This window comes from Halopseudomonas salina (assembly GCF_008641105.1).
In genome coordinates this window covers 281,502-339,172 of record NZ_VTTI01000004.1, presented here as the reverse complement: position 1 = coordinate 339,172, position 57,671 = coordinate 281,502, and the positions used below count along the sequence as shown (strand labels likewise).

The window sequence follows — 57,671 nt, the reverse complement described above, 5'->3', positions numbered from 1 at the left end:
GTACCTGTTGCGGTGAAAGACGTATTTCTCACGCCTATGTGGCCAACCATCAAAGGCTCATACACCGTTGATCCGCAGAGCACGCTGAACAAGTCGGCACCAGCCACTGCAGCGTTGGCCCGGCATGGATACGTCCCCATCGGCAAGACTACAACGCCGGAGTTTGGCTGGAAGGGCGTAACCGACAATCCGGTGGATGGGGTAACCAACAACCCCTGGAATCCGGAAAAGACCGCCGGTGGTTCCAGTGGCGGCAGCGGCGTTGCCGTGGCGCTGGGCATGGCCCCGCTGGCGCTGGGAACCGATGCTGGTGGCTCAATCCGTATACCGGCAGGCTTTTGCGGGATAGTTGGACTCAAGCCATCCTTTGGTGAGGTGCCCCATTGGCCAGCCAGCCCCTTTGGCACTCTGGCCCACGCAGGGCCGATGACCTGGACGGTCGAGGACGCCGCGCTGATGATGAATGTGCTGTGCGAACCTGACCATCGCGACACCAATGCCATTCCGCGACGCAATATTGATTATCTGGCGGATCTCAACAAAGGTGTCAAAGGCCTGAAAATTGCCTATAGCCCGAATCTAGGTTATGTCGACGTCAATCCCGAGGTCGAAGCTGCCGTAGCTCAGGCCGCCAAGGTCTTCGAGGAGTTGGGCGCGGAAGTGGTCAGGGTCGACCCCGGTTTCAGCGATCCGCTGGGGGCGTTCGGTCACCTGTTTTATGGTGGTGCAGCAAATGCGATGCGCGACCTGGGTTCGAAAAAGCGCGAGCGGATGGATCCTGAACTGGTCAAGGTGGCGGAAAAAGCGGCGCGGTTGAGCATGCTTGATTACATGGGTGCAGTGAATGAGTCCATGGCATTGCGCGAGCGTATGGCCAACTTCCATCGCAAGTATGATCTGCTGTTGACGCCCAGCTTGCCAATTACTGCATTTGAAACTGGCCGTGAGGTGCCGCGCGACTGGCCCAGCACGCGTTGGCCCACCTGGACGCCTTTCACTTACCCATTCAACATGACCGGCCAGCCGGGCCTGTCGGTGCCCTGCGGTTTCGACAAGGCCGGCCTGCCGATCAGCTTGCAGCTGGTGGGAGCCAGATTCAACGATGCACTGTTGCTGCAGGCGGGTCATGCTTACCAGCAGGCCGCACCACTGACAGATCGTCGCCCCGAGTTGTTCAATTCCTGAGAGAGAGTCCGCCATGTCCCTGAGCACGCTGGATATCGACCTGTACGAATCCGAAGACCCTATCTGGAACCCGGCGATGATGGCGATTCCGGTTCCGGGTATCCGCAAGATGGTCAACATGGCCGCTGCCATGGAGGATGTCATTCATCTGTCCATCGGCCAGCCAGATCTGCCCGCACCCGAAAATGTAGTCAACGCCGCGGTTGAGGCCCTGCGGGCCGGTCAGACTGGATATACGATGGATGCAGGACTCCCGGAGCTGCTTGAGTCCCTGGCCCTGTACTACGGCCAACGCTATCAGCGAGAGCTTTCGCCAGACAATATCATGATCACCACTGGGGCAACGGAGGCGCTTTACCTGGCGTTGACGGCGGTCTCTGCACCGGGCCGGCATTTTATCGTGCCCGATCCGGCGTTCATGCTTTACGCCCCGTTGCTGCGGATGAATGGAGGTGAAGTAACGGAAATAGCCACCCGCGCCGAGAAGAACCATCAGTTGGATCCGCAGGAAGTAATTGATGCTATCCAGCCCAATACCTACGCAATCATTCTCAATTCGCCGAGCAACCCCACGGGTACGGTTTACCCGAAGGAAACCCTCGAGGCGATTCTGCAAGAGGCAGCCTATCGGGGGATCGAGGTGATCAGTGACGAGGTATACGATCACCTCATTTATGATGGCAAGGAGTACCCTTCGGTGCTTGGCCATACAAGTGATCTTGATAACGTGATGGTGGTCAGCAGCTTTTCCAAGACCTACAGCATGGCCGGTATGCGGATCGGCTGGATTATCGCCAGTCAGGGCGCGATCAAGCGGCTGCGCCGTTATCACATGTTCACCACCACTGTGGCCAACACCCCTTGTCAGTGGGCCGGCGTGGCGGCTTTGAACGGCGGGAGTCATTTCATCGACAGCATGCTTGCCGAATACACTCGCCGCCGTGACCGGCTGGTAGAGCTCGTTGAGCAGACGCCGCACCTGACCGGTTACAAGCCGGAGGGCGCCTTTTATCTGTTCCCGTCGTTGCCCGAGGGAGTGAATGGCACCAATGTGGCGTTGCGTCTGTTGAAGGAAACGGGGGTCTGTACCATTCCCGGTGAGACGTTCGGCCACAGTTGCAGTAACGCGCTGCGGTTGAGTTATTCGACCTCATTGGACAATATCGAGCAGGCTTTCGAGCGAATCATCCCCTGGATGCACAAGCAGGATTTCAGTTGATTCGGTGTGTATTGGACCTGATAGGTAAACGTGGAATTGCTCTATTCACCTATTTTTACAACCTTTTGCGATTCTGACTGTCCAAGGATTAAGCCGCATTTCAAAAGAATGCGGTTTTCCCCCTTATTGGAGCATGTCTTATGAATAACATCGTCTATATCGTTGGTGCCGTCGTAATTGTTCTCGCTATCCTGTCGTTCCTCGGCTTCCGTTGAGTTAGCCTCGCGGCGGGCGTTGCCCGCCAGGCGAGAGCGTCAACGCGGTGCGCTGTGATGAACCTTTGTCATGGCGCATCTGCGGCTCTGACTTAGTCAGATCGCCGCCTCTTTGCGCAGCCGCGCAATGGTTTCGCTGCTGTACCCCATCCCTGCAAGCAACGCTTGCGTATGTGCGCCCAGCGCCGGTCCAACCCACTCGGTCGACCCCGGCGTCGCCGATAATTTGGGCACTATTCCGGGCATCTTGAATTCCCTGCCATCAGGTAATTGGCCAGAGACGAACATCTCACGTGCCAGAAACTGAGGGTCAGTGAACATGTCCGCCACCGAATAGATGCGGCTTGCTGGCACATCTGCCCTGTTCAGAATCTCCAGAACTTCTGCTTGCGATAAAGTGCCTGTCCAGCGATCAATGACAGCATATAGCTCATCGCGGCGGGTATCTCTGCCGGCGTTGTCCGCCAGTTCAGGGTCCCCTGCGAGATCTGGCCGACCGATGCCGTGCATCAGACGTTTGAAGATGGCATCGCCATTGGCGCCAATCTGCACCGCCTTGCCGTCTGCGCAGTTATGAATGGAGGAGGGCGTAATGCCCGGCATGATGTTGCCACTGCGCTCGCGGACAAAGCCCATGACGTCGAACTCGGGCACCATGCTTTCCATCATGGCGAATACGGCTTCATAGAGTGCCACATCCACTACCTGTCCTTCGCCATTGGCCATATCACGGTGTCTGAGCGCCATGAGGGCGCCAATCACGCCCCACAGGGCCGCTATCGAATCGCCGATGGATATGCCTGTGCGCACGGGCGGCCGATCTTCAAAGCCGGTGATATACCGCAAACCGCCGACCGATTCGCCGATGGCACCGAAACCCGGCTGATCCTTCATCGGTCCGGTCTGGCCAAACCCGGATAGCCGGACCATGATCAGTCCAGGGTTGAGCTCATGCAGCACATCCCACCCCAGACCCAGTTTCTCCAATGTACCCGGTCGAAAATTCTCGATCAGGATATCCGTATCCTTCAGCACTTCCTTGAGTATCTGTAATGCCTCGGGATGCTTGAGGTTAAGGGTCAAAGATTGCTTGTTACGTGACTGCACGAACCACCAGAGAGAGGTGCCCTCATACACCTTGCGCCACTTGCGCAACGGATCACCGCCGTCAGGCGACTCGACCTTGATGACATCGGCACCGAATTCGGCGCAGATGCGCGCGGCAAATGGTCCGGCGATCAGGGTGCCGAGTTCAACAACCTTGAGGCCTGTCAGGGGTTTGGCAGTGTTCATGGGGGCTCCGTAATCCATGCGAGGGAGGGAGCGTCAGTCTATTCGATGGGACTGCGATGAGGTAGGGGAGGTAATGGAGGTGGGGCGCCGCCCGGAGAGGACGGCGGCCTGGTATGTCAGCCGAGCGGACTCTTGACCGGTGTTGCCGGAACGGTCTGCTGGTTCGATGATTTTGTCTGATCTGTCAGCGCGCCTGCGGGCGTGGCCATGCTGCTGCCGGCATGATCAATAGCGTGGCTGGCGCGATAGGCCTTGATTCCGCGGTACAGGGTGTACGCCCCTATCGCCAGACTGACGGCGCCTATAATGCCAGGACGGGTAATGCCCTTGCGCAACAGCATGGCACCGCCGCCCATGGACATCAGTTGTTCGGTTTTGCTCTGAATCGGTTTTTTGAGATTTTTCAGATCTTTCAACATGGTGGCTCACTCATAGTCGGTGAAAAGGAAATGCTTCTGATAAGTGTAGACTGATGGCAGGCACCATTGTTCCTGCCGTCATTGCGAACCTATCAGTCTGATCGTTTTCCAATTCCGAAAGCGCCCGTGAATTCACGGCATAGCGCTTTCAATCAGGAGCTGAAAAAAAGGAGCTGGCGGATGTCCACTTGGGAAGTCGTTGTCACAACTGTCGCGGCGGAATTTTCCGATATCAACGATGTAGAGCAGACCACACGGGTATGCCTACGGCTGACGTTGGCCGCAATATTGGGTGGCATACTGGGTATCGAACGGGAAAGTCAGGGCAAGGCCGCCGGTTTGCGTACACATATGCTGGTGGCGTTGGGCGCAGCGCTTTTTGTACTAAGCGCAGACCCGACCGGCGAGGTAAATGACGCCATGAGCAGGGTCATTCAGGGCGTTGTTGCGGGTGTGGGGTTTCTTGGCGCAGGGACGATTCTGAAAAGCGAGTCACTGGCCAATGTACGCGGACTGACAACAGCAGCGGGCTTGTGGCTGACCGCAGCAATGGGGGTTGCAGTGGGGCTTGGGCAGGAAATAGTGGCCATTCTGGCAACGGTTTTGGCGCTGATTACTCTGCACGTGCTGCCTCTGCTGATAGAGCCCAAGACAGGTGAGGAAACCGAAGACGGTTGATATGATCCACTCGGGTCCTGGCGTTTTTCGTTCAGCTTTTTAAGGTACACTGCGCTCCTCTTCAAGCCGAACTGGACGCCCATGGCTCAGCAAGCAACGCCCTATAAAGTCCATCTGAACCTGACCGATACCGATCGTGGCATCTACGAGTCAATGCGCATGACGGTCGCCCGTCATCCCTCCGAGACAGCCCAGCGGATGATTGCCCGCGTGCTCGCCTATGCGATCTGGTACCAGGAGCGGCTGGCGTTTGGCAGAGGCCTTTCCGAGGTAGATGAACCGGCGCTCTGGCATAAAAGTCTGGATGATCGTATCGAGCACTGGATCGAGGTCGGCCAGCCCGACGCGGAGCGCCTGATCTGGTGTTCACGCCGTGCCGAGAAGGTGTCACTTCTGGTTTATGGCAACGCTCGCGCGTGGTCGGCCAAGGTCCTGCCAGGTGTTGCTGGCCTGAAAAATCTGCATATCGCTGCGTTGCCCCAGGAACCGCTGGATCTGTTGGCAGAGGGTCTGACGCGTACCATCGATTGGGGTGTGATGATTACCGATGGCGTGCTCTATGTCAGTGATGCCACCATTCAGGTCGAGCTGCCGCTTGAATGGTTGATGGCCGAGCAGTGAGTTGCTGATGCGAATCGAATCCCGTCCCGTCCCTGCCGAACTGCCCGCACTCGGGGATCTACCGCCGCTTCTGACCCGCCTGTATGCAGCCCGCGGAGTCAGTAGTATTGCCGATCTGGACAAGCGTCTTCAGGCGCTGCTGCCTTTCACCCTGTTCAAGGGGATGCCGGAGGCCGTTGCGGTGCTGGTTGAGGCGCTGCAGGGGCAACAACCGATTCTGGTGGTTGGGGATTTCGACGCCGATGGCGCCACCGCAAGCAGTGTCGCCGTGCTCGGCTTACGGGCCCTGGGTGCAGGTCCGGTGGACTACCTGGTGCCTAATCGCTTCGAGTTCGGTTATGGCCTGACCCCGGAAATAGTCGAGGTTGCGTTGACGCGCAAGCCTGCAGTTCTGGTGACTGTGGATAACGGGATATCCAGTATCGAGGGCGTGGCTGCAGCAAAGGCTGCCGGGTTGAAAGTCGTGGTCACCGATCACCATCTGCCCGCCGAACAATTGCCTGCCGCCGATGCGATAGTCAACCCGAGCCAACCCGGGTGTGAGTTTCCCAGCAAGGCCATTGCGGGCGTTGGTGTTATTTTCTATGTGATGCTGGCGCTTCGTGCGGCGCTTCGCGAGCAGGGCTGGTTCAATGCGACCCGCCCCGAGCCCAATCTGGGCGAACTGCTGGATCTGGTTGCCCTCGGCACCGTGGCCGATGTGGTACCCCTGGATGCGAATAATCGTATTCTGGTGCATCAGGGTCTGGCGCGCATCCGGGCTGGGCGTTGCAGACCCGGAATCCGGGCTTTGCTGGAGATCGCAGGCCGGCCGGCCGAGCGTCTGGTTTCCACTGATCTGGGCTTTATCGTCGGCCCCCGTTTGAATGCGGCTGGGCGTCTTGACGATATGAGTCTGGGCATCGAGTGCCTGCTCACCGACAGCGAGCAGTTGGCCCAGGATATTGCGCGCGAGCTGGATGGCCTGAATCGGGACCGCAAATCCATTGAGCGGGACATGCAGCAGCAGGCGCTGACGACACTGGCTGCGATGGATCTGCAGGACAGTGATCTGCCCTATGGTCTCTGCCTCTTTGATCCTGATTGGCATCAGGGCGTCATTGGTATCCTGGCTTCGCGTCTGAAGGATAAATACCATCGTCCGGTAATCGCCTTTGCCGATGCTGGCAATGGGGATCTCAAGGGCTCCGCCCGATCGGTGGCCGGCTTGCATATTCGCGATGCGCTGGATGCGGTTGCGGCGCATCATCCAGGCCTGATCAGCAAATTTGGTGGCCATGCGATGGCGGCGGGGTTGTCCTTGCCCGAGGCCAACCTCGAGGCCTTTCAGGCCGCCTTTGACAGTGAAGTCAGGCGGCAGCTTACAGCGGATGATCTGACTGGCAGGTTGCTGTCTGACGGCGAGCTGGATCAGGCTGAATTCAATATGGATCTGGCATCGCAGTTACGTGAGGCGGGTCCCTGGGGGCAACATTTCCCCGAGCCGGGATTTCACGGGGAGTTTCTACTCATCCAGCAGCGGCTGGTAGGCGAGCGGCATTTGAAGATGGTGCTGCAGCTTCCCGGAGCCACTGACGTGCTGGATGCCATCGCCTTCAATATTGACCCCAAGGTCTGGCCTAACCCGGGAGTTCAACGCGTGCTGTTGGCTTATACCCTGGACATCAACGAGTTTCGCGGACGTCAGAGTCTGCAGCTTATGGTCAGGCATTTGCAGCCGCTCTGAAGCCTTTGCGCGACATCACTGTTGTGCCACCATCGGTGCAAACAACAATATCGGTGATCCATGCGCGCTCCAGAATCCCACTACGATTACATCATTGTCGGCGCCGGCCCCGCCGGGTGCCTGTTGGCCAATCGTTTGTCGACAGATCCCGCTACCCGGGTACTGCTGCTCGAGGCCGGCGGCAAGGACAACCATCCCTGGATTCACATTCCGGTCGGTTATCTGTTCTGTATCGGTAATCCGCGTACCGACTGGTGCTATAAAACTCAGCCAGAGCAGGGTCTGGGCGGACGGAGCCTGGGCTATCCACGGGGTCGGGTACTGGGTGGCTGTTCATCGATTAATGGCATGATCTATATGCGCGGTCAGGCGGCCGACTATGATGGCTGGGCTGCCGCGGGCAATCCTGGCTGGAGCTGGAAGGAGGTTTTGCCGCTGTTTATCAAATCGGAAAACCACTACGCCGGTGCCAGCGAGCACCATGGCGATGCAGGCGAGTGGCGGGTCGAGACCCAGCGGCTGCACTGGACCCTGCTGGACGGCTTTCGTCAGGCTGCGGATGAAAATGGTATTGCCCCTATCGATGACTTCAATACGGGTGATAACGAGGGCAGCAGCTATTTTCAGGTAAATCAACGTCGTGGAGTGCGCTGGAATTCGGCCAGGGCCTATCTGAAGCCGGCGCGCGGACGCCCGAACCTGACCGTTCTCACCCATGCCGAGGCAAAGACGCTGATGCTCGATGGCAAGCGCGCCTGCGGTGTGCGTGTTGGCTGGCAGGGGCAAGAGCTCGAGATCCGTGTCGAGCGCGAAGTCATACTCTGTGCTGGTGCAATCGGCTCGCCAGCGCTGCTGCAGCGTTCGGGTATTGGTCCGCGTCCGCTGCTTGAGTCCCACGGTATCGAGGTGCGGCATGAGCTGCCAGGTGTGGGAGAGAATCTGCAGGACCACCTGCAGTTACGTCTGATCTTCAAGGTCCAGGGCGTGCCTACCCTGAACCGCATGGCGGCAAAATGGTGGGGTAAGGTGGGTATGGGGCTACGCTATGCGTGGAACCGTAGCGGCCCGCTGGCTATGGCGCCAAGTCAGCTGGGCGCCTTTGCCCGTTCGGATCCGGATCAGCCCCGCGCCAATCTGCAATACCATGTGCAGCCCCTTTCACTTGAGCGTTTTGGCGAGCCTCTGCACCCCTTTGCCGCTTTTACGGCTTCAGTCTGCAATCTGCGGCCCAAAAGCCGGGGCAGGGTACAGATTGCCAGTGCCGATCCGGCAGCGCCGCCACTTATTCAGCCCAACTACCTGTCTCACCCCGATGATCTCAAGGTCGCTGCAGACGCCATACGTCTTACCCGGCGGATCGCAGCGGCGCCCGCTCTCGCCCCTTATAAGCCCGAGGAGTATCTGCCAGGGCAATCATTGCAGACCGATGAAGAGCTGGCTGAGGCAGCGGCGGCCATAGGCACGACGATATTTCATCCGGCGGGCACCTGTGCCATGGGCCCGGGTCCCGAAGCGGTGGTGGATCACGAGCTGCGTGTGCATGGCATGCAAGGGCTGCGCGTGGCTGACACTTCCATCATGCCGACTATCACCTCAGGCAACACCTGCTCGCCCACCCTGATGATCGCCGAAAAGCTCGCCACGATGCTTGCCCCGCAAAGACGCTAGAAATTCGCTGTGCCACTTTTCCGGGTCTACATTTGATCTGAGTCAGCTCCCCGTCTGTCTGCACGGGGCACTCTGGCCAGGGGGAATCGATCCGGGATCAGGAGCAGGCCATGCAGGATACCAAGCGCACCCAGTGGCATACCATGAGCACAGAGGCGGTTCGAGAGACGCTTGAAGTGCCGGAAGCCGGATTAAACCGGGAAGAAGTGAAGCGTCGCCTTGAAGAGCACGGCGCCAATATTCTGCCCGAGACTGAGGGCCGGCCGATTTGGTTGCGGTTACTTGCCCAGTTCAACAACGTCCTGATCTATGTGCTGATGAGTGCTGTGCTGGTCACGGCGCTGCTGGGGCACTGGCTGGATACCGCAGTAATCTTTGCTGTTGTTCTGGTGCAGGGGGTGGTCGGCTTCATTCAGGAGGGTCGTGCCGAGAAGGCACTGGCTGCTATACGTCATATGCTCGCACCCAGGGCCACTGTCCTGCGTGACGGTCAGCGCTTGCACATCGATGCCAGTGATCTGGTGCCGGGGGATGTGCTTTTGCTTGAGCCCGGTGATCGAGTGCCGGCCGATATACGGCTGGACCAGGTACATGGTCTTAGCGTCGATGAATCGATGCTCACCGGTGAGTCGATACCCGTCGAGAAGGCCCTGGAGACTCAGCCTGCCGATGCAGCCCTGGGAGACCGTTTATGTCTGGCCTATTCGGGCACCCTGGTGAGAACCGGGACTGCCCGGGGCGTGGTGGTGGCCACCGGCTTGCATAGCGAGATCGGCCGCATATCCGGTCTGCTGTCGGAGGTGGCAGTACTGCAAACCCCGCTGACTCAGCAAATGAACCGGTTTTCACGCTATTTGTCGCTGGTCATTGTGCTAGCAGGTCTAGGCGTATTTTTACTGGGTTGGCAGTTTGGCGACAGGCCGCTCGCTGACCTGTTCATGGCTGTGGTTGCGCTGACCGTATCGGCGATACCGGAGGGGCTGCCGGCGATTCTTACCATCACCCTGGCGATTGGTGTTCAGCGCATGGCTAATCGCAAGGCGGTGGTTCGACGAATGCCTGCGATAGAAACACTGGGCGCGGTATCCATCATCTGTACGGACAAGACCGGTACTCTGACCCGCAATGAAATGATGGTGGCGGCGCTGGTGCTGGACGATCAGATATTTCCGGTCAGCGGGGACGGCTATGACCTTGGAGGGGACATTGGCGCGGCAGAGGGTGCCGGTGGATCGGTACCTGCTCCGCAGCAGCTGGTTGCGGATCTGGCCCAGGCAGCGCTGCTGTGCAATGACGCGAGACTTGATACCACCGCTGAGCAGATCAAGGTCGTCGGCGATCCGATGGAAGCCGCACTGCTGGTGCTGGCTGCCAAGGCTGGCCTGGACCTGAACGGGTACGGCGCCGAGTGGCCACGACAGGACGAGGTGCCCTTCGATTCCGACCTGAGGTATATGGCGACACTCAACCATGATCATCACGGTCAGGCGCGAATCTTCGTCAAGGGTGCGCCCGAGCGGGTGATGGCTCTCTGTGAAATGGTGCGCAACAGTGAAGGCAGCGCAGCGCCACTTGACCCTGAGCGCTGGCAACGACACATAGATAAGCTGGCGGGCCAAGGCCTGCGAATCCTGGCTCTGGCCGCCGCGCCTGCACCCTCGGGCTCCGGCGAGCTGAACGTGGAAACACTGGGCGCGGGTCTGGAATTGATCGGGCTGGTAGGTCTGCTGGACCCGCCACGTCAGGAGGCGATGGAGGCGATCGCCGAATGTCGCCAGGCGGGTATCGAGGTCAAGATGATTACCGGGGACCATGCAGTGACCGCGCGTGCCATTGCAGAGAAACTGGGGTTGCGCAATACCCGCGAAGTAGCCAGCGGCAAGGATATTGACGCCCTGGATGACGCTTCTCTGGTTGAGTTGGCCCAGCGGGTAGACGTCTTTGCTCGTACCAGTCCGGAGCACAAATTGCGCCTGGTGCAGGCGCTACAAAGCGCCCGGGGCGTGGTAGCAATGACCGGCGATGGCGTTAATGACTCACCCGCGCTCAAGCGCGCTGATGTGGGTATCGCGATGGGCCAGAAGGGCTCGGCCGCTGCTCGGGAGGCCTCTGACATCGTATTGTTGGACGACAATTTCGCGACCCTCGCCGCGGCCGTGCGTGAAGGCAGAACGGTCTATACCAATCTGAAAAAGGCCATCAGTTTTCTGTTGCCGATCAATGGTGGCGAGGCGGCGAGTCTGATCGTTGCTTTGCTGTTGGGATTGGCTTTGCCAATCACGGCATTGCAGATACTCTGGGTCAACCTGGTCAGCTCTGTGGTGCTGGCTATGGGTCTTGCCTTCGAGCCAGCAGAGAATGACGTGATGCACAAACCCCCCAGGCCTGCGGACGAAGGGCTGCTGGACGCTTTTCTGGTGTGGCGCATCGTACTGGTATCGTTGCTTTTTCTGGGCGGCATATTCGCCTCTTTCCAATGGGCAGTCCATGCCGGCTTGGGCGAAGCCGCCGCGCGAACCCTGGCAGTGAATACCCTGGTGGCGATGGAGGTGTTCTATCTGTTCTCCGTCCGGTATCTGGACAGTGCATCAATCACCTTGCAGGGGGTGTTGGGCACCCGCGCGGTCTGGATCGTGATTGTTCTGATAGTCCTGCTGCAATGGCTGTTTACCTATGCACCCTTTATGCAGTCGATGTTTCTTACTGCTCCACTGGATTGGAGCACGTTGGCAATTGCGCCAGCAGCGGGGGTGATTGTGCTGCTCGTTCTCGAGCTGGAAAAGCGGGTCAGACATCCACGCCCTGGGTTGGCTCGGACCTAGTCCAACTCTTGAAGAAAAGTTGCGGGCCCATCAATCAGGGCCCGCGCTTTTCAGCGTAATATTGCCGGGTTGCCGCAACCGCTTATAGCGGCCCACTCCTGCTCATCCAGCCAATATTGTGAGTCGGCCTCTGGCGCCGTGCGCGCGGCGGCCCCAATTACGTGGGCCCAGGTGCAACGGTTGGTGAACAGCATGCCGGTATGATCGAATGTTCCGCCCTGGTTGATATACCCCAGCACCTGACTGCGTGCCGGAACCGGGAACAGGCTGTGCAGATGGCCACGCATCACCTCGGGGCGCATATGAGTGAGCATCACGCGCCGGGTCATGCTGGCAGGAAACAGCGTTTCTATTTCCTGGGCACTGGCGCTGCATGCGGCCTCGTGAGTGTCCCGGGGGGTGGTAAATCGTCCCGGCTCCTGCAGATACACCAATCGCCAAGACTGGTCATGCTCGGTCAGTCGCTGTGCGGCGCGGAGCATTTCACCGAGCTGGTATGCGCCATTGGCGATCAACAGTAAAGGTTCGCCTTTGCCCCGATGTTCATTAAGCACAATGGCACCTTGGTCTGCCAGTTGGTGGGCTTGCTGCGGGCTCATCCATACAGGACACTCTCCCTTGGGGATGACCATGCAGCTGAGCTGTCCGCGGTTTTGCCAGATGCCCGGCAACAGGGCGAGGATGCTGTTGTAGTCCGCAGGAAACAGAACTCGCATTACATCGTGCATCTCGGCCAGCAGGCTTTCGCAAAAGGTGGTGTCCTGGTGCGACTGCTCGTTCTTGCCGTTTTCCCAGGTGTGTGAGGTGGCAATCAGCGGAAATCCCAACCATTGGGCGGGCCTGCCCACTTCTTTCTGATGGCGGGCGAAAATCAGCTCCTGACGCACGGCCCCAAGCATTTTTACGCAAAAGGCCTCGTAACTGGCAACCAGGTTCAGTCCTCCCTTGTTGGCCAGGCAGGCGGAGACCACGGCCTCTTCATTCAAAGCGGTAATCACTCTGCCATCAATCGCTTCGAGCTCGCTTTCCGGTTCCAGCACGCGGTGCTTGAGCGCCTTGAGGACGCCGCTCAGACGGTTGCTGGCCAGTTCGTCCGGGTTGCCTACGCGGGCGCGCAGTTCGGGGTTGGCTTCGACCAGTGAGGTGAAAAAACGATCTACTGCGCGCATGGGTGACACCGTATCCTGGCTCCATTCCAGTGGAGGAATGATCGGCTCTGCCGGGTTGCGCTTCGCGAGGGAATGGTCGCGCTCGCGCGGACGTTTATCGGCATCATGCCGGTTGAGTTGCTCGCGTGCCTGCTGCAGATCCAAGGGGCTTACCCAGAGCAACCCGGCGTGCTGGTTGAACAGGTCCCGTGCGGCTTGATCGTGCCGTGGATTGCCTGGCAGGGGCAGGTTGTGCGCGGCGTTCTTGCCGGCGCCATAAAAGCCGAATCCCTTGACCGTCTCGGCGATGGCATAGGGGATCGGCAGGGGATACTGCAACAGTCCGGCATGGTATTCCTCCACGCGGCGTTCCAGGCGCTGCTCCATCTCGTGCAGGGCGCAGACTATGGCTGCGGGATCACGGCCGTCGATGCGCATCGGATCAAAGCCGCAGGCGCGAAGATGTTTGGCAAAGGCATCCAGGCCCTTCTCGGTGCCCAACTCGGTGCGTTGCTCAATGCGCCGGCCATTGGCGATCATTACCGGCAGGGCTACGCCACAGTCTTCAGCCCGCCACCAACGTGGAATCCAGTCGCTGCCACGTTGCTCTTCTGCGGCGCCGTCGGATAGAAAGGCCACCAGCGTTTCGCCCGGTAGAGGCATGTGCGCATATTGCAATTCGGCAAAGCCCAAATAGCCACCCTCAATCACGCCGCCTGCGGTAAAGGCGTTGACATGACTACCCAAGGGAGCTGCAGGGCGCCCATTGGGCATCTGCGCATAGCCATAAAAATCCTTTAACAGCTGGTTAAGCCCTGCATTGCCGGCGTAGCGTGCGGCCTGCTCGGGGTGCACATTGCCGATCAGAACGTTGACGGCGTCAATCGCTGCCACGCAATGCCCTTGCCCCATCAGCCAGCTGCGCGTGCGTCCCGTCAGGCTATCCAGTGCCAGATAGGCCGCATAGGCGGGCACCATGTTCAGGGCGCCTCCGGTATGACCCTCGGGTCTGGACTTGAAATCCTCTGCTGCCAACGGCGTGCCGTCTGTCTGGCAGCGCTTGGCGTAGGTCATGTGCACCACCAGCCACATGCCGGCGCTGGTTAGATGGTCGAGTGCGATAAGCTGGTTGTATACGCCGTCGGGATCAGCGTGCTGACCTTTTTGCTGTAACAGGTGAGCCAGGCGATAAACAGCTGCCTGGGTTTCCGGGGTATGCACAATGACGCCATGGCCGGCGCGCCAGCGGGCAAAGGCCGGGCATTGATCTGCGTGTTCATCAAGCGTGTTCTGGTCTGGCAGTAGCTGGCTCACGGTATGACTCCGTTGCAAATAAGTGACCTGATCGGTTCAGTCTAGGCCGTAGCACAGTGGAGCTAACTGATCTGCGTCAAGGCCATTTGCATCCCTTTGGTTTCACCGCTTTGCAGGGCCATGGCGCAGTGCTTCGAGCCTGCTATAGTCGTAGCTCAAAATAATAAAGAGGTGTGACCATGCAACGCTGGATATTCGTTTTCGTCGCCGGTTTCCTGGCTGTTCTGTGCTTTCATCAGGCGGCACTGGGGCTTCTGCACTCGGCGGGTGTGGTGCCTTTCGCACCTTACTCGCTGCAACCCACTGCCCCGCTGGGGATTCCCTCAGTCATATCAGCGAGTTTCTGGGGTGGGCTCTGGGCGTTGGTCATGATCGCAGTGCTGGACAAAATCGGCCATGCTCTGATCTGGCTCAAGGCCGCTTTGTTCGGTGGTATCGCGCTGACCCTGGTCGCGCTTATCGTTGTATTTCCGCTCAAGGGGTACGGTTTTGATATGGCCCAGCTACCAGGCCGTTTCATCATAGGCTTCATACTAAATGCATTCTGGGGCATAGGCACTATTGTATTCGTCCGGGTGTTGCCCCACTGAGAAAGGGCTGGGTTGGTGGCTCCCTCGGGCGCCACTGCAGTCTGCTCTACAAACCCTTGAGTACTGCACGTGGAGCCCGAAATCGGCTATAGTGGCGGCTTTTGCCTGACGGGATTTGTCACCATGGAAATCAATCCGATTCTTAACACCATCAAAGATCTGCGTGGCCGCTCTGAGTCCATCAGGGGGTATCTTTGACTACGATCATAAACATGATCGTCTGACCGAAGTCGAACGCGAAATGGAAGACCCCAGCGTCTGGAACGACCCCGAGCGGGCCCAGAACCTGGGACGCGAGCGCGCGCAGCTGGCGCAGATCGTGGAAACCCTGGACGAGATGCATGCCGGTCTGAACGATGCTTCGGAATTGCTGGAAATGGCAGCCGAAGAAGAGGACGAAGGCGCAGTCGCCGATGTGGTGACCGAGCTTGATAGACTGCAGAAGAGTCTGGAGAAGCTCGAATTCCGCCGCATGTTCAGTGGCGAGATGGATCCAACCAATTGCTATCTGGATATCCAGGCCGGGTCGGGTGGCACCGAAGCCCAGGATTGGGCCAACATGTTGCTGCGCATGTACCTGCGCTGGGCCGATCAGCGCGGCTTCGAAACCGAGATTGTCGAACTCTCCGAAGGTGAAGTTGCCGGTATCAAGAGCGCTACCGTCTATATCAAGGGTGAATACGCCTTTGGCTGGCTGCGCACCGAGATCGGTGTGCATCGCCTGGTGCGCAAGAGCCCCTATGACTCGGGCAACAGACGGCATACTTCCTTCTCCGCGGTATTTGTCTCCCCGGAGATTGACGACGATATCGAGATCGATATCAATCCCGCCGATCTGCGCGTGGACACCTATCGCTCCCAGGGCGCTGGTGGCCAGCACGTTAACACCACCGATTCTGCGGTGCGCATTACCCACGTACCGACCAATACGGTGGTCAGCTGTCAGAGCCAGCGTTCCCAGCATGGCAACCGCGATACCGCGATGAAGATGCTGCGCGCCAAACTCTACGAGCAGGAAATGATGAAGCGCACAGCCGCTGCCCAGGCGCTGGAAGACAGCAAGTCCGATATTGGCTGGGGCCACCAGATCCGCTCCTATGTACTCGATCAGTCCCGGATCAAGGATCTGCGGACCAATATCGAGAACAGCAACTGCAACGCGGTACTTGACGGGGATTTGGACGAATTCATCGAAGCCAGTCTGAAACAGGGGCTTTAAGCGCCGCCGCCGCGCCCGATGCAAGACAACGTCTGATCTACGCCATACAACTGTAACGCCCAGGAATACGCAAACATGACCGACCAGCCGCAAGACCCGCACGCCCGTCACGAGGAAGAAAACAGCCTGATCGCGATGCGCAAGGAAAAGCTCGCCCACGAACGCGCCAAGGGCCGGGTATTTCCCAACGATTTCCGCCGTGACAGCTACTGCGCCGATCTGCAGAAAACCTATGCGGACAAGACCAAACCGGAGCTTGAGGAAGCAGCGATCCCGGCCAAGGTGGCCGGTCGTATCATGCTCAATCGCGGTGCTTTCCTGGTTTTGCAGGACGTCAGTGGGCGCATTCAGCTCTACGTTGACCGCAAGGGCCTGCCGGCCGAAACCCTGGAGGCTATCAAGCACTGGGACCTGGGCGATATCGTAGCGGCCGAAGGTATCCTTCAGCGCTCGGGCAAAGGCGATCTGTACGTTCAGATGCAAAAGGCTACGCTGCTGACCAAGTCATTGCGGCCACTGCCGGACAAGCACCACGGTCTTACCGATACCGAGCAGCGTTACCGCCAGCGTTATGTTGATTTGATCGTCAACGAAGAGACGCGCAAGACGTTTCTGATCCGTTCACGTGTGGTCGCACATATCCGCAAGTTCCTGGCTGACCGTAATTTCCTCGAAGTCGAAACGCCCATGCTGCAGACGATCCCCGGTGGCGCGGCGGCCAAGCCCTTCGAGACGCATCACAATGCGCTGGATCTGCCGATGTTCCTGCGTATTGCCCCGGAGCTGTATCTGAAGCGTCTGGTGGTGGGCGGTTTCGAGAAGGTGTTCGAGATCAACCGCAACTTCCGCAACGAGGGTGTTTCGACCCGGCACAATCCGGAGTTCACCATGCTCGAGTTCTACCAGGCCTATGCCGATTACGAAGACAACATGGATCTGACCGAGGAGCTGTTCCGCGAGTTGGCGACGGAAGTCTTGGGCACCACAGATGTGCCCTACCAGGGCAAGGTGTTCCATTTCGGCGAGCCCTTTGCTCGGCTGTCGGTGTTCGATTCAATCCTGAAGTTCTGCCCCGAGATCAGTGCGGCTGATCTACAGGACCTGGACTCGGCCCGTGCTATTGCCAAGAAAGCCGGTGCGGATGTGAAGGGCTTCGAGGGTCTAGGCAAGCTGCAGGTGATGATTTTCGAGGAGCGGGTCGAGCATCTTCTGGAGCAGCCGACTTTCATTACCCGTTATCCCTTTGAGGTGTCTCCGCTGGCGCGTCGCAGTGACGATGATCCGAGTGTGACTGACCGTTTCGAGCTATTTATTGGCGGCCGCGAGATTGCCAATGCCTACTCGGAGCTTAACGACGCCGAGGACCAGGCTGAGCGTTTCCTGGCTCAGGTAGCAGACATGGATGCGGGTGACGATGAAGCCATGCACTACGATGCCGACTTTGTGCGTGCGCTGGAATATGGCATGCCGCCGACGGCGGGCGAGGGCATCGGTATTGATCGCCTGGTGATGTTGTTGACTGACGCGCCGTCCATTCGCGATGTGATTCTGTTTCCGCATATGCGGCCTGAGGTTTGAGTTCGTTTGGTAACGTTTAAGGAAACCTGATCTCAGGGATTGTGTGTTTGGCGCGCCTGGGTACGGCCGGTGGCGGACACGCTACGAGCACATCCATGTGGGCTCGTCGCTGGCCGTCCCTGGCCAGCGACGGTCCGCCACCGGCCGCACCCAGACACGCTTGTAGACTTGGGTGTTTGATCAGGTTTCCGGTGAGATTGAAGAGGCAGCGCGGAACGTAAAGTGGGGATTGGTATGGGGTTTAGGCGCTCTCGGAAGCACTCCTTTCCCTACCGCGGCGCCGGGTAACCCTCATGCTGGACCGTCGATGGCCAGGGATGGCCAGCGACGAGCCTACAGGGATGTACTTGCGGCGTGTCCAGCATGAGGGTTGCCCGGCCAAGCGTTGCACGAGCTCGAAAAAGCATCACCCGACCACGCATAAACCAAAGCAGGAACACCATGACGGTAAAACAGAGCGAGCAGTACCAGTTGGTAATTCGCAGTCTGTCCGACCGCATTGTCGAGGCGCAGGCGCCGATCCGGATTCTGGATGCGATCAAGTGGGATGACAGTCTGCGTGAGGAGTTCTTTCGCAAACGCTGCAAGAGCATTCCCGATGTGGGCCCTGATTACTACGCCAAGCGCCCGCTGGGCTTTGACCCGGCAGAGCGTCGCCAGGTGCTGCAGGATATCGAACGCGACATCACCCGTCAGCTGGGCACCTTCAACCCGGTAGGCCAGATCATGCGGCGCATGTGCAAGGAATACCGCATGGTGATCCGCATGCTCGAGGCGCGCGGCACCCCTGATATGGGGCTTATATCCCAGGAATTGTATGGTTCTGCCTCCGACGCCTTCCACGCTGGCGACCCGACCCTGACCGATCTGGGCATCATGCTCAGCGAGTCATTGGCCAATATCGGCAAGACCGAATTGCTCAGTGAGCCCAAGACCATCGCTGCGCCCGAAGCGGTGGACATTTTGCAGGCGCGGATGAATGAAGCCTTTCCGGACGATCAGGCCGTGCGCGTATTCGAATCCGACGGCATCGTCGCTGACGCGGCTGCTGGCGCGGACTATATCAAGATCCGCAGTGACGCCAAATTCAATCAGCGTGATTTGAAAATCCTCGCCGTGCACGAGGGCATGGTGCATGTAGCGACCAGTCTTAACGGCCAGCACCAGCCGATCTGTACCTTCCTGGCCAAGGGGCCGCCGTCGTCGACCGTGACCCAGGAGGGCCTGGCCATTCTGATGGAGGTAATCACCTTCGCCTCCTATCCGGCGCGTTTGCGCAAACTGACCGACCGCACACGGGCGATTCAGCTGGCTGAAAGTGGTGGTGACTTTATGGATGTATTCCAGTTTTACCGGGAGCAGGAATATTCCCGTGAAAACAGTTACACCAATGCCAGTCGGGTATTTCGCGGATCCAGCAGTAATGGGCTGCCGTTTACCAAGGATCTGGCCTATCTAAAGGGTTTTATCCTGACCTATAACTATATTCAGCTCGCGGTACGCAAGGGCAAGCTCCAGCAAATACCGCTATTGTTCTGTGGCAAGACCACGTTGGAAGATATGCGCACCCTGGGCCAACTGGTAGAGGAGGGGCTTGTGGTGCCGCCGCGTTACTTGCCAGAACCCTTTGCCGATCTGAATGCGCTGAGTGCCTGGATGTGTTTTTCCGGCTTTCTGAATAACCTCAGTCTCGACAGGATCGAGGCCGATTACGCCAACATTCTCTGAGTCTTGTTACAGGGCCAGAGTGCAAGGAATTCCAATGAGTGATAGCAAGGAAATGAACAAGATACCAATGATTCTGACCGCCTTCGCGACGGTCTTTGCCACAGTTATGGTGTTGTATTTTTATGGTTACCTGAACTTCTCCCGGGAAGAACAGGGCATGGTCGTGGCCGAATTCAGTCTGATCAAGGTGGGCTCTGCAGAAGCGGGGCAGATGCGTAGTCGTGCTGCCGATCAGGTCGCGGAGTGCGTCGATGGCATCCTGATTCTGCATGACAGCCGACATAACGGCTTGTCCGGGCTGTTGATTGATGATCGTCAGCGTGTTGTGCGCTGCAGCGCCCAGTCTGTGCCGGTAGCGGAGTAACCAGTGGCACAGGGCGAGGTCAAGCTGGAGTCAGGCTGGAAAGCCGCTCTGGCTGATGAGTTCGGGAAGGAATACATGCGCACTCTGCGCGAGTTCCTGCGCGTGCAGAAAGCAAACGGCCAAATCATCTATCCTCCCGGTCCCCGGATCTTCAATGCTCTGGACAGTACCCCGCTGGATCAGGTCAAGGTGGTCATACTTGGCCAGGATCCTTACCACGGTCCGGGCCAGGCCCATGGGCTCGCTTTCTCTGTGCCGCCCGGCATAAGGCCGCCACCTTCCCTGCAAAATATCTTCAAGGAGCTGGAGAGGGATCTCGATATACCCAGACCAGCGCATGGATGCCTCACCCACTGGGCAGAGCAGGGCGTGCTTTTGCTCAACGCGGTGCTAACAGTAGAGGCGGGTGACGCGGGCTCCCATGCCAAGCGTGGCTGGGAGAGATTCACCACCCGGATTATCGAGGTGGCAGCGCAGCAGCATGAGCATCTGGTCTTCATTTTGTGGGGCAGCTATGCGCGGCAGAAGGCCGAACAGCTTGATCTTTCGAAGCATTGCGTTCTTACCTCGGCTCACCCTTCCCCTCTGTCAGCCCACCGGGGCTTTCTCGGTAACGGCCATTTTTCAGCCGCAAATGACTATCTTCAATTGCACGGGCGCAAGCCGATTGACTGGGCCTTGCCCGATAGCGCAGTCTGAATTTATCTCTTCACTGTTTCTGGAGGCCTCCATGGATCACGCACTGCAACCCTATACCGCTCTGGTCCCACGTACCGACAAGCTGGTCGTGCAGAAAGTCGGCCACACCGCGCTGGTTACCATCGATAATCCGCCAGCCAATACATGGGACAGCGATACCTTGCACGGGCTGATCGAGCTGGTTGGGCATCTTGGTGCCGATTCAGAGATCTTTGCCCTGGTGATTACCGGGCGTGGTGATCGTTTCTTTTCAGCCGGTGCCGACCTTAAACTTTTTGCCGACGGCGACAAGGCCAGAGCCCGTGAGATGGCGAGTCTCTTCGGCAAGGCTTTCGAGACGCTGCGCGATTTCTCCGGCGTAACCATTGCGGCGCTCAACGGCTATGCCATGGGTGGCGGTCTGGAGTGTGCGTTGGCTTGCGATATCAGAATTGCCGAGCGTCAGGTGCAACTGGCACTGCCGGAGGCAGGAGTTGGCCTGTTGCCGTGCGCAGGCGGTACCCAGGCGTTGGCTTGGCTGGTCGGAGAGGGCTGGGCCAAGCGGATGATTCTGTGCGGAGAGCGGATTGACGGGGTCAAAGCCGAGCGCATCGGGCTGGTGGAAGAGGTGGTAGAGCAGGACCAGGCTCTGGCGACCGCCCTAAGGCTGGCGGCTCAGGTTGGCAGGCAGAGCCCGATGGCTGTCAAGGTCTGTAAGAGCCTTATCCAGGGGGCGCGACGTCAATCACTCAACAGTTTGCTGCCCGAAGAACGTGAGCGTTTTGTTGACCTGTTCGATTACGAGGACACCCTGGAAGGTGTCAACGCGTTCTTCGACAAGCGCCCGCCACAGTGGCGTAATCGCTGACGAGGCAGTGGTTCGCTACCCGTGCCTGCCGGGCGGTTAGCCCAGCAGCTGCATGGCGGCTTCCATTTCGGCAGACAGATCTTCGTCGCCGTCCTCCCCCTGAGCCAGTCCTAGCTTGTTGAAGGAGGCTATAGTGCTCCAGTCCATTTGGGCGAGGGGATGCTCACTGCTGAGGCTCTGTAGCATCGCGACCTGGACCACATCCGAGTAATCGACCGTAGGCGTATTACGATTGAAATCCAGGTGCTCGGTCGGTATGTGGCGCAAGGGTGTTGGAAAATCCCAGGCTGCCAGAATGCGGTCACCCAGTATCGGATGAATATGCTCGATCACCAGGTTCAGGCTGATCGAATCCCTCAGCAACTGGCTGTTTTCTTCGGCATAGCTCAGAATTGGCAGGACTCCAATCTGATGCACTAGCCCGGCAAGCGTCGCCTGGTCGGGCTTGAGTCGGGTGTAGTGTCGGCAGAGTACGTGACTGATGCCAGCTACTTCGGTACTGCGGGCCCATACTTCACGCATCTTGCGGTCAATAACGTCAGAGGTCGCCTGGAACATCTGCGACATCGCCAGTCCCGTTGCGAGGTTGGCGGTGTAATTGATGCCCATGCGGTTGACCGCCATGCCCAGATCCGTGATTTCCTGGCGGGTGCGCAGTAGTGGGCTGTTAACTACCTTGATCAGGCGTGCGCTCAAGGCGGCGTCATTGCTGATCTCACGAACCAGGTCGGGAATGCTGACGTCAGGGTTTTCTGCGGCTTCGCGTATGCGCAGGGCGACTTCTGGAAGCGTAGGCAGTACCAACTGATCCTTGTCGATTGCCTGAATCAATTCTTCCTGTACGCGCTGGGCCAGATCAGTCATGGGTATTCCTTGTCATTTCGCCTGGCCGGCTTCGTCGGCCACTTCGGACTCGTAGGGCAGGGGAGCCAGAGTGAGTGCTGGCCCCTGGCTATCAATTGCACACAACGATGCCAATTGTGCCGCATCCTTTTGTACTACCGCCAGCATTTCCATATGCTCGGGGCCCAGGGCTGCCATCACCACCTCCCCCAACACCTGTCCGGTGTCCCTGTTGACTACCGGGGTGCCCGGGGCCAGACAGTCAGACTTCTCACTGACGAGTCTGAACATGCGTTTTTTCAGTTTTCCCAGATACTTCATGCGGGCCACAATTTCCTGGCCTGTGTAGCAGCCTTTCTTGAAGCTTACGGCGTCAAATACCTGAAGATTGAGCATCTGTGGAATAAAGGCTTCACGTGTCTCAGCAAACACCTGGCCAATACCCGCACGAATCTGCAGTAGCTGCCAATCGTTTAATGGTATGGCGGTGGCCGTGGCAAGCAACCGCTCGATAGCAGGCAGGGCCATTTCGGCCGGAAGCCAGAGCTCAAAGCTATCGTTGCCGGGCAGGCGAACTACCCTTGCGGCATCCAGCTGTTCCACGGTATCTGGTGCTCCGGGTACGGGCAGATCAAGTTCAGCCAGAAGCGAAGAGGCCTTCTCTCCATGGAGTCCCAGCCTCACCCAGCTATCTGTGGCGTCGATTATCTTGGTCTTGAAGAAGGCAGCATACTTGGTAAGGTCTGTGATTTGGGGCCCGATTAGCGCTTCTGCCATCGCCAGCAAGTAGTCTGACTCGTCATGGCGAAGTAGCCTGAAGCTCGACTGCATGCGGCCCTTGGGGTTGCACCGGGCGCCCAGAACGCTGCCAGGCAGAGGCAGGCGGGTGACGTCGCAGGTCAGTTGTCCCTGCAGAAATTTCGCCGAATCGGGGCCGCTGACTGCCATAATGCGTTCATGGCCAAGCCAGGCCAGTGCTGTTGCAGGCGACTTCGTTGGCGAATCGATTGGGAAGTATCTCGCGAGTTCACTATTTAGCGGATTAGTTTGGGTCATAAGCTCTGATTGCCTGATGAATTCAGCTGTTACATCATAGGGCGGCGTCGGCAGCTTGTCAGTGTCGTCTTGCGCTTATAATGTCACCTGTGCATTCTGAGGCGTTTTTACCTTATTGCGGAGAGAGAGATGTCGGCTGAAATTGAGAAGAAACGGCTGTACTGGCATAGTCGAAGGGGCATGCTTGAGCTGGATGTACTGCTGGGACCGTTTCTCGAGGAAGCCTACAGCGATCTGGATGCAGAAGACAAATTGCGTTATCGAAAGTTACTTGAGAGCGAAGACCAGGACATGTTCGGCTGGTTCATGCAACGCAGCGAACCCGACGACCCGGATCTAAAACGTATGGTAAGGATGATTCTCGACCGTGTTCAGCCAGCCTGATTATCTGATGCTTCGCAGGCAGCCTTCTCGTTTTCTGGGGGGGTTGGTGATTCTGTTGAGCGTTCTCGCCTGTGCAGCGCTCCTGCGCAGCGGCCTTCCTCCGCTGCTGGCTACGGCCAGCATGCTTGTCGTCCTGGGTTACGGTATATGGGTCTGGCCGCGGCAGGTGAGCTTGCAGCACGCGCAATCGATTACCGGATTGCGGTTCGACAGTCAGGGATGGCATGTCATGCGCCGCGATGGTTCTGAAAGCGCAGCGCGGTTGTTGGCGGACACCTTCGTCAGTGCCTTCCTTACCGTTGTGCGGTTCAGGGAGCCGGGGCGCTGGCTCGCAGTGTCTGTGATCCTGCCCGCAGATGCTGCCGCCGAGGACGCCTTGCGGCGCCTCAGGTTGCGGCTACGCTTCAGTCGTCAGCGTTGGGCGGCCGCAGAATAGTATCGACGGCCTCTGGCAACAGGTTGGGGTAGTCGAGCGTATAATGCAGGCCACGACTTTCATGGCGCTGCATCGCTGAGGTGATGATCAGATCGGCAACCGTCGCCAGATTTCGCAGTTCCAGCAGGTCCCGGCTGACTCGGTAGTTACTGTAGAATTCGTGGATTTCCGCAAGCAGCATATCAACACGATGCTTGGCTCTTTGCAGGCGCTTTGTGGTGCGCACGATACCCACGTAATCCCACATGAATCGGCGCAACTCGTCCCAGTTGTGGGAAATGATCACATCTTCGTCCGAGTCGGTGACCTGGCTCTCGTCCCAGTGCGGCAGATTGTCCGGCATGGGGGTCCGTTCAAGTTCGTTAAGTATGTCCTGAGCTGCGGCACGTCCGAACACAATGCATTCCAGCAGTGAGTTGCTGGCCATTCGGTTGGCGCCATGCAGGCCGGTGTAACTGGCTTCCCCTATGGCGTACAGGTTGTTTGCGTCGGTGCGACCGCAGGCGTCAACCACAACGCCGCCACAGGTATAGTGGGCAGCCGGCACCACCGGTATCGGTTCGCGCGTGATATCGATCCCGAATGCCAGGCAGCGCTCATGTACAGTCGGAAAATGACTGCGTATGAAATCCGCCGGCTTGTGGCTGATGTCCAGAAAGACACAATCCAGACCCAGACGCTTCATCTCGTGGTCGATCGCGCGTGCAACGATATCCCGAGGTGCGAGTTCTGCACGCTTGTCAAAACGTGGCATGAAACGCGAGCCGTCCGCTAACGTGAGCAGTGCACCTTCTCCCCGCAACGCTTCAGTCACCAGAAAACTCTTGGCCTTGGGGTGATAGAGGCAAGTGGGGTGAAACTGGTTGAACTCCATATTCGCCACCCGGCAGCCGGCCCGCCAGGCCATGGCAATGCCGTCTCCCGACGCGCTGTCGGGGTTGCTTGTATACAGATAGACCTTGCTCGCACCACCCGTTGCCAGAACCGTAAAGCGCGCGCCATAGGTTTCAACATGGCCGTTGTTACGGTTCAGAATGTAGGCGCCCAGACATTGCTTGCCAGGTAGTCCCAGTTTTCTGGTGGTGATCAGGTCAACGGCAACCCGGTTCTCCAGCAGCTCGATATTGCTGTGCTCCTGCGCCTTGTGGAGTAGCGTGTTGAAAATGGCTGCGCCGGTTGCGTCCGCTGCGTGGATGATGCGGCGGTGGCTATGGCCTCCTTCCCGAGTCAGGTGAAAATCATCACTCTCGCTGCCATCAGCACGTCGTTCGCGGGTAAAAGGTACGCCCTGATCTATCAGCCAGCCGATAGCATCACGACTGCTGCCGACAATCTGTCGAACCGCATCTTCACGACACAGGCCCCCGCCGGCGTCAAGCGTATCCTGCACATGGGCGTCGACTGTATCGGTATCGTCAAGGACGGCAGCCACGCCACCCTGTGCCCAGAAAGTCGAGCCTTCGGACAGCTGGCCCTTGCTGATCACGGCCACCCGCAAGTCGTCTGCCAGGTGCAAAGCCAGTGTCAGACCGGCGGCGCCGCTACCAATAACCAAAACATCGTAATTATGCGCTTGTCCCATGGTGTCTCAATCAGGGCCTGATGAGCCGGGTTGTTGCCCGGACGGAATGTATTGGCAACTAGTATATAGAAGGCGCGTACGCCACAATACAAACTTGCGCAGATGGCTTTACGGCATCATGTTGCCGAATAATGACAATATTTTACGGGCTTGGCGGAACTTTAGGTGTTTTCCAATGCTCATACAGCTGAGCCTGAAGAGGGGAGAACTTTTGCTTACATTGCTGGTCTATCACAGTAAGGCAGGGCTACAAGGCCCAGGCCGTCGGGAGCTGCCGCATGGCTGAGCAGACAGACCAGGAGTTGGTAGTCCGGGTTCAAGGCGGTGACAAGCGGGCGTTCGATCTGCTGGTACTCAAGTATCAGCACAAGATTCTGGCATTGGTCATGCGTTTTGTGCACGACAGCCATGAAGCGCAGGATGTGTCGCAGGAAGCCTTTGTAAAGGCGTACCGCGCCCTGGCCAATTTTCGCGGAGACAGCGCGTTTTATACCTGGCTGTACCGCATAGCGATCAATACGGCCAAGAATTATCTGGTAGCACGCGGACGCAGACCGCCCGATTCTGATATTGCGGCTGATGAAGCCGAGTATTACGAAGGAGATAGCGCTCTCAAGGATATTCATTCGCCGGAACGCGATTTGCTGCGTGATGAGGTTGAGCAGATGGTCAACAGGACCCTGCAGCAGCTGCCGGACGACTTGCGTACTGCCTTGACGCTACGCGAGTTCGAAGGTTTGAGTTACGAAGATATTGCCGCGGTAATGAGTTGCCCGGTTGGTACGGTACGTTCACGTATCTTCCGGGCCCGAGAGGCAATTGACAAAGCTCTCAAGCCCCTGCTCGAAGATTGAGCGGGCGCCGGGGGTCAAATGCAGCTAGCCCAAAGGGCCAAAAGCAGAGGTATAGCAATGAGCAGTGAATCCTTGAAGGAGTCTCTCTCCGCGCTTATGGACAACGAAGCGGATGAGCTTGAAGTACGCCGTGTTCTGAAAGCGTGCGGGGATGATTCGTCCTTGCGTAGCGACTGGGCACGATACCAGGCGGCGCGTGCATTGATGCACAAGGAACCCTGGCAGGGCAAGATTGATCTGTCCGAGGGCATCGCTGCTGCGATTGCCAATGATCCGGTACCTGCTCCGGCAACTGCCAAGACCTCGCGGATCTGGCAGAGTGTGGGCCGGTTTGCAGTGGCCGCATCCGTTACTGTTGCGGTTCTGGTGGGCGTGAACATGTTCCAGCAGGATGGGAGCTCGGGTAGTGAGGCAATGGTAGCCGATCAGACGCCGCCGGTTGCGTTACCCAGTGCCCCGGCTGCACAGCCGGGTGCGGTACTTGCGGGTTATTCGCAACCAGACGCAGATGAGCCGCCAGCGCAAGAGCCGCTCGCTGCGTGGCAAGAGCAGAAAATCGACACCTATCTGCGTCAGCATGCCGGCCAGGGAGATGGTCAGATCACCCCGCAATTATTGCCTAATGCCCGCGCAGCCAGTATGGAAGGGCGATAGGTGCAGGCGGCCGCGACTGCCAGTTACGGGTTGCGCAGCTGTCTCGTAGTGGGTTTGGTATCGACTGCGCTGCTATTTGCCGGCCCGCTGATGGCTGATGAAGCTGAAACGCTGTTGAAAAAGATGACCAGCGCAGCGCATGGGATGAGTTACCAGGGCGACTTTATCTATGAGCGCGCTGGTAGCTTCAGTACCCACAGAGTCTGGCGGCAGGCCAACGGCGAAGTCGTGGAACGCTTGCTGCGCACTGACGGTACGCCTCAGGAGTGGTTGCGCCGGAACGATGCATTGGAATGCACGAGCGCTCCGACCGCAGGTGCGGCGCCATCGGACAGGGCAATGCTGCCGGAACAAGCACCAACGCTTCAGCAGTGGTATTCATTGGAGGTGCTCGGTTCTGGCCGGGTTGCCAACCGAGCCGTCACTGTTTTATCAGTCCAGCCGCGCGATTCCTTCCGTTACGCCCACGAGCTCTACCTTGATGTCGACAGTGGTCTGCTGTTGCAGGCCTTGCTGGTCGACGAGAAGGGCGCGTTACTGGAGCGATTTCAATTTACCAATTTGCAGCTCGGTTCTGTTGATCCGAAAAATCTCTCAGCCGCCAGTACCTGTTTGGCGGTGAATGAAGAATCTGTAGTGACATCGCTGGCGAACGACCGCTGGTTGCCGGCCTGGGTCCCTCCTGGTTTTGCACCCATTAGGCGTGAGGCTCGCCAGTCAGCTGACAGTGACCTGCCAATCGTTACCCAGATTTTCACTGACGGTTTTGCCCGGTTTACCGTTTTTATCGAGCCTTTAGTTGACGGTCAGGTAGCAGCAGACCTTCTTGCCCAACTGGGGCCGACAATTGCTGTCAGTCGCAGGCTGGACACGCCAGGCGGGGCTTTCATGGCTACCGTTGTTGGCGAGATACCACCGGTTACAGCAGGTCGTATAGTCGCGTCCCTGTCACCTGATTTTGATTCCCAAGCGTTTATCGAGGCTAACCCTTGACAGATCGCGTGCCGATTGAGAATTTCTCATTACGTTTTTGCAGGCATTGCAGGTGACAAAGCGTGATTGAAGAGCGCGGTAGAATTCTGAGTCTGGAACCGGGCGCTGCCTGGGTCGAAACCATCCGGCGCAGCACGTGCAATAGCTGCCAGGCCCGGGCCGGGTGCGGCCAGGCATTGCTCGAGCGCCTGGGGTCCGGCGCGCGCCGTGGTTTTATCCGGGTGCTTTGCGACCAGCCTCTATCGATCGGTGACGAGGTCATCATAGGTCTTCCGGAGGATGCTGTTGTAAAGGCGTCAACCCTGATGTATATCCTGCCCCTGCTTGCAATGTTCATTTTCGCTGCGCTGACGGATCAGCTAGGAATGTCCGAACCCTGGATTATCCTCGCGGCGGCTTGCGGGCTTGCCAGCGGATTTGTCACAACAGGTTGGTGGGCGCAACGCGAACGTGGCAATCCGGCTTATCATGCTCGCGTACTACGACATTTGCCTGATGGATCAGCAGCGCCTTTGCTGGTCCGAGGCTCATTCTAGAAAGAGGCTCAATCATATGTATTCGATGAAGCGCTTGATGGCTGCGACAGCCGCCACAGCACTGCTTGGCTGGCAATCGCTGGGTCTGGCTCAGGGGCTCCCTGATTTTACTGATCTGGTGGAGGAAGTATCCCCCGCCGTAGTCAATATCAGCACCAGTCGTGCGGCCAGCCGATCGCCAGTGGCCGGTGGGCAGGGCATGCCCGATCTTGAGGGGTTGCCACCCATTTTCCGTGAGTTCTTCGAGCACGGTTTTCCTCAGGGTCCCCAGCAGCCAGGCCGGCAGCAACCCTCACCCCAATCACTGGGCTCTGGATTCATTCTTTCAGATGATGGTTATGTTCTGACAAATAATCACGTGATAGAAGGGGCCGACGAGATATTCGTGCGTTTGTCCGACCGCCGGGAAATGGTAGCCAAGCTGGTAGGTGCCGATCCGCGTTCGGATCTCGCGCTGCTGAAGATTGAGGCTGATGAAGATTTGCCTGCTGTTCGAATCGGCAAATCGTCGGATCTCAAGCCGGGTGAATGGGTTCTTGCGATTGGCTCGCCTTTTGGCTTTGATTATTCGGTAACGGCGGGAATTGTGAGCGCAAAAGGTCGGAGTCTGCCGACCGAGAACTATGTTCCTTTCATTCAGACTGACGTGGCCATCAATCCGGGTAATTCTGGCGGCCCGCTCTTGAATCTTGATGGGGAAGTAGTGGGTATCAACTCGCAGATCTTCACCCGGTCCGGCGGTTTCATGGGGCTCTCCTTTGCAATTCCGGCTGACGTTGCCATGGATGTGGTAGCGCAGTTGAAGAAAAACGGCACCGTGCAGCGCGGATGGTTGGGGGTTGTAGTCCAGGAAATAAACAAGGACCTGGCTGAGTCCTTTGGTCTGCCCAAGCCGGCAGGCGCGCTGGTGGCTCAGATCATGCCGGGCGGTCCGGCGGACGAGGGTGGCCTGCAGGTCGGCGATGTAATCCTGCAGTTCAACGGTCAGGAGATCAATATGTCCTCCGATCTGCCCCATGCTGTGGGTCGGGTGCGTCCGGGTGAAAAGGCCTCCGTTGTTGTTATGCGAGACAGAAAGCGCCGCACCCTGAATCTGGAAGTCGGTGCGCTGCCCGAGGATGATTCGATCGCAGCGGCAGCCGTGCCAAGCGAGCAGGCGCCATCCGCAGCGACTAACCGGCTTGGCGTTGTAGTAGCCGAGCTGACGCAGAAGCAGCGTGAGGCCATGGATGTGGCCGCAGGTATTGTTGTACGTGAGGTACGCCAGGGTCCGGCGGCGATGGTGGGGCTGAGGGCCGGTGATGTTATCACCAGCCTGGATAACAGACAGATCGAGTCGGTGGAGCAGTTCGAGGAAATAGCCGAGGCGTTACCCACAGATCGCTCGGTTTCCATGCGCGTGGTCCGCCAGGGCCGCGCCAGCTACATTACTTTCCGATTGGCCGAGTAGAAAGGCTTAATGTGCTGCTAATACGGCTTCCGCCTGGTCTTCCAGGCGGATGTCGGTTGTCCTGGGCGCCATAGCGTCCTTCTGCTTATTCGGGTACACTCGCGAGCTGATTTCGGGGGAGTCCCCCGTCTACTGCTTGGAGCTTCCTGGCTCCCAGTCTTGCAATCATGTCTGGATGATCCCCGTTGTGAGTGACCTTAGTTTAATTCGAAATTTTTCGATCATTGCCCATATTGACCATGGTAAATCGACTCTGGCGGACAGGTTTATTCAGATCTGTGGTGGTCTGGCCGATCGGGAGATGGCCGCACAGGTTCTTGATTCCATGGATCTCGAGCGTGAGCGGGGCATCACCATCAAGGCTCACAGCGTTACGCTGTATTACACCTCCGAGAAAGACGGCAAGACCTATCAGCTGAATTTCATTGATACGCCCGGTCACGTTGACTTTCATTACGAAGTCAGCCGGTCGCTGGCGGCCTGCGAAGGAGCTCTGCTGGTGGTTGATGCTGCCCAGGGTGTCGAGGCACAGTCAGTAGCCAACTGTTATACCGCCATTGAGCAGGGCCTAGAGGTCATGCCGGTGTTGAACAAGATCGATTTGCCCCAGGCTGAGCCTGAGCGGGTCATGGCCGAGATTGAAAGTGTCATCGGGATTGATGCAACAGACGCGGTCACCTGCAGCGCAAAAAGCGGTCTTGGTGTGATAGATGTACTGGAGCGCCTGATTCAGGTGATCCCGTCGCCGGTTGGCGAACTGGATTCTCCGCTGCAAGCGCTGATCATCGATTCCTGGTTTGACAATTACCTGGGTGTGGTTTCGCTGGTGCGGGTCAAGCATGGACGTATTCGCAAGGGTGACAAGGTGTTGGTCAAGTCGACCGGCAAAATCCACCAGGTGGACAGCGTTGGTGTATTCAATCCCAAGCACAGTGAAACCGCGGACCTGAAAGCGGGCGAGGTGGGATTCATTATTGCGGGGATCAAGGATATTCATGGTGCGCCGGTGGGCGACACTCTGACACTGTCCAACACACCTGACGTCGACATGTTGCCGGGCTTCAAGAAAGTCAAGCCGCAGGTGTATGCCGGGCTTTTCCCGGTGAGTTCAGAAGATTTTGAGGATTTTCGTGATGCGCTATCCAAGCTGACGCTGAACGATGCCTCCCTGCATTTCGAGCCTGAGAGTTCCGAAGCCCTGGGTTTCGGGTTTCGCTGTGGCTTTCTCGGCATGTTGCACATGGAGATCATCCAGGAGCGACTTGAGCGCGAATACGATCTTGACCTTATCACGACGGCTCCCACAGTCGTATTCGAGGTGGTCAAGAAAGACGGTAGCGTCATCTACGTTGACAACCCCTCGCATCTGCCCGATCCATCCATGATCGAGGAAATGCGCGAACCTATCGTTCGGGCGAATATTCTGGTCCCCCAGGATCACCTGGGCAGTGTAATTACGCTCTGTTCGGAGAAGCGCGGTATTCAGCATGACATGCTGTTTCTCGGTACACAGGTCCAGGTAATCTACGATCTGCCGATGAATGAAGTTGTTCTGGATTTTTTTGATCGCCTGAAATCGGTCAGCCGTGGCTATGCTTCGCTGGATTACGCCTTCGATCGTTTCCAGGTAGCCCGCCTGGTGCGCCTGGACGTATTGATCAACGCCGAAAAAGTAGATGCTCTGGCGCTGATCGTGCATCGGGACAACGCGGCCTACAAGGGTCGCCAACTGGTCGAGAAAATGCGCGAGCTGATACCCCGCCAGATGTTCGATGTGGCCATCCAGGCAGCAGTGGGCGGTCAGATCGTTGCGCGGTCGACTGTCAAGGCACTGCGCAAGAACGTGATTGCCAAGTGCTACGGCGGCGACGCCAGCCGGAAAAAGAAGCTGCTCGAGAAGCAGAAGGCCGGTAAGAAACGGATGAAGCAGGTCGGAAATGTGGAAATACCCCAGGAAGCCTTCCTTGCGGTATTGAAAGTAGACAGCTAGCAATAGCTAAACGGACGCGATTATGCATATCAATTTCCCGCTGCTACTGGTGCTCGCAGTCGTTATTACCGGTCTTTTAGCGCTGATCGATCTGGTCTGGCTTGGCCCGAAGCGGCGCAGGGCACGTGCCGTCTACGAGGCAAAGGTCGATGTAGCCGATCCGGTGGTGCTCGAGCGTATGGGCAAGGAGCCGCTGCTGGTTGAATATGGCAAGTCGTTTTTTCCCGTACTGCTCGTGGTTCTGGTGTTGCGCTCCTTTCTTGTGGAACCCTTTCAGATCCCCTCTGGATCCATGAAGCCAACGCTGGAAGTGGGCGATTTCATTCTGGTGAACAAGTTTGCCTATGGTATCCGTCTACCGGTTATCGACAGCAAGGTAATCGCCATAGGCGATCCCGAGCGTGGTGATGTGATGGTTTTTCGCTATCCCAACGACCCACGCATCAACTACATCAAACGCGTAGTAGGACTGCCTGGCGACCGCGTGAGCTACGCAGGCAAGGAATTGTTCATCAATGGCGAAAAGGTACCAACCAGTGTGGTTGAGGTGAAACTCGATGAAGACCTTCCCGCTGGTCATCCGATGCAGAACATTGCAGAGGTGCGGATTCTCGAGGAGCAGCTTGGCGAAGTCGAACATCACATCCGCGTCGAGCGTCTTGCCCGTACACCTGCTGCTCAGGAGTGGCTGGTGCCGCCCGGACACTATTTCATGATGGGGGACAACCGGGACAACTCCAATGATAGCCGTTACTGGAATGCGCCCGATATGCCAAGGGAGTTGTGGGGAATGGTCCCGGACAACTATATTGTAGGCAAGGCATTTGCCATCTGGATGCATTGGCCAGAGCCGAAACTGCGTAACCTGCCAAGTTTTTCAAGGGTTGCCCTGATACATTGATGGGCTGGAACTACAACACCAACAACGGACGTCACGAGGTTATTCATGCGCCACTCCCAGAAAGGCATGTCATTCTTTGGCTGGTTGGCCGTCATTGCGCTGATCATATTCGGTCTGGTCATCTCGATGAAGCTGATCCCCATATACCTGGACCATTTCGCTTTGCGGGACATGGTGACCAAGGTCAATGAAGATCCTACGATCAAGATCAATTCGATTCGGGAATTCAATAGCTACATCGACAAGGGTATGCAGATAAACAGCATACGCGATATCAACGCGCGTGAAGCGATCAAGGTTACTGCCAGCGGCGCCAACGCCTTTACTGTGCAGATAGCCTACGAAGTGCGCACGCCGGCACTGCAGAACGTGGACCTGTTGGTCCATTTTGATGAAACCCATATAGTCAGACCTATTAAGTGACAAACAAGTTAGACCGCCTTGAACGCAAGATTGGCTATAGCTTCAGCGATCCAGAACTGCTGAACCTGGCTCTTAGCCACCGTAGCCTGGGGGGCCGCAATAACGAGCGGCTGGAATTTCTCGGAGACTCAGTGCTCAATTTTGTAGCAGCAGAGGCGCTTTATCAGCGCTTCCCGCAGGCCCGTGAGGGCCAGCTTTCGCGCCTGAGAGCCCGTCTGGTCAAGGGTGTTACCCTGGCTGAACTGGCCAAGGGTTTCGAGCTTGGGGAGTATTTGCGACTGGGCTCGGGCGAGCTGAAAAGCGGAGGTTTCCGTCGCGAGTCGATTCTCGCTGACGCGACCGAGGCAATCATCGGAGCCATTTACCTCGAAAGTGGTCTTGAAGTAGCGCGCGAGCGGATACTGCATTGGCTGCAGGGCCATATCGATTGCCTGACACTGGTCGACAACAACAAGGACCCCAAAACCCGATTGCAGGAATACCTGCAGTCGCGGCATTGCGATCTGCCTCGCTACGAAGTCACCGAAAGCGGTGGCGAGGCGCACTGCAGAACCTTCAGGGTCGAGTGCCTCGTCAGCCCTCTGGAGAAAGCCACCTACGGTGTGGGCAACAGCCGCCGTCTGGCGGAACAGGTTGCCGCCCAAAAAGCCCTGATCGCCCTGGGCGTGGAGAAAGCAGATGAGTGATAGTACCTCCCGTTGTGGCTATGTGGCCATTGTAGGCCGGCCCAATGTGGGCAAGTCGACGTTGCTCAACCACATACTCGGGCAGAAACTCGCGATTACTTCGCGCAAGCCACAGACCACCCGGCATACCTTGTTGGGTATCAAGACAGAAGGCGAGACGCAGGCGATATATGTCGATACCCCCGGCCTGCATAAGGAAAACGAAAAGGCGCTGAATCGCTTCATGAACAAGAGCGCAACCCAGGCGTTGCGTGATGTCGATGTGGTGCTTTTCGTGGTTGATCGTACGCGCTGGACCGATGAGGACCAGATGGTGTTGGAAAAGGTTCGCTACGTTACTTGTCCGGTGCTGTTGGTGGTCAACAAGGTCGACCGTATGGACGACAAGCAGGAGTTGTTGCCACACCTGGAATGGCTCGCGCAACAATTGTCCAGCGCCGAAGTGGTTCCGGTTTCGGCGCTACAGGGTCGTAATATCGAGGAGCTGGAGAAGCTGGTTGCCGAGCGCCTGCCTGAGGGCGAGCACTTTTACCCGGAAGATCAACTGACTGACCGCAGCTCACGCTTTCTGGCCGCCGAACTGGTCCGTGAAAAAGTCATGCGTCAGCTCGGAGCGGAAATTCCCTACCAGGTAGCGGTGGAAATTGAGCAGTTCAAACAGGAAGGCAAGGTCCTGCATATTCATGCGCTGATCCTGGTCGAGCGTGAAGGCCAGAAAAAAATCATTATTGGCGACGGTGGCGACCGCATGAAAAAGATCGGCCAGGAAGCGCGCCTGGACATGCAGAAACTGTTTGGCAGCAAGATCATGCTCAATCTGTGGGTCAAGGTACGGCGCGGCTGGTCTGATGACGAGCGTGCGCTCACTTCCCTGGGTTATTATTTCGACAAGTAGTCACTCGTCGCCCTCGAGGTTGCAGTGCAATCAACCCTGACCCCGGCCTTTGTTCTGCATAGCCGCCCTTATAGAGACACCAGTGCACTGGTTGATCTTCTTACGCTGCATCAGGGGCTACAGCGGGTTGTCTGGCGTGGCGCAAGGAAGCCCCGCGGCGGCGTATCTCCACAACCTTTTGTGCCTTTGCTGGTAAGCCTAAGCGGGCGTGGTGAGCTGAAAACCCTGACTCAGGCCGAAGCTGCCGGTACCTATCTGCCGCTTCAGGGTGACTCGCTATTCAGTGGTTTGTATCTGAATGAGTTGTTGGTGCGAGTTCTGGCAGCTGGAGACCCGCAGACGCTGGTCTTTGCGGGCTATCAATCGGCCCTACAGGCGCTGGCTGGAACCACCTCCGTGGAACCGGTATTGCGCGAGTTCGAATGGCAACTGTTGGACGTTATGGGCTATGGTTTCAGCCTGACAGAAGACGCCAGCGGTGCTGCGATTGAAGCTGATGCTACCTATGTCTGGCAGGCCGAAGTAGGCTTGCTGCGCCTCGTTGATGCGCGCCCGGGAGATGGGCGGCCCGGGCTGCCCGGTATTGGGCTGTTGGCAATGGCGCGAGCTGACTGGGCGGCGCCCCAGGCGCTCAGGACGGCGAAAAATCTCATGCGACAGGCTTTGGCAATACATCTGGGCGGCCGGCCGCTGGTCAGTCGTCAACTGTTTTCATCCCCTAGCAGCACCCCCAGAGGAGACAGATCTTGAGCCATCCACAACGTGTACTTCTAGGCGTCAATATTGATCACGTGGCGACCTTGCGCCAGGCGCGGGGAACACGCTATCCCGACCCCGTCCAGGCTGCCATTGAAGCAGAGCAGGCCGGGGCAGACGGCATTACCTTGCATTTGAGAGAAGATCTTCGGCATATCCAGGAGCGTGATGTGCGCGTACTCAGGGATATTCTGCAAACCAGAATGAATCTGGAGATGGCGGTAACCAGTCAGATGCTGAAGTTTGCCGAGGAGATAAAGCCAGCCAACATCTGCCTGGTGCCCGAGCGTCGCGAGGAGCTGACTACCGAAGGTGGACTTGACGTGGCAGGTAATGGCGCGAAGATCCAGGAAGCGGTCGAGCGGATGTCGGCCATGGGTAGCGAGGTGTCCCTGTTTATCGATCCGGATTCGCAGCAGATCGAGGCAGCCAAGCGCGCTGGTGCACCGGTTATCGAGTTACACACCGGGCATTACGCGGACACCCATGGCAAGGAGCAGCAGGATGCGCTAGCCCGCTTGCGTGAGAGCTGTATCTACGCGCGCAAGCTGGGTCTGGTGGTCAATGCGGGGCACGGTCTGCATTACCACAACGTCGAGCCTATTGCGGCGTTGCCGGGAATCAACGAACTCAATATAGGGCATGCGATTATTGCCCGTGCGTTGTTTACCGGGCTGGCGACAGCGGTGTCAGATATGCGCGCGTTGATTCTCGGCGCATCGGGAAATAGATGATTCGGGGCATTGGTACCGATATGGTGCTGGTCGGGCGAATCGAGGCAGTACTCGGGCGCCAGGGGGATCGTTTTGCGCGGCGTATCCTGACTGATGCGGAGTGGCAGCGATACGCTGTGCATGGTCAGCCGGCGCGCTTCCTGGCCAAGCGCTTTGCCGCCAAGGAAGCCATTCTCAAAGCCCTGGGTACCGGCCTGGGCCAGGGAATGTCCTGGCACTGCATACAGATTGATCGCAACGCACTTGGCGCACCGGTCGTTGTGCTGAGCGGAGCTGCCCTTACCCGGCTTGACAGCGGCGGCGGAGGGAGCATGCTGCTCAGCCTCAGTGATGAACGGGAGCAGGCGCTGGCGTTTGCTGTATGGTCGGCCGATCCGGCGGCTCAGGCCGATTCGGTGGCATAGGCGGCCTGTAATCGGGTAATTGCCTCGATTAACTGACTGACCGCTACCTGATTGGGTAGGCCGCGCTTCAACAGCTCCTCCGCGCGCTGGCAGCAGGCGCGTAATTGCGGTACGCCGCAGTAGCGGCTGGCGCCATGGAGCTTGTGTATGACTTCCAGTAACTCCTCGTTTGCATTGCTGGTAATGTACCTCTCGATTCTGAGTCGCTCGTCCGGCAAACCCTCGATCAGCATGCGGAGCATGTCCTCTGCGAGATCTTCTTTTCCGGCAGCCAGGCGCAAGCCTTCTTTGCGGTCCAGAACCGCCAGCCGCTCACGATCTTCCAGGCGTCGGTTGGGCGGGCTTTCAAGTGCGTCAGCCGAGGCAGGCATCTCCAAGGCCACGCCCGTCCAGCGCTGCACACAATGGGCAAGCTGCTCAGGGCTGATAGGTTTGCTCATGTAATCGTTCATACCGCACTGCAGTAATTTGCGCTGTTCCTCTGCCAGGGCGTGGGCGGTCAATGCGATGACCGGTCGCGGCGCGTAGCCGGCCAGCTCCTCACGCATGCGCAATTCGGCCGTGGTGGCGGGGCCATCCATACCGGGCATCTGAACGTCCATGAAAATCAGGTCTACCGCTTCTGTGGCCAGTATGTCCAAGGCCTGTTCCCCACTCATTGCGGTAAGAACCTGTGCCCCCATCTGGCTCAGAAAGGTCGCGACCAGTTTCAGGTTGGCCTCGTTATCGTCTACGCACAGAATCGTGATTGATTGGCTCAGTGATATGGATCGCGCTGCGATGCTGACAGGCTCCGGTTTGAATAGTCGATTGATAGCGCGCAACAGCTTGCGAGTGCACAGAGGGCGAGAGAGTACCTGACATTCGCTGGCTGGCAGCTGATCCAGAGCGGGGTAATGTTCGGTAGTATCGATCAGCAGAACAGTCTTGCAGCCGCCGACCAGTGATCCACGTTTGAACAGTTCCAGCAAAACCTCGGGCTGATCTGTCGAGGCCGCGCTGCTCAGCAACATCAGGTCTATCGCTCGCTCGCTGTGGCTGCGAGCAATCATATCCTCTTCGAGGTAGGCGGGGTTTTCATAGACGCTAACCTCCAGGCCGAGGTCCTCCAGGCAGTGCAACAATGCCTGGCGACTCAACAGTAGTGGCTCTACCACCGCGGCCCGCAGGCCGGAAAAAGGCCTGTAAGGCAGGTCATCAGCCGCCTGACTGGACTTTTCCAGGCGCACTGTGAACCAGAATTCAGAGCCTTCACCCGGTTGGCTGTTGAGGCCGATCTCGCCCTGCATCTGTTCCACCAGGCGTTTGGCGATGGTTAGTCCCAGTCCGGTACCACCAGCCTGGCGGGAAATGGAATTGTCTGCCTGGCTGAACGCCTGGAACAGCATTTTTTGCTGGCTTGCGTTGAGACCGGTACCCGTGTCGGTAACACTGATTCGCAGCAGCGCATGGCTTTCGTCCTCATGCTCGAGCATCGTGCGGATACTCACCGAGCCGGTATGCGTGAACTTGATTGCATTGCTGATCAGGTTGGCCAGTACCTGCTTCAGGCGCAAGGCATCACCACACAGGCCCAGGGGGGTATCACGGTAGATGATACTGACCAACTCCAGATGCTTGTGGTGGGCAGCAGGCGCCAGCATTGTCAGTGTGTCCTGAATCAGATCGCGCAGGTTGAAGGGCAGGTTGTCGAGTATCAGCTTGCCTGCCTCGATTTTGGAAAAATCCAGAATCTCGTTGATTATCGCCAAAAGATTGTCCGCGGATGATCCTATCGTGCCCAGATATTCCTGTTGGCGGTTACTCAGCTCGGTGCGTTGCAGCAGGTGACTGAAGCCGATGATGCCGTTGAGCGGTGTACGCAGCTCATGACTCATGTTGGCAAGAAATTCGGACTTGATGCGGCTCGCCTCCAGGGCCGTCTTGCGCGCCATGTCCAGCTCTATATTCTGTACCTCGATGGTTTCCAGCGTTTGCCGCAGATCTTCGGTGGCCTGGTCGATATTCTGCTGCAACTCACCTTGTGCGCTTTGCAACGTTTCGGCCATGGCGTTGATACCCTTGGCCAGATCGTCCAGTTCACGGCTGTCCTGGCCTTCCAGACGCACATCGAGCTGGCCCCTGCTGATACGGCTTACCGCGTGATTGGCTCTGGCGATGGGATCGCTGATGCGCCGGCCAAGACTGCTGACCACCAGGCCGGTAAAGGTCAGCCCGACAAGCATAAGTACCAGTGTGTGAAGCAGGGTCTGATACTGGCGCAGGTGCAAATTGCCGTGACTGAGTTCGACCTCAAGCCAGCCAAGTAGAGCATCCGATTCGACCTCTACTGCGGCCTGACGATCAAGCAATTCGCTGGAAGCGATCAGCGGGAGAAGAAAACGACTGCTGTCGTCGCTGCGTCGGACCTGAAGACCGGTGCCCGCACCAAGGCTGTCCACCCCCAGGGTGCGCTCCGGCTGATGCATCTGCGGGCCGCTGTGCTCGAGTATGTTGCGGTCACTGTCATACAGGCTCACGGCGCGCACATCGGAGCGGTTTAGGGTGGCTGAGAGTCGATTTCTGACCTGTTCAGGCTCGCCATTCAGCAAGGCGACAGCCGCGGGGTCCTGCAGATGCTCGACGGTCATGAAGCCGCGTTCGAGCAATTGCTGGTTCAGGTCGGTGATTGCCTGCCAGCTGAAATAGCTGCCCAGGGCAAGAATCATTGCCCCCGTGGGTATCAGCGTCATCAGCAGGATGCGTGCTTTCAGGCCTATATCATTCATTGTGTATCCCTCACTCCGTTGCCGGTATCATAGGCCGCCTGAATGAAAAGCACAGCACCGGGTGCTACTCCGGGCCATGGCAACGAAAGGTGCAAGATGACCACTGATTATCCTACCGTCGCTGATTTTGTCGGCAACACGCCGCTGGTGCGTCTGCAGCGCATTCCCGGTGACACCAGCAATACCATACTGGCCAAGCTCGAAGGCAACAATCCCGCGGGGTCAGTCAAGGATCGGCCGGCGCTTTCGATGATCGAACAGGCCGAGCTGCGGGGTGAAATCAGCCCCGGTGATACCCTGATCGAGGCCACCTCGGGCAACACAGGTATTGCTCTGGCCATGGTGGCGGCAATCAAGGGTTACCGGATGGTGCTGATCATGCCGGATAACATGAGCTCTGAACGCAAGGCGGCAATGAGCGCCTATGGTGCGGAGCTGATTCTGGTCAGCCGCGAAGCGAGCATGGAAGGTGCCCGCGACCTTGCCATGCAGATGCAGAGTGAGGGCAAAGGAAAGGTGCTGGATCAGTTCGGTAATGCTGACAATGCCGAGGCGCACTACCGCAGTACGGGCCCGGAAATCTGGCGTGATACCCATGGAACCATTACCCACTTCGTCAGCTCCATGGGTACCACCGGCACCATCATGGGCACCTCGCGTTATCTCAAGGAGCAGAATCAGGCTATTCAAATCGTCGGTCTGCAACCTGTCGAGGGCGCATCTATTCCAGGTATTCGCCGCTGGCCCGAGGCATACATGCCGGGTATCTTCGATGCGCAGCGGGTAGACCGGATAATCGATATGGCTCAGCAGGATGCCGAGATCATGATGCGCCGACTTGCCCGCGAAGAGGGTATTTTCTGCGGTGTATCCTCTGGAGGCTCGGTGGCGGCTGCCATGCAGTTGTCGCGCGAGGTCGAGAATGCGGTGATTGTGGCCATTATCTGTGACCGCGGTGATCGGTATTTGTCCACCGGAGTGTATGACCCTAAATCATGAAAGCTTTCCGCGGTAAGGCCCGCAAGACCGCTGACGCGCCTGCGGCCATAGGTCAGCGCATTGAGGTCGAACTTGAGCGGCTCAGTCACGATGGGCGAGGGATTGGACGCTGGCAAGGTCGAACGGTGTTTGTTGATGGTGGTCTTCCTGGCGAACGGGTCATCGGCCGTGTCCTCAAGGCTCGCAGCAAGCTGATCGAGACGCGCGTGGACAGCATTTTGCAGGCCAGCTCCGAGCGCGTCACACCGGCGTGCCGGCACGCTGATCTATGTGGCGGGTGTAGCTTGCAGCACATGCCTCACACGATGCAGCTGCAGGTCAAACAACAGGCGTTGGTCCAGCAATTGCAGCACTTTGCAGGTGTAGAACCGGAACAGTGGATGCCTCCGTTGCTGGGGCCTGCCTACGGTTATCGTCAGCGCTCGCGGTTGGCCGTGCGCTGGGATCGCAGGCAGGCGCGGCTTGAGGTTGGCTACCGTCAGCGCTTCAGCAGTGACCTGGTCGAAGTGCAGGAGTGCCCGATTCTGGTGCCGAAGCTTGAGTCGCTGGTGCAGGCGCTGGGTCCTGTGCTTCGGGATCTGGAGGGTGCAGCTGCCCTTGGCCACGTGGAGTTGATCGCGGCCCAGGTGCCGCTCATCGTCATTCGGCATATGCAGCCCTTGCCATCAGCTGACCTCGACCGTCTGCGCAAGCTCGCGCTGGATCATGGTGCCGAGTGCTGGACGCAGCCAGGAGATGGTCAATCGCTGCACTGTATCAGTGGTGCAGGCACCCAGGCAGCGTATTTGCTGGCCGACCAGGGCTTGCGGCTGGAGTTTGCGCCGGGCGATTTCATCCAGGTGAATGCGGCAGTCAATCAGCAGATGGTTAACCAGGCATTGCAGTGGCTTGCACCTCAGGAAGGCGAGCGTATTCTGGATCTCTTTTGCGGGGTTGGTAATTTCAGCCTGCCGTTGGCTCTGGCTGGGGCCCGGGTAACCGGGATTGAAGGCGATGGCCAGATGGTGGCTCGGGCACAAACTAATGCTGTAAATAATGGGCTGAACTCGCTGCACTTTTTACCGGCGGACCTGTCCAAGCTGCTCGATAGTAAATGCTTCGCTGACGGCTGCGATGCCGCTTTACTGGATCCGCCCCGAGATGGTGCCGAATTGCTGGTACGAACGCTGGCCGACATGAAGGTCGGTAGGATTCTCTACGTATCCTGCAACCCGGCTACCCTGGCGCGCGACGCGGGGATTTTGGCAGCTAAGGGATACCGGCTCACCAAGGTGGGGGTGATGGACATGTTTGCTCAGACCGCGCATGTCGAGGCAATGGCACTGTTTGTACGCGGTACGGCTGCAGGTTCTGCTCGAAAAGCTCAATAGAGTGAAGAAAATTGTCTAAGAATCCGCATGAAATCAGGGATCTGTCCTAATGGTACAGGTCAGGGCGCAATACCCCACTAACGGCGATGGCAGCGTCGATATTGCCGCGTGGATCGATCGCATCAATCAACGCGTGACATTGTCCTCCCCGCAGATCCTGCGCGAGGCTTGCGAATGGGCCTTGCAGCTCGAGCAGGAGGCGATCGCGGAAGAGAATATCTGGGCTGAAGGCGCCAGCAGTTATACCACTGGCCTGGAAATGGCGGAAATTCTCGCCGAGCTCAAGCTCGATCAGGATTCGCTGGTGGCAGCGGTCATCTATCGCGCGGTACGTGAACGCAAGACAGATCTGCCTGCTGTCGAACGCCGGCTTGGCCTCGCGGTGGCGAGCCTCGTCGACGGTGTTCAGCGGATGGCGGCCATCAGCGTTTCACAAAACCCTGCCAAGGCAGCTGCATTCAGCTCCCAGTCCCAGGTCGAAAATCTGCGCAAGATGCTGGTGACCATGGTCGACGATGTGCGGGTTGCGCTCATCAAGCTGGCTGAGCGTACCTGCGCCATACGTGCGGTCAAGGATGCGCCCGAGGAAAAGCGTTATCGGGTTGCCCGCGAGGTATTTGATATATATGCGCCATTGGCTCACCGCCTGGGAATCGGTCATATCAAATGGGAGCTCGAAGATCTCTCTTTCCGTTATATCGAACCCCTTCAGTACAAGCAGATCGCAGCGTTGCTCGACGAGAGGCGGCTGGACCGGCAGGAATATATCGATGAAGTGATGGGCCAGTTGCGCCAGCAGCTTGAAGAGGCCGGCATCCAGGCCGAGATTACCGGGCGCGCAAAACATATCTATTCAATCTGGCGCAAGATGCGCCGCAAGAATATCGACTTCAGTCAGGTCTACGACGTACGTGCAGTACGGGTGCTGGTTCCGTTGGTACGCGACTGCTATACCTCTCTGGGGATTGTGCACAGTCTCTGGCGGCATATTCCCAACGAGTTTGATGATTACATAGCCAATCCCAAGGAAAACGGCTACCGCTCGCTGCATACTGCGGTTGTCGGTCCCGGCGGAAAGGTGCTGGAAGTACAGATCCGTACCCAGGGTATGCATGAGGAGGCCGAACTGGGCGTCTGCGCCCACTGGCGCTATAAAGGCACCGATGCCGGCAGTACGTCTTCCAATGCATACGAGGACAAGATTGCCTGGTTACGTCAGGTGCTCGAGTGGCATGAAGAGATGGGCGATATCGGCGGGCTGGCTGACCAGTTGCGTGTGGATTTCGAGCCGGACCGCATCTACCTGTTTACCCCTGACGGTCACGTACTCGATGTTCCCAAGGGCGCCACACCGCTGGACTTCGCCTACCGCGTACATACCGAAATAGGTCACAGTTGTCGCGGGGCAAAGGTTAACGGCCGTATTGTACCGCTAAGCTACATCCTGCAAACCGGTGAACAGGTGGAAATCATTACCGGTAAGCAGAGCGGCCCGAGTCGCGACTGGCTTAATCCGAACCTGGGATATGTCAACACCTCCCGCGCGCGGGCCAAGGTCCAGCACTGGTTCAAGCAGCAGGCGCGGGAACAGAACGTGCAGGCAGGCAAGTTGATGCTCGACCGTGAGCTAACGCGGCTTGCGCTCAATGGCGCAGACTATGCGCAGTTGATAGACAAGCTGGGTATCCGCAGCCAGGACGATCTTTTTGCTGCGGTTGGATCCGGCGATATTCGACTCATGCACGTGGTCAATGTTGCCCAGCAACTGATCGAACCGGATACTCGCAGTGAGCAGCTGGAGCTGATTCCCAGGCGCCCGACCAAGCCCGGTCGCCGCAGCGATGTCTTCATTCAGGGCGTCGGCAACTTGCTGACTCAGCTTGCAGGTTGTTGCCAGCCCGTGCCCGGCGACCCGATCATCGGATACATTACTCTCGGCCGCGGGGTGACGGTGCACCGCGCAGACTGTGCAACCGCCATGCAGTTGCAGGATAGGGACTCTGACCGGCTCATAGAAGTCAGCTGGGGTAGCGAGCGGGTGCAGACCTATCCGGTGGAAATCTACATCAAGGCCTATGATCGCTCCGGCCTTCTGCGCGACGTGTCGCAGATGCTGGCCAACGACAAGATCAATGTGCTCGAGGTCAGTACCCGCACCAACAAGGATGACAACTACGCAGCCATGTTACTGACGGTGGAGGTGCCTAACATAAACATGTTGGGCAGGCTGCTGGCGCGGATCAGTCAGCTGCCGAATATCATCGAGGCGCGGCGCAATCGCAAGGAGAGCCAGGTGTGAGCTACCAGATAGATGATCTGCTGTATTTGATGCAGCGCCTGCGTGATCCCTTGCATGGTTGCCCATGGGATCTGGAGCAGGGCTTTGAAACTATTGTTGCGCATACCCTGGAAGAGGCCTACGAGGTCGCCGATGCCATCGCCGAGAAGGATTACCCGCAACTGGCCGGTGAGCTTGGCGACCTGCTTTTTCAGGTAGTCTATTACGCGCAGTTGGGGCGGGAGGAGAGTCTTTTTGATTGGGAGCAGGTTGTTGATGGCATCACCCGCAAGCTGATCAGACGCCACCCCCATGTCTTTCCCGATGGCAATCTGCGTACCCCGGCTGGGGCCCTCAAGCTGGAGGCGGACCAGGTCAGCCAGCGTTGGGAGGAGATCAAGGCGCTGGAGCGCGCCGAACGAGCAGAGCGCCCGCAACAGCTCTCGTTACTCGATGATGTACCCAGAGCGCTGCCGGCGCTAAGCCGAGCGCAGAAACTGCAAAAACGCGCTTCCCGTGCGGGGTTCGACTGGGGGCAAGCTGCGCCGGTGCTTGAAAAAATTGCCGAGGAGCTGGATGAAGTGCGTGAAGCGCTGGCCCAGGGGGATCATCAGGCTGTCGCCGGGGAGATGGGTGATCTGCTGTTTGCTGTGGTCAACCTGGCGCGGCACCTGAAGGTTGATGCCGAGACAGCACTGCGTCAGGGAAATGAGAAGTTCGAGCGTCGATTCCGCTTCATCGAAAACCGCCTGGTCAGCCAGGGTTTGAACCTGGCTGACACGGACCTGGAGAGCCTGGATAAGCTATGGGATGAAGCCAAGCTACAAGGGCTCTGAGCCAGTTCAGGCAGGCTGATTCTGTTTGCCCTGCAGATTATGCAGGTGCTTCTTGCTCAATTCGAGAAACCGTGGCGTCATGCCGGCATCGGCGTAGATCGGATCCCCCATCTCGTCGCTGGCCACTACCTCGTCACCCGGCTTGTAGGGCAAGCTGGCTTCCAGCTCCTCCAGTGCACAGGACAACAGGTCGGTAATCAGCTCCTCGACATGGCGTCTGGGATACATCTCCTGAAGCGCAGCGAGGCGCGCCGCGTCCTCCAGAGGCAACTGTACCTGATAAGTCGTGTGTGTCATCGCCCCTTTGGCACTACGTTCCCACTCTTGGGTCAGCTCACGGATCTTCATGTTTTCTCCCAACTAGTTCTGCTTGTGTTCACTTTTGACGATAATTCCAGCATAGCCCAAGGGCCTGTTTCTGCACGCAGAGTGCTTCCTGTCGGGGGCGTATTTCAGCGCTGCGTGCCTCAGAAAAACGCGCCTCTTGTCAGGCAGGCCCCTACGCCAGCATGCTGTCGTATATTAGGACAACAGGAGACGGCAAATGACTGAGATAGATGCGCGCTTGCGTGAAGATGTTCATGAGTTGGGCGAATTGCTCGGGCAGACTATCAAGGCGCAACTGGGCGAGTCTTTTCTGCAGCGTATCGAACGTATCCGTCTGGGCGCCAAACAGGGTCGCAGTACAGACAAGGCTGCCCATGAGGCGTTGCTGGCAGCGCTGCACGATTTGCCTGACGATCAACTGTTGCCTGTTTGTCGGGCCTTCAATCAGTTTCTCAATCTGGCCAATATTGCCGAGCAGTACCACCGCAACAGACGCCAGCGTCCTGATGAGCCCGTGCGTTTCGAGCAGCGTTGCGTCAGTGACCTGCTCAAGCGGTTAAAGGAAACAGGAATGGACGGCGTCACTGTGCGCCGGCATGTCGAATCACTGGATATCGAGCTGGTGCTGACTGCGCATCCCACCGAGGTGACGCGCCGTACCCTGATACAGAAGTACGATGCCATTGCGCTGGCCCTGGGCCGTCGTGATCATGATGATCTCAGTAGTTCAGAGCAGGCGAGCGTGCGCTCCGATCTGGCCCGGCTGATCAGTGAAGCCTGGCATACCGATGAGATTCGACGTAGCCGCCCGACGCCGGTAGATGAAGCCAAATGGGGTTTTGCGGTTATAGAGCATTCCCTCTGGTCTGCGATCCCTACCTTTCTGCGGCAGCTGGACGAGGAGGTGCGGGCGGCTACCGGTGCGTCCCTGGCTCCCCGCACAGCTCCTGTGCGCATGGGATCCTGGATGGGTGGCGACCGCGATGGCAACCCCAATGTTACTGCACGGGTAACCCGGGAGGTGCTGCTGCTCGGTCGCTGGATGGCGGCCGATCTGTACCTGCGCGATGTCGAAAGCCTGGGCAACCAGTTATCCATGCAGGCAGCCAGCAAGCGGGTGCTGGATCAGACAGGGCTGGTCGATGAGCCCTATCGCGCGCTGCTCAAGCGTTTGCGTGAACGGTTGCAAGCGACCCGGGACTGGGCCGAGGCTGCGCTGGAAAGTGATCTGCCGCCCGATGAAGCTGTATTGGGCAGCCTCGATGAATTGCGCCAGCCCCTGGAGGATTGCCATACCTCTTTATTGGAGCAGGGCATGGAGCTGATTGCCAACGGTCCACTGCTGGATACCCTGCGCCGGGTCAATGCCTTTGGCCTGGGTCTGGTACGGCTGGACATCCGTCAGGATGCCGGGCGGCACGCGGACGTACTGGCCGAGTTGACCGATTACCTGGAGCTGGGTCGCTACAGCGACTGGAGTGAAGAGCAGCGCTGCGAGTTCCTGATCAGAGAGCTGAGCAATCGCCGACCGCTGTTGCCACCGGGCTGGAAGCCATCTGATGAGGTAGCCGAGGTACTCGATACCTGCCGTATCATAGCCAGTCAGCCCGCCGAATTGCTGGGCTCGTACGTGATATCCATGGCTTCCAGCCCCTCGGACGTACTGGCAGTCAAACTACTCCTGAAGGAAACCGGCGTCAGTTGGCCAATGCGCGTCGTGCCCCTATTTGAAACCCTGGCAGACCTGGACAATGCAGCGCCTGCCATAGACCGGCTGCTTTCTCTGCAGGGCTACCGAAACATTGCCGGGGATGAGCAGGAGGTGATGATCGGCTATTCGGATTCGGCCAAGGACGCCGGGACCCTGGCTGCCGGATGGGCGCAATACCGGGCGCAGGAAGCACTGGTGGCGGTTGCTGCGCAGCACAGGGTGCGACTGAGGCTTTTCCATGGCCGCGGTGGTACCGTTGGTCGCGGGGGCGCGCCTGCCCACATGGCAATCCTGTCGCAACCTCCTGGCTCGGTGAATGGCCAGTTTCGGGTGACCGAGCAGGGGGAGATGATCCGCTTCAAGTTCGGGCTGCCGGCAATTGCTGTGCAAAGCCTGCAGCTTTATACCAGCGCGGTGCTTGAGGCCAGTCTGCTACCACCTCCAGCTCCTGAACCCCAGTGGCGTGAGATGATGCAGAGCCTGGCCGATCGTTCTGTGACGGTCTACCGCGGCGTGGTGCGAGACGAGCCACAGTTCGTGGAATATTTCCGCCAGGCAACGCCCGAGCAGGAGCTGGCGCGATTACCGCTGGGCAGCCGACCAGCCAAACGCAAGACGCAGGGCGGCATCGAGAGTCTGCGGGCAATCCCCTGGATCTTTGCCTGGACACAGACCCGTTTGATGCTTCCGGCATGGTTGGGTGCAGGCCAGGCGTTGATGGAAGCCATGGATGCGGGCGAGGCGGATCAGCTGCGGATCATGATGGACCGTTGGCCGTTTTTTCGGGCGCGAATCGAGATGTTGGAGATGGTGCTGTCCAAGGCAGATGCCAGTATTTCCCGGTTCTATGAAGAACGCCTTGCGAGTCCTGACCTCTGGCCTCTGGGTGCGAAACTGCGCGCGGCGTTGCAGCAGGCGACCGAAGCGGTACTGACGCTGCGTCAGACCGAGCAGCTGCTGGCCCACAATCCGGCCTTGCTGGAATCAGTCGCGGTGCGCAATCCATACACCGACCCGCTGCATATACTGCAGGCCGAGCTGATGGGCCGGACCCGGTCCCAGGGCCAGAATATCGATCCAGATCTTGAGCGGGCCCTTCTGGTAACGGTTGCCGGAATCGCTGCCGGTATGCGCAATACCGGCTGAGGGGCCCGCAGGCCGGGGTGCCCATCGAGACCATGGTCTGGCTTGTGCATGCGGGGTTGTAAGTGTATGTTGAACGCCCTTTTCGCATGCCGTGGGCTGCGATGAATTAGATGCGTCGGCGCAATTGCGGGCGTTTGCCAGTGGTTGGCGTTTTGCCAGCCGCGGCCCGGTTTCAGTCAGATTAGGAGAGTTTGAATATGCGAGTCATCCTGTTGGGAGCGCCTGGCGCCGGCAAGGGCACCCAGGCCCAGTTCATCTGCAAGCAGTTCGAGATACCCCAGATTTCCACGGGCGACATGCTGCGTGCAGCGGTCAAGGCCGGTACCGAGCTGGGCAAGCAGGTGAAGGAAGTTATGGAAAGCGGGCGCCTGGTGTCCGATGACCTGATTATTGGTCTGATCCAGGAGCGGATCGTCCAGGAAGATTGCCGTAACGGTTTTCTGCTCGATGGTTTTCCTCGCACTATCCCTCAGGCCGAGGCGCTGGTTGAAGCTGGAGTCAATATTGACCATGTGCTCGAAATAGCAGTTGACGATGAAGAAATCGTCGAGCGCCTGTCTGGTCGTCGTGTGCATCCTGCCTCCGGTCGCATCTATCACATCAAGCATCAGGCACCGAAGGTCGAAGGCAAGGATGATCTGACTGGCGAAGACCTGGTTCAGCGTGAAGATGATGTGGAAGCCACAGTGCGCAATCGCCTGCAAATCTACCATGAGCAGACCCAGCCCCTGGTTGCTTTCTACCAGAAGGTGGCCGATGCACAGGGTACGCCCAAGTGCACTCGCGTAGTGGGTGTGGGCAGCGTCGAGACCATTACCCAGCAAGTCATGAACGCACTGAAGTGATGTTTTAAGGTCGCCTGGCCACGGGCGACCGGCAATATGGACTATTGGCTGCTTGCGGGCAGCCACTGATTTCCTATGAGCCCCTCATTGAAACCGACCGCTATGAACACACTGCTTGCTCTCGATACTGCAACCGAGGCGTGCTCGGCTGCGTTGCTGCATCAAGGCCGGGTGCTTCACCGCTTCGAAGTCATACCGCGCATGCATGCGGTGCGCCTGCTGCCGATGATCGAGGAGCTGCTGGACGAAGCCGGCATTAAAATGCGCGATATCGACGCACTGGTTTTTGGGCGGGGCCCGGGGGCCTTCACCGGCGTGCGTATAGCAACCGGCATGGTTCAGGGCCTGGCTTTCGCGCTTAACAAACCCGTTATAGACATATCCAATCTGGCCGCACTCGCCCAACGCGCTGCTCGCGAGCACCAGGCCGAGAATGTGTGTGCCGCCATTGATGCGCGTATGGATGAAGTCTACTGGGGCTGCTATCAATTGCGTGCGGGAGTGATGCATTTGGTGGGAGAGGAGTGTGTCAGTGCACCGGAAAAGGTGACCCTGGCAAGGGGTATGGGGCTCCCCGAGGGCGCCGGGACCGGTTGGCAATATGCCGAACGCCTGGGAGTCCGGGTGGAACGGAGCTGGCCACAGATGCTTCCCGATGCGCGGGATCTGTTGACGCTCGCTGCTCCGCGCTGGGCGTCGGGTGACGTGCTGGACGCTGCGGATGCACAGCCGGTTTACCTGCGTGACAAGGTGGCGACACCACGTTCCGTCGGCTGATTTTGCCTTTTCTTTGTAGGCAGGATAATCTCTACTTTGTATCCCATGGAGTCATTTCATGCGTCTGGATGGTTATATCCCATTCACTGCGCTTCCCGAGCGCAGCTCTCGCCCTGTGGTCCCTCCGGCCAACAGCGAGCCTGCGCGCGCGGGTCAGACAGCCCAGGCTGCTCCCGTCGAGCCTTCTCGGGCCCTGGCAACTCGATCGGTCAATCCGTCGTCTGCCAATGCCGAGTATATCCCTGCCCGCCGCGAGAGCCTGGAGCCGGTCTACGGTCGTACGAATCAGGCCATGGCCAGCTATCAGTCCACTGCCAGCATGCCTGTCGGTGACGATTCCGATGGCATCTTTGGTATCGATCTGTTTGCCTGATCCCTCAGGCTTCAACCCAGGCTTCCCGATGTGAATATTCCAGCAACCGCACATCTCGTTGGGGTGACTTTTTTGCGCCCCGAATTCGAGTCCAGGGCGTCCGCACTGGCAGCCTCCCTGGCACTACCGTTACTGGACCCCGCCACCGATGACGCATTCCTGTTACTTCAGGTAGGGGAGGCCGGATTGAGTTTGCAGGCGACAGGAGCCAACGCACCAGGCTCGGTGCGAGTTGATTTTGTCGAAGGCGCACTTGCCCATCGGCGTCAGTTTGGCGGTGGAACCGGGCAAATGGTGGCCAGGGCCGCAGGGTTGCGGGGTTCGCTCAGGCCCAGCGTGCTCGATGCCACCGCTGGACTGGGGAGGGATGCCTTTGTGCTGGCCGCTCTGGGTTGCCAGGTAACCATGATCGAGCGGCAACCTATTATTGCTGCGCTGCTGGCTGACGGCTTGCTGCGCGCCAGGCAGGCGGGTGGCGAGGTCGCCGAGATTGCCGGTCGTATGGAGTTGGTTCAGGCCGATGCCATCACTGTGATGAATGCATGGGACGGTGCAGTGCCGCAGGTGATTCATCTGGATCCGATGTTCCCCCATCGCGACAAATCCGCGCTGGTCAAAAAGGAAATGCGAGTCTTTCGCCCGTTGGCAGGCGATGATCTGGATGCGCCGGCGTTGCTCGAGGCGGCCCTGGCGCTGGCCAGCCACAGGGTCGCGGTCAAGCGACCACGCAAAGCCCCGGCCATCAGTGGTCGGGTGCCCAGCGCAGAACTTAGCGGTCAGTCCAGCCGTTACGATATCTACGGTATACAGAAACTCGGTAATTAGGTGTCTGCCTCCATGGGCGACGCAGGCGCAGGCGCCGGCTTGGACGCGCGCGCCACCTGCCTGATCGACAGTCTGATTTCCGCACTGAGTACTCGCTTTGCCGTGTTCTCAGCTATGTCTTCCATGTCCGGCGAATAACTCAGCCGTCCTTCGACGTCCTGGCTCAACACCTGCTTTTCATTGAGGCGCTGAATAAACTGGCGGAACAGGGTCTTGTCGAAGAACTCCGGCGCATTCAGACCGTGCAGTATTGACAGCCGTTGCGCCATGACCGAACAGAGCGCTTCAAGCTCTTCAGCTGTCAGGCTACCGTTGGGATTGCTGAATAGCAGTGCAGATGCCATGTAGAAGCGTTCAAGCGTTTGCAGAATGCTGCGCGCGAGCAGGGTCAGCAGCACAAACTCCCCGGAGCTGGTTTCCGGCCGGGAAATCTGGCCCGCACTGTCGTGCAGTAACTCTTCAGCGACCAGACCATCTATCCAGGTCCCGATCACCGCGGGTAGTTCCTCCGCGCGCCATTGCAGAAAAAGCTCACCCTGCAGGTAGGGGTAGATGGCTGTCACCAGACGAATGATCTGTTCACGACTCATCCGGGCGTTATTCAGAAACAGACAGGCAATCAGGGCCGGCAACGCGACCAGATGCAGAACGTTGTTACGGTAGTACGTCATCAACACTGCCTGGGGTTCATCCAGGTAGAGAATTTCGCCGAGTGCATCGGATTGACGACCTATCATGCCCATGCTTTCCACATAGCGGATCAGTTGGGCTCCATCCATGTCCGGCAAGGTCACGCTGCTGCTGTATGGAACACGGCGAAGCAGTGTGTTGTAGCTCTCCAGTACCCGTATGAGTGCGGGCTCATCCAGTGCCAGGCGCCTGGTGGAAAGCATCGAAAGCGCGATCAGATTGACCGGATTGACATCGCACGCGGCGTTGATTGCGCTGGCCAGGGTTCGGGCCAGGCGGTCAGTGACGTCCGGCAGCCAGGCAGGGCGGTAGTCCGGCTCGTAGCTTTGTTGACGCCAGCCCGGCTGTTCCCTGCCGAGAAAACTGTTAAGCGCTACTGGCTCGCCGAAGTTGACCGCAACTCGACCGAAGCGCAGTTTCAGCGCGGATACAACCCTGAACAGATCAAAAAAGGATTCCTTCTTTTTTTCCTGGCCCCGTAGCTCGCCCAGATAGGTACGACCCTCAAGAACTCGTTCATAGCCGATGTAGACAGGCACAAAGACAATCGGGCGGCGGGAGGAGCGCAGGTAGCTGCGCAGAGTGATCGACAGTAGTCCTGCTTTCGGATTGAGCGTGCGCCCAGTGCGAGAGCGCCCGCCCTCTATAAAGTACTCGGTCGGAAAGCCGCGGCTGAACAGCGTGTGCATATATTCGTTGAAAACAGCGGTATACAGCTGGTTACCTCGAAAGCTGCGGCGCATGAAGAAGGCGCCTCCGCGTCTCAGAATATTCCCGACTACAGGCATATCCAGATTGATTCCGGCGGCAATATGCGGAGGCGTCAGATTGTTCTGGAAAAGCACATACGAAAGCAGGAGGTAGTCGATATGGCTGCGGTGGCAAGGTACGTAGATGATCTCGTTGCCCGGCGCTATGTCCTGGACTCTTGCCACATGGTTTATGCGAGTGCCGTCATAGAGTTTGTTCCAGAACCAGGAGAGCACAACCTCGAGAAAACGGATAATACTGTAGGTAAAGTCCGAGGCGATCTCGTTGGCATAGCGCGCAGCTTCGCGATGAGCCTTGGCGGGGTCGATTTCCCGCTCCTGCGCTTCCCGTTGTATTGCCTGTCTGACCTGGGGCGATTGCAGCAGACCCTTGAGAAGTGTGCGCCGATTAAAGAGGTCCGGCCCGACTACCGCACCCCGTTGTTGGCGAAAGTGCACACGCAACAAACGGTTGACGCGACGCAGGTTGCGCTCACGGCCCAGATCCTGTTGCACCAGTTCCTGCAATGACAGACTCCGCCCGAAATGCACACGAATCTTGCGGCCATGCAGCACTATGGCCAGCAACTTGCGCAGCCTCCCGGCCATTGTCCAGTTATAGGCAAACAGCAGTTTCAGTGGTGAGGACTCGACATCCGGTGATTGGCCCCAGAAAACGCTTACCGGTACCAGTTGTACCTCCTTGCAGTACCGGTCCTGGACTGCATCCAGGGTCCTGAGCAGGCGTGGCGATTGCTTTCGCGGATCAGGGCGACCTACCCAGGCCTTGGCGTGACTGAGGAAAACATGCGACTCGCGCTCATCGAGACCGCCATGGGGAGCCCGGACCGGGCGCGGCAGGCCCGCCTTGATACATTCGCGGTCCAGCACCATGAGGTCTGACAACGAACGGTATGGCAATACGTAGACAATTGGCTGATCTTGATCCAGATGCAGGCTGAAACTGCTGTTGCCGATGCTGTCCGAGCGTGCCCATATATATAACAGCCGCCGCAACAAACCGAAGCGCAAACGACCGAAGAAGGAAGAATAGACAGCTGACATGGAGTTTCCTGAATGGGATGGTATTCGCAGTCCCTGCGCACAAGACCTTTGACGCGGATTCTAGCCTGTTTGTGGGCAGGTTTCAGCCGCGCAAGCGGAGGGCCTGGATCAATACAGTTGCAGCCCTTGAAATATACCCGGCGGGTTCATATAGTCCATGCCTTGAGCGCTGATTCATTCCTTGCTGCTAGCCGGTAGAGCGGGAACGCTGCCTCGGCGTATCGACTCCATTGGTGTCTGATCGTCCTTGCCCGTCCAATGCCTGCCCCGCTTTGACACCAATCAATGTATCCTTGCGCACTGCATTGTCCGCCTGTTTGCGGCGCATCTGTTTTTTTGGGGATAACGGAAGAGGCCATGATAAAGATAAACAGCCTGACCAAACGCTTTGGCGACCATGTTGCCGTGGATAATTTGTCCTTTGACGTCAGTCCGGGGGAAGTACTGGGGTTTCTGGGGCCAAACGGTGCCGGAAAATCGACCACGATGAAAATGCTCACCGGATTTCTTACCCCCGATGGCGGCTCAGCCTCCGTTGGCGGATTTGATATCCAGACCCAGACCCTGCAAGCCCAGCAACAGATGGGATATTTGCCGGAAGGTGCGCCCTGTTACGGTGATATGCGGGTAAAACGCTTCCTTGAGTTCATTGCCGAGGTGCGTGGTTTCAGCGGTGCGGAAAAGCACAAACGCGTAGCCTGGGCGGCCGAGCAACTGGAGCTGGGTGCAGTAATGAGCCAGAGCATCGAGACGCTGTCCAAGGGTTTCAAGCGTCGCGTAGGCCTGGCCCAGGCGATTCTGCATGACCCCAGCATCCTGATTCTTGACGAGCCCACCGACGGTCTGGACCCGAACCAGAAGTATCAGGTACGCAAGCTGATCAAGCAGCTCGCCGAAGGCAGCAACAAGATCGTGGTGATCTCCACACACATTCTGGAAGAAGTCAGCGCGGTCTGTACCCGAGCCGTGGTGATTGCCCATGGTCGCCTGTTGGCCGATGGTACGCCGGAGCAGCTTGAGGCCCGTTCGCGCTATCACCAGGCTGTTACTGTTGCTCTGGAGCAACCGGTGGACAGTCAGCCGTTGCTGGGCTTGCCCGGTGTGCAGGAAATCGAAGTGCGTCCAGACGGACACCTGCTGACCGTTATTGCCAAGCCTGGCGAGGTGATTTTCCCCGTAGTGGGTCAATATGCCCAGGATCATGCCTGGCCGGTGCGTGAGCTGTCGGTCGAGCGCGGCCGGCTGGACGAAGTCTTCCGTCGTCTGACTGCGGAGGAAGCAGCATGAAAAATCTTGGAGTGATCTTCAAACGCGAGCTGGGCAGCTATTTTGCCACCCCGCTGGCTTATATCTTTATCGTGATCTTTCTGGTGCTGGCTGCGGTCTTCACCTTCTATCTCGGTGGTTTTTACGAGAGTGGCCAGGCTGATCTGAACGCGTTCTTCAACTTCCACCCCTGGCTTTACCTGTTTCTGGTGCCGGCAGTGGCCATGCGGCTCTGGGCTGAGGAGCGTAAATCCGGCACTATCGAATTGCTGATGACCTTGCCGGTTTCGCGTACCGACATGGTCCTGGGCAAGTTCCTCGCGGCCTGGGTGTTCATCGGCCTGGCGCTGCTGCTGACCTTTCCGATCATCATTACCGTCAACTACCTGGGCTCGCCTGACAACGGTGCGATCTTCACTGGCTACCTGGGTAGCTGGCTGCTGGCAGGCGGCTATCTGGCCATCGGCTCGTGCATGTCGGCGCTGACCAAGAACCAGGTGATCGCCTTTATCGTCAGTGTTGTTGCCTGCTTTATCTTTATCGTCAGCGGATTCTCCCTGTGGCTCGATCTGTTCAGCGGATGGGCACCACAGTGGTTGCTTGATGCTATCGCCTCACTCAGCTTCCTGATTCGTTTCGATGCCATCAGCAAGGGCGTTCTGGATCTGCGTGACCTGTTGTATTTCATTTCGCTGATGGCTGTGTGGTTGCTGGCTACCGCGATTGTCATCGACCTGAAAAAGGCCGATTGAGGCGAAGGAGACATAATAATGAAACGTTTGATGTATTCAGGCACCGGCCTGCTGGTCCTGCTGTTGGCCTTTGTCGCCTTCAACATGGCCTCCAATACGCTGCTCCCGGGCGCGCGTATCGATCTGACCGAACAGAAGCTGTACACCATTTCCGATGGTACCCGTGAAATCCTGACCGGACTCGAGGAGCCAGTTACCCTGTATTTCTTCTTTTCCGACAGCGCGAGCAAGGACATGGTTGTGCTGCGCAACTATGCGCGCCGTGTAGAAGAGCTGCTGCAGGAATATGAGCGTGTCGCGGGGGATAAGATCGATCTGCAGATCATTGATCCGCAACCCTTCTCTGAGGCCGAGGACCGCGCCGCCGAATTCGGTCTGCAGGCTATACCTTTGCCGCAGAGCGGAGAGAAGCTGTACTTCGGCCTGGCGGGTAGTAATACCCTTGGCGAGCGAGAGGTCATTCCTTTCTTTGCACTGGAGCAGGAAGGTTTGCTCGAGTACGAACTGAGCCGCCTGATCAACAGCCTGGCGCAGCCTGAAAAGGCCCAGGTAGGTCTGATCAGCGGCTTGCCCCTGAGCGGCGGTATGAATCCTATGACCGGTCAACCCGCGGCGCCCTGGGTGGTATTCGAACAGATACGCCAGTTGTTCGAGGTCAATAACCTTCAACATGATATTACCGAGGTGCCCGCCGATATCGACGTTCTGATGCTCGTGCATCCCAAGGCGCTTACAGAACAGGCACTGAACGCGGTTGATCAGTTTGTTCTGCGCGGTGGCAAGTTGCTGGCTTTCATCGATCCGCTCGCTGAAGCCGATCAGAGTCAGGAAGCGATGATGGATGCGATGGCCGACGGCAAGTCGTCGGATCTGTCGCCATTGTTGAGCAATTGGGGCGTGTCTTTCGATGCTGAAAAGGTCGTGCTGGATGCCCGGCTGGGTATGTCAGTGGGGCGTGGTCAGGGGCAATTGCCCGCTCGCCACATCGGCTGGCTCGAAATCGAGCAGGCCCAGATCAACCAGGATGACACCGTTACTGCGCCGCTAAGCCTGCTGACAGTCGCCACCGCTGGCGCGCTGGCGCCGATCGAGGGCGCGCAGACGCAGTTCACACCGCTGTTTTCCAGCACCGCCAACAGCGCACTGATCGCCAGCAGTGCCTTTACCGGGATGCAGGATCCGGAAGTATTGCTCGATGGTTTCCAGCCGGATCAGGACACCTACCACCTTGCTGCCCGTCTCCAGGGGCCGGCAGTCAGTGCCTATCCTGAGGGATTCGATGGTAGCAAGCCGGCAATCCAGTCAGCTGAAAACATCAATGTGATGGTCATTGCGGACACCGATCTTTTGACTGACCGCATGTGGGTTCAGGTGCAGGATTTCTTCGGTGAGCGGGTGCCGCAGCCCTGGGCTGACAATGGCGGGTTGGTAATTAACGCGCTCGACAATCTGTCTGGCTCCGAGGCGCTGATCAGCGTGCGCTCGCGTGGCGATTCCACTCGTCCGTTTACCGTTGTAGAGAATCTGCAAAGGGCCGCAGAGCGCCGTTACCGCGCCAGCGAACAGCGTCTGCAGCAGCAGCTGGCCGAGACTGAGCAGCGGCTGGCAGAATTGCAGCAGGGCCAGGATCCTTCGCAGATGGTGGAAATGAGTGCCGAACAGCAGGATGCCGTGCAACGGTTCCTGGATGAGAAGCTGGCAATTCGCAAGCAATTGCGTGATGTACGTTTTCAGCTCAATGCCGATATCGAGCAGTTGGGTACCTGGTTGAAGGTGATCAACATAGCGCTGGTGCCGGCCCTGCTCACCCTGGGCATTCTGCTCTGGTGGCTCATTCGCCGCTTGCGTCGCAAGTCGGCTTAAGGAGTCTCTGGTATGAAGATCAAATTTGTTGCGATTCTGGCGGTGATAACCGTGCTGTTGGTTGTTGTCGCCCTGCAGCGCCAGGCTGACGATCGCGTCGAAGACCTGCAGAGCCGATCCT

Annotated in this window: 51 protein-coding genes (2 of these 51 cut by a window edge); 42 read left to right on the top strand and 9 right to left on the bottom strand. The window is 58.1% G+C overall.

The genetic code is table 11. From position 1 onward, the window contains the following. Window positions 1–1,185, top strand: the 3' portion of a protein-coding gene (locus tag FZF01_RS08970) for an amidase (RefSeq protein ID WP_150277807.1). Its footprint begins 225 nt before the window's first position; only the last 1,185 of its 1,410 coding nucleotides appear in the window; its start codon lies beyond the left edge, outside the window; its stop codon occupies window positions 1,183–1,185. 13 nt (window positions 1,186–1,198) lie between these two features. Next, on the top strand, window positions 1,199–2,404 hold the full coding sequence (locus FZF01_RS08965) for a pyridoxal phosphate-dependent aminotransferase (protein WP_150277806.1): 1,206 nt from the start codon (window positions 1,199–1,201) through the stop codon (window positions 2,402–2,404). 311 nt (window positions 2,405–2,715) lie between these two features. On the opposite strand, the gene FZF01_RS08960 is transcribed toward FZF01_RS08965, so the two are convergent. Together FZF01_RS08960 and FZF01_RS08955 are read right to left on the bottom strand one after the other, a co-directional pair. After that, window positions 2,716–3,912 carry a CaiB/BaiF CoA transferase family protein gene (locus FZF01_RS08960; protein WP_150277805.1) on the bottom strand — a complete coding sequence of 399 codons (1,197 nt, stop codon included), beginning with the start codon at window positions 3,910–3,912 and terminating at the stop codon, window positions 2,716–2,718. A 116-nt stretch (window positions 3,913–4,028) separates the two neighbouring features. Further along, the gene (locus FZF01_RS08955; RefSeq protein WP_150277804.1) at window positions 4,029–4,331 is read right to left on the bottom strand and encodes a hypothetical protein; all 303 of its coding nucleotides are present in this window, start codon (window positions 4,329–4,331) and stop codon (window positions 4,029–4,031) included. A 180-nt stretch (window positions 4,332–4,511) separates the two neighbouring features. On the opposite strand from FZF01_RS08955, the gene FZF01_RS08950 reads away from it, so the two are divergent. The 5 genes from FZF01_RS08950 to FZF01_RS08930 all read left to right on the top strand — a co-directional run bounded on the left by FZF01_RS08950 (window position 4,512) and on the right by FZF01_RS08930 (window position 11,846). Next, on the top strand, window positions 4,512–5,009 hold the full coding sequence (locus FZF01_RS08950) for an MgtC/SapB family protein (protein WP_150277803.1): 498 nt from the start codon (window positions 4,512–4,514) through the stop codon (window positions 5,007–5,009). A gap of 81 nt (window positions 5,010–5,090) precedes the next feature. Next, the gene (locus FZF01_RS08945) at window positions 5,091–5,630 is read left to right on the top strand and encodes a YaeQ family protein (protein WP_150277802.1); all 540 of its coding nucleotides are present in this window, start codon (window positions 5,091–5,093) and stop codon (window positions 5,628–5,630) included. Window positions 5,631–5,637: 7 nt separating this feature from the next. Further along, window positions 5,638–7,356, top strand: coding sequence for a single-stranded-DNA-specific exonuclease RecJ (recJ, locus tag FZF01_RS08940; RefSeq protein WP_150277801.1), 1,719 nt, complete (start codon window positions 5,638–5,640; stop codon window positions 7,354–7,356). Between the two features lie 60 nt (window positions 7,357–7,416). Then, window positions 7,417–9,024, top strand: a complete 1,608-nt coding sequence (locus FZF01_RS08935) for a GMC family oxidoreductase (RefSeq protein ID WP_150277800.1) — start codon at window positions 7,417–7,419, stop codon at window positions 9,022–9,024. 110 nt (window positions 9,025–9,134) lie between these two features. Beyond that, complete coding sequence (locus FZF01_RS08930; protein WP_150277799.1) at window positions 9,135–11,846, top strand: cation-translocating P-type ATPase; 2,712 nt, start codon at window positions 9,135–9,137, stop codon at window positions 11,844–11,846. Between the two features lie 50 nt (window positions 11,847–11,896). Here FZF01_RS08930 and FZF01_RS08925 read toward each other — a convergent pair whose 3' ends face one another. After that, complete coding sequence (locus FZF01_RS08925) at window positions 11,897–14,308, bottom strand: phosphoketolase family protein (RefSeq protein ID WP_150277798.1); 2,412 nt, start codon at window positions 14,306–14,308, stop codon at window positions 11,897–11,899. A gap of 179 nt (window positions 14,309–14,487) precedes the next feature. On the opposite strand from FZF01_RS08925, the gene FZF01_RS08920 reads away from it, so the two are divergent. The 7 genes from FZF01_RS08920 (at window position 14,488) to FZF01_RS08890 (ending at window position 21,333) form a co-directional block, all read left to right on the top strand. Continuing rightward, a complete protein-coding gene (locus tag FZF01_RS08920; RefSeq protein ID WP_150277797.1) occupies window positions 14,488–14,898 on the top strand; it encodes a hypothetical protein in 411 nt (136 codons plus the stop codon). A 123-nt stretch (window positions 14,899–15,021) separates the two neighbouring features. Next, a protein-coding gene (gene prfB / locus FZF01_RS08915; RefSeq protein WP_150277796.1) for a peptide chain release factor 2 occupies window positions 15,022–16,117 on the top strand; the annotation gives its coding sequence in 2 pieces (ribosomal slippage) (window positions 15,022–15,093 and window positions 15,095–16,117; 1,095 coding nt in all). Between the two features lie 75 nt (window positions 16,118–16,192). Beyond that, window positions 16,193–17,695 (top strand): lysine--tRNA ligase, encoded by a 1,503-nt coding sequence (gene lysS, locus FZF01_RS08910; RefSeq protein WP_150277795.1) that lies wholly within the window; start codon window positions 16,193–16,195, stop codon window positions 17,693–17,695. Window positions 17,696–18,136: 441 nt separating this feature from the next. Then, window positions 18,137–19,423, top strand: coding sequence for a flavohemoglobin expression-modulating QEGLA motif protein (locus FZF01_RS08905; protein WP_150277794.1), 1,287 nt, complete (start codon window positions 18,137–18,139; stop codon window positions 19,421–19,423). Between the two features lie 34 nt (window positions 19,424–19,457). Then, window positions 19,458–19,787: a hypothetical protein gene (locus FZF01_RS08900; RefSeq protein WP_150277793.1), complete on the top strand. Its 330-nt coding sequence runs from the start codon at window positions 19,458–19,460 to the stop codon at window positions 19,785–19,787. 3 nt (window positions 19,788–19,790) lie between these two features. Next, window positions 19,791–20,486: a uracil-DNA glycosylase gene (gene ung / locus FZF01_RS08895; RefSeq protein WP_150277792.1), complete on the top strand. Its 696-nt coding sequence runs from the start codon at window positions 19,791–19,793 to the stop codon at window positions 20,484–20,486. A 31-nt stretch (window positions 20,487–20,517) separates the two neighbouring features. Then, complete coding sequence (locus FZF01_RS08890) at window positions 20,518–21,333, top strand: enoyl-CoA hydratase (RefSeq protein ID WP_150277791.1); 816 nt, start codon at window positions 20,518–20,520, stop codon at window positions 21,331–21,333. 36 nt (window positions 21,334–21,369) lie between these two features. Here FZF01_RS08890 and FZF01_RS08885 read toward each other — a convergent pair whose 3' ends face one another. Beyond that, window positions 21,370–22,197 (bottom strand): HDOD domain-containing protein, encoded by an 828-nt coding sequence (locus FZF01_RS08885; protein WP_150277790.1) that lies wholly within the window; start codon window positions 22,195–22,197, stop codon window positions 21,370–21,372. Between the two features lie 12 nt (window positions 22,198–22,209). Then, window positions 22,210–23,124, bottom strand: coding sequence for a CAF17-like 4Fe-4S cluster assembly/insertion protein YgfZ (gene ygfZ, locus FZF01_RS08880; RefSeq protein WP_223825446.1), 915 nt, complete (start codon window positions 23,122–23,124; stop codon window positions 22,210–22,212). Between the two features lie 237 nt (window positions 23,125–23,361). Between ygfZ and FZF01_RS08875 the strand changes: the two genes are divergently transcribed. Both FZF01_RS08875 and FZF01_RS08870 read left to right on the top strand, forming a co-directional pair. Then, complete coding sequence (locus FZF01_RS08875) at window positions 23,362–23,616, top strand: FAD assembly factor SdhE (protein ID WP_150277788.1); 255 nt, start codon at window positions 23,362–23,364, stop codon at window positions 23,614–23,616. After that, a complete protein-coding gene (locus FZF01_RS08870) occupies window positions 23,600–24,052 on the top strand; it encodes a hypothetical protein (RefSeq protein WP_150277787.1) in 453 nt (150 codons plus the stop codon). The genes FZF01_RS08875 and FZF01_RS08870 overlap by 17 nt, the downstream gene beginning before the upstream one ends. Here the strand turns inward: FZF01_RS08870 and nadB are convergent. Beyond that, window positions 24,021–25,634 carry an L-aspartate oxidase gene (nadB, locus tag FZF01_RS08865; RefSeq protein ID WP_150277786.1) on the bottom strand — a complete coding sequence of 538 codons (1,614 nt, stop codon included), beginning with the start codon at window positions 25,632–25,634 and terminating at the stop codon, window positions 24,021–24,023. The genes FZF01_RS08870 and nadB overlap by 32 nt on opposite strands. A 278-nt stretch (window positions 25,635–25,912) precedes the next feature. Between nadB and rpoE the strand changes: the two genes are divergently transcribed. The 13 genes from rpoE (at window position 25,913) to acpS (ending at window position 36,910) form a co-directional block, all read left to right on the top strand. Then, window positions 25,913–26,488, top strand: a complete 576-nt coding sequence (rpoE, locus tag FZF01_RS08860; protein WP_150277785.1) for an RNA polymerase sigma factor RpoE — start codon at window positions 25,913–25,915, stop codon at window positions 26,486–26,488. Window positions 26,489–26,545: 57 nt separating this feature from the next. Further along, window positions 26,546–27,142: a sigma-E factor negative regulatory protein gene (locus FZF01_RS08855; RefSeq protein WP_150277784.1), complete on the top strand. Its 597-nt coding sequence runs from the start codon at window positions 26,546–26,548 to the stop codon at window positions 27,140–27,142. Between the two features lie 48 nt (window positions 27,143–27,190). Next, window positions 27,191–28,135, top strand: a complete 945-nt coding sequence (locus tag FZF01_RS08850; RefSeq protein ID WP_150277783.1) for a MucB/RseB C-terminal domain-containing protein — start codon at window positions 27,191–27,193, stop codon at window positions 28,133–28,135. A 62-nt stretch (window positions 28,136–28,197) separates the two neighbouring features. Continuing rightward, window positions 28,198–28,671 (top strand): SoxR reducing system RseC family protein, encoded by a 474-nt coding sequence (locus FZF01_RS08845; RefSeq protein WP_150277782.1) that lies wholly within the window; start codon window positions 28,198–28,200, stop codon window positions 28,669–28,671. A 25-nt stretch (window positions 28,672–28,696) separates the two neighbouring features. Next, window positions 28,697–30,121, top strand: coding sequence for a DegQ family serine endoprotease (locus FZF01_RS08840; protein WP_373286413.1), 1,425 nt, complete (start codon window positions 28,697–28,699; stop codon window positions 30,119–30,121). A gap of 187 nt (window positions 30,122–30,308) precedes the next feature. Further along, the gene (lepA, locus tag FZF01_RS08835; protein WP_150277780.1) at window positions 30,309–32,111 is read left to right on the top strand and encodes a translation elongation factor 4; all 1,803 of its coding nucleotides are present in this window, start codon (window positions 30,309–30,311) and stop codon (window positions 32,109–32,111) included. Between the two features lie 22 nt (window positions 32,112–32,133). Then, the gene (gene lepB / locus FZF01_RS08830; RefSeq protein WP_150277779.1) at window positions 32,134–33,012 is read left to right on the top strand and encodes a signal peptidase I; all 879 of its coding nucleotides are present in this window, start codon (window positions 32,134–32,136) and stop codon (window positions 33,010–33,012) included. 45 nt (window positions 33,013–33,057) lie between these two features. Continuing rightward, window positions 33,058–33,435, top strand: a complete 378-nt coding sequence (locus tag FZF01_RS08825; RefSeq protein ID WP_150277778.1) for a DUF4845 domain-containing protein — start codon at window positions 33,058–33,060, stop codon at window positions 33,433–33,435. Next, the gene (rnc, locus tag FZF01_RS08820) at window positions 33,432–34,121 is read left to right on the top strand and encodes a ribonuclease III (protein ID WP_150277777.1); all 690 of its coding nucleotides are present in this window, start codon (window positions 33,432–33,434) and stop codon (window positions 34,119–34,121) included. Before FZF01_RS08825 ends, rnc begins: the two co-directional genes overlap by 4 nt. Then, a complete protein-coding gene (era, locus tag FZF01_RS08815) occupies window positions 34,114–35,016 on the top strand; it encodes a GTPase Era (protein WP_150277776.1) in 903 nt (300 codons plus the stop codon). The genes rnc and era overlap by 8 nt, the downstream gene beginning before the upstream one ends. A 24-nt stretch (window positions 35,017–35,040) precedes the next feature. After that, entirely contained in the window at window positions 35,041–35,766 is a 726-nt protein-coding gene (gene recO, locus FZF01_RS08810) for a DNA repair protein RecO (RefSeq protein ID WP_223825445.1), read from the top strand. Then, a complete protein-coding gene (gene pdxJ, locus FZF01_RS08805; protein WP_150277775.1) occupies window positions 35,763–36,506 on the top strand; it encodes a pyridoxine 5'-phosphate synthase in 744 nt (247 codons plus the stop codon). Before recO ends, pdxJ begins: the two co-directional genes overlap by 4 nt. Continuing rightward, complete coding sequence (acpS, locus tag FZF01_RS08800) at window positions 36,503–36,910, top strand: holo-ACP synthase (RefSeq protein WP_150277774.1); 408 nt, start codon at window positions 36,503–36,505, stop codon at window positions 36,908–36,910. The genes pdxJ and acpS overlap by 4 nt, the downstream gene beginning before the upstream one ends. Here the strand turns inward: acpS and FZF01_RS08795 are convergent. Then, window positions 36,889–39,678, bottom strand: coding sequence for an ATP-binding protein (locus tag FZF01_RS08795; RefSeq protein WP_150277773.1), 2,790 nt, complete (start codon window positions 39,676–39,678; stop codon window positions 36,889–36,891). The genes acpS and FZF01_RS08795 overlap by 22 nt on opposite strands. A gap of 96 nt (window positions 39,679–39,774) precedes the next feature. Here FZF01_RS08795 and cysM point away from each other — a divergent pair, with 96 nt between their 5' ends. Genes cysM through mazG form a run of 4 tightly spaced genes read left to right on the top strand, consistent with a single transcriptional unit; the run spans window position 39,775 to window position 45,161 of the window. Then, the gene (gene cysM, locus FZF01_RS08790) at window positions 39,775–40,677 is read left to right on the top strand and encodes a cysteine synthase CysM (protein ID WP_150277772.1); all 903 of its coding nucleotides are present in this window, start codon (window positions 39,775–39,777) and stop codon (window positions 40,675–40,677) included. Continuing rightward, the gene (gene rlmD, locus FZF01_RS08785; protein WP_150277771.1) at window positions 40,674–42,047 is read left to right on the top strand and encodes a 23S rRNA (uracil(1939)-C(5))-methyltransferase RlmD; all 1,374 of its coding nucleotides are present in this window, start codon (window positions 40,674–40,676) and stop codon (window positions 42,045–42,047) included. The genes cysM and rlmD overlap by 4 nt, the downstream gene beginning before the upstream one ends. Before the next feature lie 49 nt (window positions 42,048–42,096). Further along, the gene (gene relA, locus FZF01_RS08780) at window positions 42,097–44,346 is read left to right on the top strand and encodes a GTP diphosphokinase (RefSeq protein ID WP_150277770.1); all 2,250 of its coding nucleotides are present in this window, start codon (window positions 42,097–42,099) and stop codon (window positions 44,344–44,346) included. After that, window positions 44,343–45,161: a nucleoside triphosphate pyrophosphohydrolase gene (gene mazG / locus FZF01_RS08775; protein ID WP_223825444.1), complete on the top strand. Its 819-nt coding sequence runs from the start codon at window positions 44,343–44,345 to the stop codon at window positions 45,159–45,161. Before relA ends, mazG begins: the two co-directional genes overlap by 4 nt. Before the next feature lie 6 nt (window positions 45,162–45,167). Here mazG and FZF01_RS08770 read toward each other — a convergent pair whose 3' ends face one another. Next, window positions 45,168–45,509, bottom strand: a complete 342-nt coding sequence (locus FZF01_RS08770) for a pilin assembly protein (protein ID WP_150277769.1) — start codon at window positions 45,507–45,509, stop codon at window positions 45,168–45,170. 196 nt (window positions 45,510–45,705) lie between these two features. Between FZF01_RS08770 and ppc the strand changes: the two genes are divergently transcribed. From ppc to FZF01_RS08745, 5 genes are all read left to right on the top strand, one after another. After that, window positions 45,706–48,345 (top strand): phosphoenolpyruvate carboxylase, encoded by a 2,640-nt coding sequence (ppc, locus tag FZF01_RS08765; RefSeq protein ID WP_150277768.1) that lies wholly within the window; start codon window positions 45,706–45,708, stop codon window positions 48,343–48,345. Window positions 48,346–48,542: 197 nt separating this feature from the next. Next, a complete protein-coding gene (gene adk, locus FZF01_RS08760; protein WP_150277767.1) occupies window positions 48,543–49,190 on the top strand; it encodes an adenylate kinase in 648 nt (215 codons plus the stop codon). A 102-nt stretch (window positions 49,191–49,292) separates the two neighbouring features. Beyond that, window positions 49,293–49,967 (top strand): tRNA (adenosine(37)-N6)-threonylcarbamoyltransferase complex dimerization subunit type 1 TsaB, encoded by a 675-nt coding sequence (gene tsaB, locus FZF01_RS08755; protein WP_150277766.1) that lies wholly within the window; start codon window positions 49,293–49,295, stop codon window positions 49,965–49,967. 58 nt (window positions 49,968–50,025) lie between these two features. Further along, a complete protein-coding gene (locus tag FZF01_RS08750) occupies window positions 50,026–50,340 on the top strand; it encodes a hypothetical protein (RefSeq protein WP_150277765.1) in 315 nt (104 codons plus the stop codon). Between the two features lie 36 nt (window positions 50,341–50,376). After that, window positions 50,377–51,165 carry a class I SAM-dependent methyltransferase gene (locus FZF01_RS08745; RefSeq protein ID WP_223825462.1) on the top strand — a complete coding sequence of 263 codons (789 nt, stop codon included), beginning with the start codon at window positions 50,377–50,379 and terminating at the stop codon, window positions 51,163–51,165. On the opposite strand, the gene plsB is transcribed toward FZF01_RS08745, so the two are convergent. Next, complete coding sequence (plsB, locus tag FZF01_RS08740; RefSeq protein ID WP_150277764.1) at window positions 51,162–53,669, bottom strand: glycerol-3-phosphate 1-O-acyltransferase PlsB; 2,508 nt, start codon at window positions 53,667–53,669, stop codon at window positions 51,162–51,164. The genes FZF01_RS08745 and plsB overlap by 4 nt on opposite strands. Before the next feature lie 357 nt (window positions 53,670–54,026). Here plsB and FZF01_RS08735 point away from each other — a divergent pair, with 357 nt between their 5' ends. The 4 genes in view from FZF01_RS08735 to FZF01_RS08720 are tightly spaced (at most 18 nt apart) and all read left to right on the top strand, a layout consistent with a single transcriptional unit that may run on beyond the window. Further along, window positions 54,027–54,956, top strand: coding sequence for an ABC transporter ATP-binding protein (locus FZF01_RS08735; protein WP_150277763.1), 930 nt, complete (start codon window positions 54,027–54,029; stop codon window positions 54,954–54,956). Continuing rightward, window positions 54,953–55,687 carry an ABC transporter permease gene (locus tag FZF01_RS08730; RefSeq protein WP_150277762.1) on the top strand — a complete coding sequence of 245 codons (735 nt, stop codon included), beginning with the start codon at window positions 54,953–54,955 and terminating at the stop codon, window positions 55,685–55,687. The genes FZF01_RS08735 and FZF01_RS08730 overlap by 4 nt, the downstream gene beginning before the upstream one ends. A gap of 18 nt (window positions 55,688–55,705) precedes the next feature. Then, window positions 55,706–57,550, top strand: coding sequence for a GldG family protein (locus FZF01_RS08725; RefSeq protein ID WP_150277761.1), 1,845 nt, complete (start codon window positions 55,706–55,708; stop codon window positions 57,548–57,550). Between the two features lie 12 nt (window positions 57,551–57,562). Beyond that, window positions 57,563–57,671, top strand: the start of a protein-coding gene (locus FZF01_RS08720) for a DUF4340 domain-containing protein (protein ID WP_150277760.1). It continues 875 nt past the right edge of the window; 109 of the gene's 984 nt are visible here — the first part of the coding sequence; it begins with the start codon at window positions 57,563–57,565; its stop codon lies beyond the right edge, outside the window.

What these genes read in the sequence shown, in the direction of transcription:
- FZF01_RS08965 (WP_150277806.1), top strand. Translation starts at nt 1,199, where the DNA reads ATGTCCCTGAGCACGCTGGATATCGACCTGTACGAATCCGAAGACCCT.
- FZF01_RS08960 (WP_150277805.1), bottom strand. Translation starts at nt 3,912, where the DNA reads ATGAACACTGCCAAACCCCTGACAGGCCTCAAGGTTGTTGAACTCGGC.
- FZF01_RS08955 (WP_150277804.1), bottom strand. Translation starts at nt 4,331, where the DNA reads ATGTTGAAAGATCTGAAAAATCTCAAAAAACCGATTCAGAGCAAAACC.
- FZF01_RS08950 (WP_150277803.1), top strand. Translation starts at nt 4,512, where the DNA reads ATGTCCACTTGGGAAGTCGTTGTCACAACTGTCGCGGCGGAATTTTCC.
- FZF01_RS08945 (WP_150277802.1), top strand. Translation starts at nt 5,091, where the DNA reads ATGGCTCAGCAAGCAACGCCCTATAAAGTCCATCTGAACCTGACCGAT.
- recJ (WP_150277801.1), top strand. Translation starts at nt 5,638, where the DNA reads ATGCGAATCGAATCCCGTCCCGTCCCTGCCGAACTGCCCGCACTCGGG.
- FZF01_RS08935 (WP_150277800.1), top strand. Translation starts at nt 7,417, where the DNA reads ATGCGCGCTCCAGAATCCCACTACGATTACATCATTGTCGGCGCCGGC.
- FZF01_RS08930 (WP_150277799.1), top strand. Translation starts at nt 9,135, where the DNA reads ATGCAGGATACCAAGCGCACCCAGTGGCATACCATGAGCACAGAGGCG.
- FZF01_RS08920 (WP_150277797.1), top strand. Translation starts at nt 14,488, where the DNA reads ATGCAACGCTGGATATTCGTTTTCGTCGCCGGTTTCCTGGCTGTTCTG.
- lysS (WP_150277795.1), top strand. Translation starts at nt 16,193, where the DNA reads ATGACCGACCAGCCGCAAGACCCGCACGCCCGTCACGAGGAAGAAAAC.
- FZF01_RS08905 (WP_150277794.1), top strand. Translation starts at nt 18,137, where the DNA reads ATGACGGTAAAACAGAGCGAGCAGTACCAGTTGGTAATTCGCAGTCTG.
- FZF01_RS08900 (WP_150277793.1), top strand. Translation starts at nt 19,458, where the DNA reads ATGAGTGATAGCAAGGAAATGAACAAGATACCAATGATTCTGACCGCC.
- FZF01_RS08890 (WP_150277791.1), top strand. Translation starts at nt 20,518, where the DNA reads ATGGATCACGCACTGCAACCCTATACCGCTCTGGTCCCACGTACCGAC.
- FZF01_RS08885 (WP_150277790.1), bottom strand. Translation starts at nt 22,197, where the DNA reads ATGACTGATCTGGCCCAGCGCGTACAGGAAGAATTGATTCAGGCAATC.
- ygfZ (WP_223825446.1), bottom strand. Translation starts at nt 23,124, where the DNA reads ATGGCAGTCAGCGGCCCCGATTCGGCGAAATTTCTGCAGGGACAACTG.
- FZF01_RS08875 (WP_150277788.1), top strand. Translation starts at nt 23,362, where the DNA reads ATGTCGGCTGAAATTGAGAAGAAACGGCTGTACTGGCATAGTCGAAGG.
- nadB (WP_150277786.1), bottom strand. Translation starts at nt 25,634, where the DNA reads ATGGGACAAGCGCATAATTACGATGTTTTGGTTATTGGTAGCGGCGCC.
- rpoE (WP_150277785.1), top strand. Translation starts at nt 25,913, where the DNA reads ATGGCTGAGCAGACAGACCAGGAGTTGGTAGTCCGGGTTCAAGGCGGT.
- FZF01_RS08855 (WP_150277784.1), top strand. Translation starts at nt 26,546, where the DNA reads ATGAGCAGTGAATCCTTGAAGGAGTCTCTCTCCGCGCTTATGGACAAC.
- FZF01_RS08840 (WP_373286413.1), top strand. Translation starts at nt 28,697, where the DNA reads ATGAAGCGCTTGATGGCTGCGACAGCCGCCACAGCACTGCTTGGCTGG.
- lepB (WP_150277779.1), top strand. Translation starts at nt 32,134, where the DNA reads ATGCATATCAATTTCCCGCTGCTACTGGTGCTCGCAGTCGTTATTACC.
- FZF01_RS08825 (WP_150277778.1), top strand. Translation starts at nt 33,058, where the DNA reads ATGCGCCACTCCCAGAAAGGCATGTCATTCTTTGGCTGGTTGGCCGTC.
- era (WP_150277776.1), top strand. Translation starts at nt 34,114, where the DNA reads ATGAGTGATAGTACCTCCCGTTGTGGCTATGTGGCCATTGTAGGCCGG.
- acpS (WP_150277774.1), top strand. Translation starts at nt 36,503, where the DNA reads ATGATTCGGGGCATTGGTACCGATATGGTGCTGGTCGGGCGAATCGAG.
- FZF01_RS08795 (WP_150277773.1), bottom strand. Translation starts at nt 39,678, where the DNA reads ATGAATGATATAGGCCTGAAAGCACGCATCCTGCTGATGACGCTGATA.
- cysM (WP_150277772.1), top strand. Translation starts at nt 39,775, where the DNA reads ATGACCACTGATTATCCTACCGTCGCTGATTTTGTCGGCAACACGCCG.
- rlmD (WP_150277771.1), top strand. Translation starts at nt 40,674, where the DNA reads ATGAAAGCTTTCCGCGGTAAGGCCCGCAAGACCGCTGACGCGCCTGCG.
- relA (WP_150277770.1), top strand. Translation starts at nt 42,097, where the DNA reads ATGGTACAGGTCAGGGCGCAATACCCCACTAACGGCGATGGCAGCGTC.
- FZF01_RS08770 (WP_150277769.1), bottom strand. Translation starts at nt 45,509, where the DNA reads ATGAAGATCCGTGAGCTGACCCAAGAGTGGGAACGTAGTGCCAAAGGG.
- ppc (WP_150277768.1), top strand. Translation starts at nt 45,706, where the DNA reads ATGACTGAGATAGATGCGCGCTTGCGTGAAGATGTTCATGAGTTGGGC.
- adk (WP_150277767.1), top strand. Translation starts at nt 48,543, where the DNA reads ATGCGAGTCATCCTGTTGGGAGCGCCTGGCGCCGGCAAGGGCACCCAG.
- tsaB (WP_150277766.1), top strand. Translation starts at nt 49,293, where the DNA reads ATGAACACACTGCTTGCTCTCGATACTGCAACCGAGGCGTGCTCGGCT.
- FZF01_RS08750 (WP_150277765.1), top strand. Translation starts at nt 50,026, where the DNA reads ATGCGTCTGGATGGTTATATCCCATTCACTGCGCTTCCCGAGCGCAGC.
- plsB (WP_150277764.1), bottom strand. Translation starts at nt 53,669, where the DNA reads ATGTCAGCTGTCTATTCTTCCTTCTTCGGTCGTTTGCGCTTCGGTTTG.
- FZF01_RS08735 (WP_150277763.1), top strand. Translation starts at nt 54,027, where the DNA reads ATGATAAAGATAAACAGCCTGACCAAACGCTTTGGCGACCATGTTGCC.
- FZF01_RS08730 (WP_150277762.1), top strand. Translation starts at nt 54,953, where the DNA reads ATGAAAAATCTTGGAGTGATCTTCAAACGCGAGCTGGGCAGCTATTTT.
- FZF01_RS08725 (WP_150277761.1), top strand. Translation starts at nt 55,706, where the DNA reads ATGAAACGTTTGATGTATTCAGGCACCGGCCTGCTGGTCCTGCTGTTG.